The sequence below is a fragment of the Vulgatibacter sp. genome (genome assembly GCF_041687135.1).
GTDB lineage: Bacteria > Myxococcota > Myxococcia > Myxococcales > Vulgatibacteraceae > JAWLCN01.
This window is the reverse complement of sequence record NZ_JAWLCN010000009.1, coordinates 56,874-114,544: the sequence shown is the minus strand read 5'-3', so window position 1 is coordinate 114,544 and position 57,671 is coordinate 56,874. Positions and strand designations below refer to the sequence as shown.

Annotated in this window: 42 protein-coding genes (2 of these 42 cut by a window edge); 17 read left to right on the top strand and 25 right to left on the bottom strand. The window is 71.9% G+C overall.

The annotated features are described in order from the left end of the window. A protein-coding gene (locus tag ACESMR_RS18610) for an MASE1 domain-containing protein (protein WP_373048613.1) crosses the window boundary here: on the top strand, positions 1 to 689 show its 3' end. The gene continues 1,300 nt to the left of window position 1, outside the view; the window shows 689 of its 1,989 coding nt (coding positions 1,301-1,989); its start codon lies beyond the left edge, outside the window; its stop codon occupies positions 687 to 689. A 121-nt stretch (positions 690 to 810) separates the two neighbouring features. Next, positions 811 to 4,668 carry an SNF2-related protein gene (locus ACESMR_RS18605; RefSeq protein ID WP_373048612.1) on the top strand — a complete coding sequence of 1,286 codons (3,858 nt, stop codon included), beginning with the start codon at positions 811 to 813 and terminating at the stop codon, positions 4,666 to 4,668. Positions 4,669 to 4,715: 47 nt separating this feature from the next. On the opposite strand, the gene ACESMR_RS18600 is transcribed toward ACESMR_RS18605, so the two are convergent. Genes ACESMR_RS18600 through ACESMR_RS18590 form a run of 3 tightly spaced genes read right to left on the bottom strand, consistent with a single transcriptional unit; the run spans position 4,716 to position 11,548 of the window. Further along, entirely contained in the window at positions 4,716 to 7,433 is a 2,718-nt protein-coding gene (locus ACESMR_RS18600) for a choice-of-anchor D domain-containing protein (protein ID WP_373048611.1), read from the bottom strand. Then, positions 7,430 to 10,489, bottom strand: a complete 3,060-nt coding sequence (locus ACESMR_RS18595) for a MopE-related protein (RefSeq protein WP_373048610.1) — start codon at positions 10,487 to 10,489, stop codon at positions 7,430 to 7,432. The genes ACESMR_RS18600 and ACESMR_RS18595 overlap by 4 nt, the downstream gene beginning before the upstream one ends. A gap of 60 nt (positions 10,490 to 10,549) precedes the next feature. Continuing rightward, positions 10,550 to 11,548 (bottom strand): hypothetical protein, encoded by a 999-nt coding sequence (locus ACESMR_RS18590; protein ID WP_373048609.1) that lies wholly within the window; start codon positions 11,546 to 11,548, stop codon positions 10,550 to 10,552. 336 nt (positions 11,549 to 11,884) lie between these two features. On the opposite strand from ACESMR_RS18590, the gene ACESMR_RS18585 reads away from it, so the two are divergent. After that, positions 11,885 to 12,889 (top strand): MBL fold metallo-hydrolase, encoded by a 1,005-nt coding sequence (locus ACESMR_RS18585; protein WP_373048608.1) that lies wholly within the window; start codon positions 11,885 to 11,887, stop codon positions 12,887 to 12,889. On the opposite strand, the gene ACESMR_RS18580 is transcribed toward ACESMR_RS18585, so the two are convergent. From ACESMR_RS18580 to ACESMR_RS18570, 3 genes are read right to left on the bottom strand one after another with little or no spacing between them, the layout of a single operon-like run. Then, complete coding sequence (locus tag ACESMR_RS18580; RefSeq protein WP_373048607.1) at positions 12,886 to 13,500, bottom strand: hypothetical protein; 615 nt, start codon at positions 13,498 to 13,500, stop codon at positions 12,886 to 12,888. The genes ACESMR_RS18585 and ACESMR_RS18580 overlap by 4 nt on opposite strands. Then, positions 13,497 to 14,078, bottom strand: a complete 582-nt coding sequence (locus ACESMR_RS18575) for a hypothetical protein (protein ID WP_373048606.1) — start codon at positions 14,076 to 14,078, stop codon at positions 13,497 to 13,499. The genes ACESMR_RS18580 and ACESMR_RS18575 overlap by 4 nt, the downstream gene beginning before the upstream one ends. Positions 14,079 to 14,111: 33 nt before the next feature. Next, entirely contained in the window at positions 14,112 to 16,229 is a 2,118-nt protein-coding gene (locus tag ACESMR_RS18570) for a S8 family serine peptidase (RefSeq protein WP_373048605.1), read from the bottom strand. Between the two features lie 154 nt (positions 16,230 to 16,383). Here ACESMR_RS18570 and ACESMR_RS18565 point away from each other — a divergent pair, with 154 nt between their 5' ends. Continuing rightward, entirely contained in the window at positions 16,384 to 17,451 is a 1,068-nt protein-coding gene (locus ACESMR_RS18565; RefSeq protein ID WP_373048604.1) for a branched-chain amino acid aminotransferase, read from the top strand. 60 nt (positions 17,452 to 17,511) lie between these two features. Here the strand turns inward: ACESMR_RS18565 and ACESMR_RS18560 are convergent, their stop codons facing one another. Continuing rightward, a complete protein-coding gene (locus tag ACESMR_RS18560) occupies positions 17,512 to 19,497 on the bottom strand; it encodes a PAS domain-containing protein (RefSeq protein WP_373048603.1) in 1,986 nt (661 codons plus the stop codon). A 302-nt stretch (positions 19,498 to 19,799) separates the two neighbouring features. Between ACESMR_RS18560 and ACESMR_RS18555 the strand changes: the two genes are divergently transcribed. The 4 genes from ACESMR_RS18555 (at position 19,800) to ACESMR_RS18540 (ending at position 26,020) form a co-directional block, all read left to right on the top strand. After that, complete coding sequence (locus ACESMR_RS18555; RefSeq protein WP_373048602.1) at positions 19,800 to 21,905, top strand: collagen-like protein; 2,106 nt, start codon at positions 19,800 to 19,802, stop codon at positions 21,903 to 21,905. 64 nt (positions 21,906 to 21,969) lie between these two features. Then, positions 21,970 to 22,983, top strand: coding sequence for an alpha/beta hydrolase (locus ACESMR_RS18550; RefSeq protein ID WP_373048601.1), 1,014 nt, complete (start codon positions 21,970 to 21,972; stop codon positions 22,981 to 22,983). Between the two features lie 138 nt (positions 22,984 to 23,121). After that, positions 23,122 to 24,537: a M16 family metallopeptidase gene (locus ACESMR_RS18545; RefSeq protein ID WP_373048600.1), complete on the top strand. Its 1,416-nt coding sequence runs from the start codon at positions 23,122 to 23,124 to the stop codon at positions 24,535 to 24,537. 1 nt (position 24,538) lies between these two features. Beyond that, positions 24,539 to 26,020 carry a M16 family metallopeptidase gene (locus ACESMR_RS18540; RefSeq protein WP_373048599.1) on the top strand — a complete coding sequence of 494 codons (1,482 nt, stop codon included), beginning with the start codon at positions 24,539 to 24,541 and terminating at the stop codon, positions 26,018 to 26,020. Positions 26,021 to 26,099: 79 nt separating this feature from the next. Here the strand turns inward: ACESMR_RS18540 and ACESMR_RS18535 are convergent, their stop codons facing one another. Genes ACESMR_RS18535 through ACESMR_RS18525 form a run of 3 tightly spaced genes read right to left on the bottom strand, consistent with a single transcriptional unit; the run spans position 26,100 to position 30,649 of the window. Further along, positions 26,100 to 28,472, bottom strand: coding sequence for a choice-of-anchor D domain-containing protein (locus ACESMR_RS18535; RefSeq protein ID WP_373048598.1), 2,373 nt, complete (start codon positions 28,470 to 28,472; stop codon positions 26,100 to 26,102). A 60-nt stretch (positions 28,473 to 28,532) separates the two neighbouring features. After that, positions 28,533 to 29,867, bottom strand: coding sequence for a metallophosphoesterase (locus tag ACESMR_RS18530; RefSeq protein WP_373048597.1), 1,335 nt, complete (start codon positions 29,865 to 29,867; stop codon positions 28,533 to 28,535). Beyond that, positions 29,864 to 30,649: a hypothetical protein gene (locus tag ACESMR_RS18525; protein ID WP_373048596.1), complete on the bottom strand. Its 786-nt coding sequence runs from the start codon at positions 30,647 to 30,649 to the stop codon at positions 29,864 to 29,866. The genes ACESMR_RS18530 and ACESMR_RS18525 overlap by 4 nt, the downstream gene beginning before the upstream one ends. A gap of 130 nt (positions 30,650 to 30,779) precedes the next feature. On the opposite strand from ACESMR_RS18525, the gene ACESMR_RS18520 reads away from it, so the two are divergent. Continuing rightward, a complete protein-coding gene (locus ACESMR_RS18520) occupies positions 30,780 to 31,121 on the top strand; it encodes a hypothetical protein (protein WP_373048595.1) in 342 nt (113 codons plus the stop codon). A 128-nt stretch (positions 31,122 to 31,249) separates the two neighbouring features. Here ACESMR_RS18520 and ACESMR_RS18515 read toward each other — a convergent pair whose 3' ends face one another. The 4 genes from ACESMR_RS18515 to ACESMR_RS18500 all read right to left on the bottom strand — a co-directional run bounded on the left by ACESMR_RS18515 (position 31,250) and on the right by ACESMR_RS18500 (position 33,469). Next, entirely contained in the window at positions 31,250 to 31,705 is a 456-nt protein-coding gene (locus ACESMR_RS18515) for a hypothetical protein (protein ID WP_373048594.1), read from the bottom strand. Then, complete coding sequence (locus ACESMR_RS18510) at positions 31,702 to 32,172, bottom strand: hypothetical protein (protein ID WP_373048593.1); 471 nt, start codon at positions 32,170 to 32,172, stop codon at positions 31,702 to 31,704. The genes ACESMR_RS18515 and ACESMR_RS18510 overlap by 4 nt, the downstream gene beginning before the upstream one ends. Positions 32,173 to 32,239: 67 nt before the next feature. Continuing rightward, positions 32,240 to 32,800, bottom strand: coding sequence for a hypothetical protein (locus tag ACESMR_RS18505; protein ID WP_373048592.1), 561 nt, complete (start codon positions 32,798 to 32,800; stop codon positions 32,240 to 32,242). A 222-nt stretch (positions 32,801 to 33,022) separates the two neighbouring features. Continuing rightward, complete coding sequence (locus tag ACESMR_RS18500) at positions 33,023 to 33,469, bottom strand: hypothetical protein (protein WP_373048591.1); 447 nt, start codon at positions 33,467 to 33,469, stop codon at positions 33,023 to 33,025. A 346-nt stretch (positions 33,470 to 33,815) separates the two neighbouring features. Between ACESMR_RS18500 and ACESMR_RS18495 the strand changes: the two genes are divergently transcribed. Further along, positions 33,816 to 35,540, top strand: a complete 1,725-nt coding sequence (locus tag ACESMR_RS18495; protein ID WP_373048590.1) for an FAD-dependent oxidoreductase — start codon at positions 33,816 to 33,818, stop codon at positions 35,538 to 35,540. Between the two features lie 26 nt (positions 35,541 to 35,566). Then, the gene (locus tag ACESMR_RS18490; protein WP_373048589.1) at positions 35,567 to 36,886 is read left to right on the top strand and encodes a thioredoxin family protein; all 1,320 of its coding nucleotides are present in this window, start codon (positions 35,567 to 35,569) and stop codon (positions 36,884 to 36,886) included. Here the strand turns inward: ACESMR_RS18490 and ACESMR_RS18485 are convergent, their stop codons facing one another. Then, positions 36,887 to 38,152, bottom strand: a complete 1,266-nt coding sequence (locus tag ACESMR_RS18485) for a pyridoxal phosphate-dependent aminotransferase (protein WP_373048588.1) — start codon at positions 38,150 to 38,152, stop codon at positions 36,887 to 36,889. Between the two features lie 110 nt (positions 38,153 to 38,262). Between ACESMR_RS18485 and ACESMR_RS18480 the strand changes: the two genes are divergently transcribed. Beyond that, entirely contained in the window at positions 38,263 to 38,496 is a 234-nt protein-coding gene (locus tag ACESMR_RS18480; RefSeq protein ID WP_373048587.1) for a hypothetical protein, read from the top strand. Here ACESMR_RS18480 and ACESMR_RS18475 read toward each other — a convergent pair. Further along, complete coding sequence (locus tag ACESMR_RS18475; protein WP_373048586.1) at positions 38,493 to 38,921, bottom strand: hypothetical protein; 429 nt, start codon at positions 38,919 to 38,921, stop codon at positions 38,493 to 38,495. The genes ACESMR_RS18480 and ACESMR_RS18475 overlap by 4 nt on opposite strands. A 173-nt stretch (positions 38,922 to 39,094) precedes the next feature. Between ACESMR_RS18475 and ACESMR_RS18470 the strand changes: the two genes are divergently transcribed. Beyond that, on the top strand, positions 39,095 to 40,078 hold the full coding sequence (locus tag ACESMR_RS18470; protein ID WP_373048585.1) for an LLM class flavin-dependent oxidoreductase: 984 nt from the start codon (positions 39,095 to 39,097) through the stop codon (positions 40,076 to 40,078). On the opposite strand, the gene ACESMR_RS18465 is transcribed toward ACESMR_RS18470, so the two are convergent. From ACESMR_RS18465 to ACESMR_RS18455, 3 genes are all read right to left on the bottom strand, one after another. After that, positions 40,075 to 42,720 carry an ATP-binding protein gene (locus tag ACESMR_RS18465; protein ID WP_373048584.1) on the bottom strand — a complete coding sequence of 882 codons (2,646 nt, stop codon included), beginning with the start codon at positions 42,718 to 42,720 and terminating at the stop codon, positions 40,075 to 40,077. The genes ACESMR_RS18470 and ACESMR_RS18465 overlap by 4 nt on opposite strands. Before the next feature lie 58 nt (positions 42,721 to 42,778). Further along, positions 42,779 to 45,121, bottom strand: coding sequence for a hypothetical protein (locus ACESMR_RS18460; protein ID WP_373048583.1), 2,343 nt, complete (start codon positions 45,119 to 45,121; stop codon positions 42,779 to 42,781). A 140-nt stretch (positions 45,122 to 45,261) separates the two neighbouring features. Next, a complete protein-coding gene (locus ACESMR_RS18455) occupies positions 45,262 to 46,206 on the bottom strand; it encodes a helix-turn-helix transcriptional regulator (protein ID WP_373048582.1) in 945 nt (314 codons plus the stop codon). Between the two features lie 97 nt (positions 46,207 to 46,303). On the opposite strand from ACESMR_RS18455, the gene ACESMR_RS18450 reads away from it, so the two are divergent. After that, positions 46,304 to 47,281: an SDR family oxidoreductase gene (locus ACESMR_RS18450; protein ID WP_373048581.1), complete on the top strand. Its 978-nt coding sequence runs from the start codon at positions 46,304 to 46,306 to the stop codon at positions 47,279 to 47,281. A gap of 53 nt (positions 47,282 to 47,334) precedes the next feature. Here the strand turns inward: ACESMR_RS18450 and ACESMR_RS18445 are convergent, their stop codons facing one another. The 6 genes from ACESMR_RS18445 to ACESMR_RS18420 all read right to left on the bottom strand — a co-directional run bounded on the left by ACESMR_RS18445 (position 47,335) and on the right by ACESMR_RS18420 (position 54,115). Further along, on the bottom strand, positions 47,335 to 47,865 hold the full coding sequence (locus ACESMR_RS18445) for a hypothetical protein (protein ID WP_373048580.1): 531 nt from the start codon (positions 47,863 to 47,865) through the stop codon (positions 47,335 to 47,337). A 73-nt stretch (positions 47,866 to 47,938) separates the two neighbouring features. Then, positions 47,939 to 51,157, bottom strand: a complete 3,219-nt coding sequence (locus ACESMR_RS18440; protein ID WP_373048579.1) for a patatin-like phospholipase family protein — start codon at positions 51,155 to 51,157, stop codon at positions 47,939 to 47,941. 5 nt (positions 51,158 to 51,162) lie between these two features. Then, entirely contained in the window at positions 51,163 to 52,461 is a 1,299-nt protein-coding gene (locus tag ACESMR_RS18435; protein ID WP_373048578.1) for a hypothetical protein, read from the bottom strand. An 11-nt stretch (positions 52,462 to 52,472) separates the two neighbouring features. After that, entirely contained in the window at positions 52,473 to 52,946 is a 474-nt protein-coding gene (locus ACESMR_RS18430) for a hypothetical protein (RefSeq protein WP_373048577.1), read from the bottom strand. Between the two features lie 87 nt (positions 52,947 to 53,033). Then, positions 53,034 to 53,492 carry a hypothetical protein gene (locus tag ACESMR_RS18425; RefSeq protein WP_373048576.1) on the bottom strand — a complete coding sequence of 153 codons (459 nt, stop codon included), beginning with the start codon at positions 53,490 to 53,492 and terminating at the stop codon, positions 53,034 to 53,036. Positions 53,493 to 53,584: 92 nt separating this feature from the next. Next, positions 53,585 to 54,115, bottom strand: coding sequence for a thermonuclease family protein (locus ACESMR_RS18420; RefSeq protein ID WP_373048575.1), 531 nt, complete (start codon positions 54,113 to 54,115; stop codon positions 53,585 to 53,587). Positions 54,116 to 54,213: 98 nt separating this feature from the next. On the opposite strand from ACESMR_RS18420, the gene ACESMR_RS18415 reads away from it, so the two are divergent. The 3 genes from ACESMR_RS18415 to ACESMR_RS18405 all read left to right on the top strand — a co-directional run. Continuing rightward, positions 54,214 to 56,049, top strand: a complete 1,836-nt coding sequence (locus tag ACESMR_RS18415) for an SLC13 family permease (protein ID WP_373048574.1) — start codon at positions 54,214 to 54,216, stop codon at positions 56,047 to 56,049. 65 nt (positions 56,050 to 56,114) lie between these two features. Continuing rightward, positions 56,115 to 57,023 carry an HNH endonuclease gene (locus ACESMR_RS18410; RefSeq protein ID WP_373048573.1) on the top strand — a complete coding sequence of 303 codons (909 nt, stop codon included), beginning with the start codon at positions 56,115 to 56,117 and terminating at the stop codon, positions 57,021 to 57,023. Positions 57,024 to 57,025: 2 nt separating this feature from the next. After that, positions 57,026 to 57,671 carry the 5' portion of a DUF3427 domain-containing protein gene (locus ACESMR_RS18405; protein ID WP_373048572.1) on the top strand. 2,447 nt of this gene lie beyond the right edge of the window, so only the first 646 of its 3,093 coding nucleotides appear in the window; it begins with the start codon at positions 57,026 to 57,028; the stop codon falls past the right edge of the window.

The following is a 57,671-nucleotide window of genomic DNA, read 5'->3' as shown; positions in this document are numbered from 1 at the left end:
CCCTGCCCGAGACGGGAGGCTCGATCCGGATCTCCACCGGCACCGCCCCGGACGGCAGGGCGCTTCTCGAGGTCGAGGACGACGGCTGCGGGATCCCGAAGGAGCTGCACGCCCGGATCTTCGCCCCCTTCTTCACCACCAAGCCGGTGGGCCAGGGCACGGGGCTCGGCCTCTCCATCTGCCAGAAGATCGTGGCAGACCACCGCGGCGAGCTCTCGGTGCGGAGCGAGCCCGGCAAGGGGACCACCTTCCGCGTGCTCCTCCCCGCCCTGCCCCGGCCGACGCCGCAAGAAGCAGCGCCACCGGCAGATGCACCGACCCAGCGCCGCGGCCGGGTGCTCATCGTCGACGACGAGGTGCGCCTCGCCCAGTCGATGCGCCTGCTCCTCGAACCGGAGCACGAGGTGAAGGTCCTCCACTCCGGCGAGGAGGCGCTCGACGCGCTCCTGGGCGGCGAGGGCTACGACGTCGTCTTCTGCGACCTCCACATGCCCGGCCTCTCGGGGATGGACGTCCACCGGCGGCTGCAGGCGGAGGCGCCGCAGATCGCCTCCTCGCTCATCTTCTTCTCGGGTGGCGCCTATACCGACGAGGCCCGCAGCTTTGTGCAGGCAGTCGGAAATACCGTGCTCGAGAAGCCCGTCCGCCCGGGCAGGCTCCTCGAAATGGTGCAGCGGGCGCTGCGCTGAAGGCCGTGCCCCGGCAGAAATGGCGGCGCGCCCCGGTTCCCCTTCGATTGCGCAACGCGGCGGCTTCGGTTGCCCCGGCGATCGCTCGCCGGTACCTTGCGCGGTTCGCTCCGGAGCCCTGTTGATCCCGTCGTCCACCATCCTCGAAGAGTGCCGGACCCTGCTCGAGCTGGGTCGGGCTGCCCGTTCCCTGGGCCTCGCCAGCGCCCTCGACGAACCCCTCGGCGCCCTCGCGGCCCGTGGCCTCACCCCCAAGGCCGCCTCCCTCCTCGCCCAGATCCTCGGCAATGGCGACGGCCGCACCCTGGGCGACCTGCTCTCCCAGGGCCCCGCCGAACGCTTCCTGCTCCAGCACGCCACCGGGCGGATGCGCAACCAGCTGCTCGAGGCGGCGCGGCGCAGGCTCCTCGACGCGCTGGCCGATCGGCCCCGTGCACAGGGCGGCACTCCCCTACCGCCCCTCCCCGCCGGCGACGAGGCGCTCCGCGACTGGGCCCGGAGGACGGAGAGCGAGGCCCTCCTCTCCGCCCCGGCGACCGTGCTCGGCGACGTGCTTCCGCTGGGCGTGCTCGACACCCTCGCCCGCTGGAACGCCGCCGCGCGCATCGGCGATCTCGCGGTGCAGGGCGCCCTCGAGCACACCGGCGCCGGCACCGAGCTCGGCACCTCGGGCCGCGAGCTGCTCCGCACCGCCGCCTGGCGCTGGCTGGTGGAGGAGGCGGAGGCCCGCCGCCGCGGCCTCCTCGAGGAGGATCGTCCCCTCGCGATTCCCGATGAGCCCCTCGGCGCTGCCCTCTCCGAGAAGCTCCTCGCCCTGCGCCGGTCGATCCGCGCCGAGGTCCAGCCGCGCTCGGGCGCTCGCCCCCTCCTCGACTTCGAGGCGGATCCCCCCGCCTTCGTGGCGGAGGTCGAGCCGAAGATCTTTCCCCCGCAGCGCGGCAAGCTGGCGCAGGTGCGCCTCGAGCTCGCCGGCTGGGAACGCACGCCGCCCAAGGTGGTCTGCAGCTGCGGCAAGGCGAGCTGCGTCCACGGCCTCACCACCGTCGATGCGGTGCTCCACTTCCTCGGCGATCCCACCGCTGCAGGCGCGCGCGCCCACGTGCTCGAGGAGCTGGCCCTTCCCGATTGGCAGCGGGCGCTGCGTGCCCTCGATCGCTGGCAGGAGCAGCGCGGCAAGGTCGCCGAGGAGCGTGAGGAGGTGCGCCTCTCCTGGCGGCTCCACCTCGACGTGACGTGGCAGCTGCGTCCCTGGCTCCAGAAGCGCAACAAGCGCGGCTGGTCCGCCGGCAGCCGGGTGACCTTCCGCGAGCTCGCCGACCGCCTGCCCGATCTCACCGAGGCGGATCGCCGCGCCCTCGCGGCGCTGGTGCCCGGCGATCTGCGCGACGCAGGCGCCGTCCCCGACGCCCTCCTCGCCCCGCGCGTCCCCGCAGCGCTGGCGCAGCTCGTTGGCCACCCACGGATCTACCTCGGCCACGTGGACGAGCCGATCGACGTGCGGATCGCCCGGATCGGCCTGCGCGCCGTCGAGGTGGTGGGCGGCGTCGATCTCCAGCCCACCGTCGGCGACGACACCCTCTCCTTCGAGCGGCTGCAGCGCCTCATCGGCCGCACCGAGAACGGCGGCTTTGCGGTCCACGTCGAGCGCAACGCCAGGCGCTGCATCCTCGTGCCGGTGGACGACGAGGCGATGGAGCTCCTCCGGATCCTCGACCGCCACGGCGCCCACTTCCCGCGGGAGGCGATGCCCGAGCTCCTCGCCCGCACCGCGCCGCTGGAGGAGAAGCTCCAGGTGGCGCTGCCCCCGTCGCTGCGCGGCGAGGAGGTGGAGCCCCACAAAGATCTCGTCCTCCGTCTCGCCCCCCACGACGGTCCCGGCCTGCAGGTCGACGTGCGCGTCCGCGTGCTGCCCGGCGCTTCGGCGTGGCCTCCCGGCGAGGGGCCGAAGGAGGTCGCGGCGGCGATGGGGGGAAAGCGCTTCTTCGCCCACCGCCACCGCGCCGCCGAGGCCACCTGGGTGCGGGAGCTCCTCGCCACCCTGCCGATCCGCCCCGACGCGGAGGAGGAGCCCTTCCGCTTCGTCCTCGACCGCGGGGAGGAGGCGCTCGATCTGCTCGCCTGGCTCCAGGAGAACGCGCCGCCGCGGGTCTCGGTGGAGTGGCAGGCGAAGAAGCGCGCGGTGCGCCGCGTGGGCGGCAGGGATCTGCGGGTGCGGGTCGAGCGCGCCCGCGACTGGTTCGGCGTCGAGGGCACCCTCTCCGTCGACGGCGAGCAGGTAAAGCTCGCGGTGCTCCTCGACGCCGCCCGCTCCGGCGCGCGCTGGGTCGAGGTCCGCGACGGCCTCTGGGTGCAGCTCGAGAGCGAGCTCGTCGACAGGCTCCGCAACGCCGCCGACCACCTCGCCGAGAAGGGCGGCAGGCTCCACGCCGGCATCGCCGCGGCGCCGGTGCTCGAATCCCTCGGCGAGGCCGCCGGCGAATTCGAGGCGGACGGCTCGCACCACGAGCTGCTCGGCAGAATCCGCAGCGCGGGTGCGCTCGATCCGCAGGTGCCGGCGGGGCTGCAGGCGGAGCTGCGTCCCTACCAGGCCGAGGGCTTCCGCTGGCTCGCGCGCCTCGCCCATTGGGGCGCAGGCGGCGTGCTGGCCGACGACATGGGCCTCGGCAAGACGGTGCAGGCGCTGGCGCTGCTGCTCCACCGCGCGCCGGAGGGGCCGGCGCTCGTGGTGGCGCCCACCTCGGTCTGCGGCAACTGGATGGCCGAAGCGTCGCGCTTCGCGCCTTCGCTGCGCCTCACCCTCTACCGCGACCTCACCGACGCGCGCCGCGAGGAGACCCTGGCGAGCTTGGGCGCCGGCGACGTGCTGGTGGCGAGCTACGGGCAGATCGCCCGGGATCCGACGCGCTTCGCCGCCCACCATTTCGCCACCCTCGTCCTCGACGAGGCGCAGGCGGTGAAGAACCCCGCCACCCAGCGGGCGAAGGCGATCCGCGGCATCGACGCCGCCTTCCGCATGGCCCTCACCGGCACGCCGCTGGAGAACCACCTCGGCGAGCTCTGGAGCCTCTACCACGTCGTCTTCCCCAGCCTCCTCGGCGCCTGGCAGCGCTTCCGCGAGCGCTTCGGCCTGCCCATCGAGCGCAGCGGCGATCGCGAGCGGCGGCAGGCCCTCTCGCGGCTGCTCGCCCCCTTCCTCCTCCGCCGCACCAAGGGCGAGGTGGCGAAGGAGCTACCGCCGCGGATCGAGGTGCAGGTGCCGGTGGAACTCTCCGCCGAGGAGAAGCAGCTCTACGAGGACGCACGCCTCGCCGCCATCGGCAGGCTCGCCGGCGTCGACGGCGCAGGTCCCGACGGCGTCTCGCCGCTCGAGGGGCGGCGCTTCGAGGTGCTCGCGGCGATCACGCGCCTGCGCCTCTGCGCCTGCAACCCGCGCCTCTACGACGAGAGCTCGACCATCCCCTCGTCCAAGCTGGACCGCCTCCTCGACCTGGTCGAGGAGCTCCGCGAGGAGGGGCACCGGGCGCTCGTCTTCAGCCAGTTCACCCGCCACCTGGCGCTGGTGCGCGAGGCCCTGCGCGAGCGGAAGATCCGCCACCTCTACCTCGACGGCCAGACGCCGGCGGAGGAGCGCGACGCGCTGGTCGCCCGCTTCCAGGCAGAGGAGGCGGACGTCTTCCTCGTCTCGCTCAAGGCAGGCGGCACCGGCCTCAACCTCACCGCGGCGAGCTACGTCATCCACCTCGATCCCTGGTGGAACCCGGCGGTGGAGGATCAGGCCACCGACCGCGCCCACCGCATCGGGCAGGAGAAGCCAGTGACGGTGCTCCGGCTCATCGCGAAGGGCACGATCGAGGAGGCGATCCTCGGCCTCCACGGCGACAAGCGCGCGCTCATCGCCGGCGTCCTCGACGGCGGCGCCGACGGCCGCGTGGTCGGCGCGGAGGAGCTGCTCGAGCTGCTCCGGGCGCAGCCCGCCTGAAAGCGGGGGCACGGGAGCGACTGCAGGCAGCCGCTCCCGTGCGCGCCTCACGGCAGGAGGAGGAACTGCGTTCCATCGGGGACGAACGTGCAGCTCGTCCCGGAGGTGAACTGCACCTGCCCGATCACCACCGCCTGCTGGGGATTGGTCAGCGTCTCCTGCTGCTCGGCCACCAGCGTGCCGCCGCAGAAGATCCGCGTGGTCACCTGCTGGCTCGGGTTCCCGTTGGCGCTGTCGAACCAGTGAACCCCCAGCGAGTACGCATGGCTCGTGCTCGGCGCTTCGATCCCGACCTGCTCGGGCCCGACGCCGACACGATCGTCGCGGCCGATGAAGGGGTCGTCGCTGCGCGTGGGCTCGTCCCACGCAGGGGCGACGTTGCCGAAGAAACAATCCCAGGGGTCGGAGAACCAGCTCGTCTCGTCGTCCGCAGGGCCTGCCGACGGGTGGAGCAGGTGGATGTCCAGATCGTCGACGCCGCTCCAGGTGGTCTCGACGAAGAAGGCGGGGAGAGGCTGCGCGATCACCTGGGTGTCGCAAGCGCTGGTGCGCCCCGCATCGTCCGCCGACATCCGCAGGGTGTAGGTCCCCACGCGGTCGGGCTGGAAGCGCGCGGTGCAGGCGCCGAGGCTCGCAGGCTGCGCCGCAGAATCCGGCGGGCGCAGGATCGTGCTCCAGGTGCAGCCGAGCTCGCTGCCGTCCGCTGCGAGGGCCGTCCCGTGCAGCATCGCGGTCGTGTGCACGTAGACCGTCTGCGACGCCGGGCAGGCCACCTGCGGATCGAGGCAGCCGCCCTCGCAAGGCTGGTCGACGCCGCTCCCGGCGATGGGGACGAGCAAGGGCTCCGGCACATCCCGGAACCAGAGCTCGAGTTCGCCAGCATCGGCCTCCGGCACCGTGGGCGAGAACGCGAGCGCGAAGGAGGCGGAGCCGCCGCTCGCGATCGACTGCGGCAACGCCTGCCCGTCTGCGCGACCGAAGGGCGCACCGGGGACGACGAGCGAGCGGAGCTCGAGCCGCCGCACGCCGCTGTTCTGCAGCACGAACGAGCGCAGCGCCGTGGTGCCCACGGGCACCGCGCCGAACTCCACCGGATCCGGGGATACGGCAAGCCCCAGGTCGAGCGCCAGCCCCGAGAGCGGCACCTCGCGCGTCGGCGAGCCGGGTGGCGAGGTCTCGAAGCGAAGCATCGCCTCCTCGGGCGAGAGGCGGCTCTCCGACGGCGCGAACCGCACGGCGATCTGGCCGACCTCACCTGGCGCTACCGTGAAGAGCTCACCGGTGTCGTCCGGCAGAACGAACGAGCCGTGCGGATCGTCCTCGATGCGCGCCGCCCACAGGTCGCAGGCGCTCGTCCCCACGTTGTGCAGGCGCACGAGGCGCTCCACCGGCTCGCCCGCCCCCACCACACCGAAGCGCACGGATCGCGGAACGACCTCGAGATAGCACGGGTCATTCTCGACGATGGCTGCGGCAATGGGGATCCGCAGGCCCACGCCGGTCTTGTTGGTCTCCACCACCAGCTCGGTGGAACGATAGCCGTGGGCGGCGATGGAGAAGCGCACCTCCACCGGTACGGCGGCGTCCCCGGGGCGCACGGGAAGCGCAGGTACGTCGGGGAGCGAAAAGCCCGTCGCGCCCTCGAGCGCGAGCCCGGTGATCTCCAGGTCGCTTCCCGCAGAGGCGGAGAAGACGACCATTCCGCTGAGGGTGGCGCCAGGCGCGCCAACGCCGAGGTCCAGCGCGTCGGGGGTGGCGAGGAGCAGGTCGTCCTCCGCCCGTCCGGTGAGCGGAATGTCCCGGGCGATGCCCCCGATCTGCAGCCGCAGGCGCGCCTCGTGATCGCCGGCAGCGGTCGGAACGTAGGTGAGCGGGATGTCCACGTGCGCCGAGGGAACGAGCGGCGTTCCCACCGCAGGCAACTCGGCGGTGAAGGGCACCGCGCCACCGGCCACCAGCTCTGCCGAGACGAACTCCACCGGATAGGCGCTGTCGTTGCGCACGCGGAGCGAGCGCGGGATCGTCGAGCCGACCGGCCAGGTGCCGAAATCGACCTCGCCGGGGAAGAAGCGGAGGAACTCCGTCGCGCCCTCGCCGCGCAGCCGGACTTCCTGCTCCGCGCAGTCGGCGCACGGCCGGACGAAGAGTCTCGCCTGGTCCAGGCTGGCGAGGAGCGGCGCGTAGGCCACGTCCACCGACCGCGACTCCTCGGCGCCCAGGTAGAGCGTCGGAGCGACGGAGAAGAACTGGCCACCGCTCCCCTCGATCCGCAGGGAAAGCGCCAGAGGCGCCGCCGCTTCGTTCTTGAACTCCAGCGCTCTCCTCGCCACGGTGCCGACACCGACGAGCCCGAAGTCGAGGCTCGCCTCGACCTCGACCCGGGGCGTCGTTCCGATCCCCCGAACCGGCAGCGGCAGCACGACCTCACCTGCACGCAGCCGCAGCTCCGTCTCGTGAGCGCCATCCTCCGTCGGCGCGAAGACGACTGGCAGGGCGACCGTTGCGCCCGCCTCGACGTGGAGCGTCCGCACGGTCGCGTCGTAGGCCGCCGCTGGCTCCACGACCACGTCCACTGCAAAGGCCGAGGCGTTGTGCACCGCGGCTTCCCGCTGCGCCCGCTCGCCCACGAAGACGGCGCCGAAGTCCAGCACCTGCGGCTGCACCTCGAGCTCGGCAGGCAACACCTCGATCTGGTCGTCACCGCAGCCGGTGGCGGCGAGGGCGAGCACCACGAGCCAAAGGCATCCTGCGACGGTCGCTCTCATGGCCGGCTCCATCCGAGTTCGATGTTGCGGACGTAGGGCCTCGCCATCGTCGCGCCCGAGCGCAGCACCAGCTCGACCCGCGCGAAGCGCCTGCCCTGCCCCTCGCAACCGTTCAAATCGATGGGCGGGCTGCTGAACGGCCCGCAGGTGATGGGCGCCCCGTCGAACTCCGCCTCGTTGTCCGCAAAGGCGACGTAGGCCTCCACCGCCGTTCCGGTCGGCACGTACTCCTGCCAATCGAGGCGCTGCCAGAACGTGCCGGGGTAGATGCTGTCGACGATCTGCGACCAGCGGCCCGTGGATGCCAGGCGGCGGCGGTAGGCCGTGCCGAAGACGTCGGAGGAGATGGTGGGCCGGTAATCGGGAACGCAGATCTGCAGCCAACCCCCGGTCTGTGGGTCGTAACGCCCGAGTGCCGGAACATAGGTCAAGTGACCGCAAGCACCACTAATCCAAAGCCTGCCGAGCGGGTCCTCCTCGAGAAAAGGGTAAGGGTTCTGAGCTTCGAGCTCAGGGGGAATGTCGATCTCGCCCACTACTCCAGTTCGCGCGTCGATCGTATGGATGGCAAGGTCGCTGTTTGGGGCCCAGCCGCGGAGCATGAGGTACTTTCCGCCAGCCAGCAGCACGGGGCACTCGCGCTTGATTGCTGCGGGCACCTGCACGACCACCTCGTGCAGCAGGCCCTCATCCCGCGTCGCATAGGGCGGCTCGGGAGGCGTGGCGACGAGCTCGGGCGAGACCCTGGAGAACGAGTACAGCCAGTCGTCCGCGGCCAGCGTCTGCGCGCGATCGACCCTCGACTCGATGTACTCGAATGCGAGCGTTCGGGTATCCAGGCGGAGGAGGTGTGGATTGGCGCCCCCAGTCTCGGCGGGGCCGCTTCCCCACAGCGTCCCGCGGCTGTCGATCCGGATCACCATCGGTGCGACCGGCAACTCGAGCCCGGTCTCCAGCGGGTCCCCCGGTGCCAGGTCGATCTCCCAGCACTGCGGTACGCCGTTCGGCCACGGCGTTCCGTCGGGTTGGAAGAGGTGCACGCGCGAGGGATGGAATTTGTGGAGGTGGCGCCTGGCGACGTAGCCGAACGCCGGCGGCTCTGGTGTGCGAATCCCCTCGAACCCGGCGGCCACCCAGATGAAACCCGCTGGGTCTGCTGCAATCCCCTGGACACCGCCGACGATGTCCACCTCGCACAGGACGTTCCCGTTGCGGTCGACGTGATAGAGGAGGGAGAGCTCCTCGTGGTAGGTGTACGTCGCCGGCGCCCACCTGGTGTCTGTTCCGGCCCAGACCGAGTTGTCCGGCATCACCTGCAAGCGTGCGCCCGGAGGCTGGATGTTCGCCCGGCCCGTCAAGGGCACCGACCAGACGAGCTCACCCGTCTCGATGTCGTATTTGTCTACGCCGAGGCCGTACGTGTACATCGCGAACTCGGGTAGCCCCACACGCTTGTCGGTGTCGATCGTGACGATGCTCGGGTCTCCATCGAGCGGCGCGAGCTGCTGGCAGCTGCGCCCTTCCGCAGCGTCGCAAGCCGCGGGACTGTCGAAGCGGCCAACGGAGCACGGCGGGTCATCGCCGCACCGGCCACACGCGTTCACCACGCCGTCATCCACCAGCCCGTTCCCGTCGTCGTCGACGCCGTTACACGTCTCGGGTACCGGCGGCGCCGTCACGCAGCCCGGGTCCTCCAGCTGACCCTCGCCGCCCAGGCCGTTGCAGTCGCTGTCGACGCCGTCGCCGCAGATTTCGGCGCCGGGTAGGACGTCGCCGATGCACGGTCCCCAGACCAGTCCGGCGGCGTGCTGCACGCCATCACGGCAGGCACCGACGGTTCGCGTCGATGCGGGGCCGCGGTAGCAAGCCTGCTCCGTGCCGTTGGCTACGCAGAGCTCGTCGACGCCGCCGTCGCAATCATCATCGAGTCCGTTGCCGCATCGCTCTTCCGCCCCCGGAGCGCAGAGCGCACCGACGACGCACCGCTTGCCAGTGGCACCGTCCGCTTCGTCGATCTGCCCGTCGCAGTCGTCGTCCAGGCCGTTGCCGCAGATCTCGAGTCCGGGAAGCACCTCCCCCTCGCAGGCCCCCCAACCGGCGCTCTCGCAGGACGTCCGGCCGCCGCGGCAGATCCCCACCCCCAGCGTATGCGGCGGACCGCTGTAGCAGGGCTGATCGCTGCGCCCCTCGCAACCCAGGAAGGCGCACGGGGTTTCGAAACCACAACCTGCGTGCGGCACGACGGCGCCCCCTTCGTCCACACCACAAACGCAGTCCGCGCCGCTGCACCGCTTCACGCAGGTGATCGCCGGATCGACGGCGTGGCAACGCCGCTCGTCCGTGGCGCAGCCGGCCAGGCCTTCCGACTCCACGCAACCGAACGAGTGCGGCACGGGACCGATCGAGCGCTCCCCCGTGGCGGGATCCTGGGTGCAGCAGGCGAGCCACGAAGGCTCGGGGGCGGCAGCGTCGACGCCCGCGCAGGTGAGGTGGCAGACGGCGGGATTGTCGGTGACGCCGTCGCAGTCGTCGTCGAGGCCGTTACCGCAGACCTCGGGCTGCGGCGCCCCGCAGACCCCGCAGGCGCCGAGTCGCTCACCGTCTGCGGCGCCATCGCAGTCCTCGTCCAGGCCGTTGCAGACGTCCTCTTCCGGGCGAGCGGTCACCGCGTCCGCGCACGCTCCCCATGCTCCATCGCTGCCGCAGATCTGGTGGCCGTCCGTGCACGCACCCACGTGGCGCTCCGATTCTGCCCCCGGGAAGCAAGAGCGCACGTCGCCTGGCACGCAGGTACAGTCCTCGTCGACCTGGCCGTCGCAATCGTCATCAACGGCATTGCCGCAGATCTCCGGCGCCTGTGGCGAGATGGCGGCGTCGTCATCGTTGCAGTCGTCCCCGCCGCACCGACCCGCGATGGCGCCATCGCCATCGCGATCGCACTCGAGCGCAGGGGTCGGGCTGCCACCGGCACCGCCCGTGCCGACGCCGGGGCGTTCGTCTGTCCCGCAGGCAGTCGCGAGGAGGATGAAGGCGAGACAGTGCACCCGCATCAGCATGGCGCCCTCCGAGGTAAAGCGGGGCAGGCGGAACGATCCACCTGCCCCGGATCTACTGCGCTAGATCGCGCTCAAGTCCAGATCGACCATCCACATGTCGACGCCATCCGTCGAGTAGACGATCCGGTCGTCCAGGATGTCGTACGGAGGGTTGTTGGCTACGTCCGGCGGAGTAACGGGAGCCCACGTCGCCACGGAGTAGTACGCCGGGCCCCAGCGCCCGCCGACCTTCGCGACGAAGATGCCGTCCATGACGATGCCGGTGTTGTTGGGGTCGCAATCGTCACCCCAGAACACGACGAGTTCTCCATTGGCCCCACCAAGACGCGGGTGCTGCACCGAGGAGCACCACGACGGAGCAATCGCGATCGGGTAGGCGGGGAAGAGGAAGTTCCGGACCTCGATCAGCCGCGTCGCGGGCGTGACTGCGTCGTACGCGATGAGGTCACCGACCCTGTGCGGCCGGTAGTACTTGGTGGTGCCGGCGGGCACCACGGTGGTGAAGGTGTTGGTGGTCACGTCCACCATCTTGATCGCCCCGTTCTCCTCGTAGGCGATCTTCCCCTCCCACACCGTCGGCCGCGTCTGGTCGTTCGAGACCGGCAGGTAGGCGTGCTGCTGCGTGTCGATGTTGTAGAAGGCGATGTCGGTGTCGCCCGTCGACCCGTCGTAGCTCTGCCAGGCGATCCACGAGCCGGCGATCGCGGGGAAGTCGTCGAAGACGTTGGTCCTGGACGGGAGTACGGTCAGCTCGAGGTCGGTGCTGCGATCGTTCGGGGGGCTGTCGGGGTACTTGGCCCAGACGATGTCCGAGTACCCGAGACGGTAGTCGGCGTAGACCACGTTGCGACCCGAGCCATCCGGATTGACCGGCTCGTGGAGCTCGGGGGAGAGCCAGCTCTTGTCGAGGGTGGGAACCGCCTCGATGCCGAGCATGCCCCAGCCGATGCCGTCCTCGCGCGTGAAGACGCCGGCGTAGCTCCCGTTGCTGGGATGCTCGGCGACGGTAGGGGTGCCGTCCCAGCTATCGGACGAGAGCAGAAGGGGCGGGCTGTCCACCGGCACGCTCGTCACCTGTGCCTGGGCGGTTCCCGCCGTGGTCACGGCGAAGAGAGAGAGAGAGAGAGAGAGAGAGAGAGCCTGCTCAACATTCAGTTCATCCTATCGTCGAGCCCGAGGGGCGGTCCTCGGGCAGGCGGCGAGTTGCGCAGCCCAACGAGGGAGACGCACCAGCGTAAAGTTTCCCTTCACAGAGGAGAACCTCCGTACACTTCGAGCGCCTGAATTTGTCCTCCCGTCAACAGTTCTAGCGGTCGCCCGGTCCGCCGCCCCGCATCGAGCGAGCGCCCGGAGCGGGTCCCGAACGATGGCCCCGCTGCACAGCTTCGAAGGGCGATGAAGAAACGGATCCTCTTCGGGAGCGCCGTCGCTGCTGGGGCGGCGCTCTACCTTGCAGGCAGGCAGCAGGGACTCGAACGCGGGCGCTTCCGGCCGCTCCAACGGGAGGAGACGGGCGGCTTCCTCGACGCGCTGCGCTGGCTCGCCACCCGCAAACCGGGCCCCTGGGAGAAGGACGAGGCGCTGCAGCCCGGCCCACCGCCACCGCGGCACGTGGAGGGCTCGGCGCTGCGGGCCACCTTCGTGGGCCACGCCACCGTGCTCCTCCAGACCGAGGGCATGAACCTCCTCACCGATCCGATCTGGTCGGAGCGGGCGAGCCCCCTTCCCTTCGTCGGACCTGCGCGGGTGCGGCAGCCGGGGATCCGCTTCGCCGATCTGCCGAAGATCGACGCGGTGCTGATCAGCCACGACCACTACGACCACTTCGACCGGGAGACGATCCGCAAGCTGGCGGTGGTCCACCGGGCGCGCTTCTTCGTGGGCCTCGGCAACGGCGCGCGCCTGGCGCGGCAGGGGATCGAAGCCCGCGAGATGCATTGGTGGGAGGAGGCGCCGCTGGGCGATCGCCTGCGGATCGCCTGCGTCCCGGCGCAGCACTTCAGCGGCAGGGGGATCCTCGATCGCGACTCGACGCTCTGGTGCGGCTTCGTGATCCGCGCGCTCGCGGGGCCGATCTACTTCGCCGGCGACACAGGCTTCGGCGATCACTTCGCCCAGATCCACGAGCGCTACGGGCCCACGCGCCTCGCGCTCCTGCCGATCGGCGCCTACGAGCCGCGGTGGTTCATGAAGCCGGTGCACATCTCGCCGGAGGAGGCGGTGCGCGCCCACGAGCTCCTCGGCGCCCACGCCAGCCTCGCCATCCACCACAGCACCTTCCCCATGGCCGACGAGGGGCGCGACGAGGCCGCTGCGGCGCTGCAGCAGGAGGCGCAGGCGCACCGCGCCCGCTTCCACACCTGCCTGCCCGGCGGCGTGCTCGAGCTGCGGGGCGGTTAGGGATCGAGGATGATGCCGACCCGCAGACCGAGGGCGCGATCGCTGCGCGCCTCGTCGTAGTTGGAGCCCTCGTCGCTGGAGATCCAGCGGCGATCGAATTCGAGGAGGAGCTCGAAGAACGCGCTCTGCCGCACGGGGAAGGCGAGGCCGAGATCGCCGCCGACGGCCCAGGTGCGAAACGACGACAGCGATCCCAGCTGCTGCCGCGGGCCGAGCGCCTGCTGCTCCAACTCGCCCGCCTCGAACCCGCCTTGCACCGCCGCGACCAGCGCCACCGCGGGACCCACCGGCAGGTAGAACGCAGGCCCCACGAAGGCGCCGGCACGCCAGGCGTCGCTGCGCAGGCCGGTGCGATCGTCCTCCTCCCACGTGGTAGCGAAGAGCGGCTCGAGCCGGAGCCCGACGCCGTCGCCGAGGAAGAGCGTTGCGGAGGGCACCACACGTGCGTCGCGGCGGGTGAGCGCCTCGCCTTCGGGCGTCTCCCAATTCGACCAGGTGAAGCTCCCCCCTCCGCCGAGCAGCAGCGTTCCCGCCTTGCCGAGGGGCGAGCCTTCTGCGGCGTTGGCGAAGCCGGGAAGCAGCAGGGCGAGGAGCAGAACGAGCCGCCTCACAGGATCACCGCGAAGCCGAGGCCGATGCCGGCGTTGGAGGCCGTCGCTTCCGCAGCGGGGAGGCCCTTGAAGCCGTACTCGAGCTCCACCTGCTCCCAGGTGGCGAGGAGTTCGACGAGGCCCGCCTCACCCACGGCGATGGCGAGGCCGCCGTCGGCGTGGAGGGAGAGGCCGAGGATGTCCTGGCTGGGGAAGAGCGGCGCCCGCGCCAGCACGGTGCGCGAGGTGATCGAGACGCCGCCTGCCAGGCCTGCGGTGAAGAAGACGGGAGCGGCGAGCGGCAGGTAGAGCCGCGGACCGATCCGCGCGCCCCAGGTCTCGGTGGAGACCCGCTCGGTTGCCGACTCGGAGTCGGCGAGGCCGAAGCTCGGGCCGAATTCGATGGCGAGGTAGCGGACGGGAAAGGTGGCGAAGCGGGCCGCGAGCGAGAAGCTCGACGAGCTGGCGCCGCCGTCGGAGATCGACGTCCCCGACCAGCTCAGCGCCCCACCGAGGATCGCCGTGTCCGGCGCTGCCAGCTCCGCGGCACCTGCCAGCGAAGGCAGGTAGAGCGCGAACAGGGCTGCGAGCAGGCGCATCGGGACTCCGGGCACGTGGTGTGCCGCGGACTATCACCGATGGGTGGCGCTGCCCGCAACCCTCCTGCGCCTTCGCAGCGCGACGAGCACCGCGGCGATGCCGGCCACCGGGACCGCCCCGCCGCCTGCTGCGCCGCAGCCGGCGGCGTCGCCGATCTCCCGCGCCACCTGCTCCACACGATCCGGCGGCGCCTCCGGCGGGATCTCGGCGCGCCCGCCCTCGCTCGCCCCGCGGATCGAGCCGATCGCCGCGACCGCGAACGGCCTCGTTCCCTCGGGCACGTTGGCGCCGCGCACGCGCAGTTCCCAGGTGCCGGCCAGCGCCGCCGGGAGGCGCACCACCTCCTCCACGTTCTCGCGATCCCACGCGCCGCCCGGCACCGAGGCGCCGTCCTCGAGGGCGTTGCCGCGGTAGCTCGTTCCATCCGGCGCCACCAACTCGAGATCGAGATCGTCCACCAGCGCCCGGGTCGCCCCCGACACGCCCGGTGCATCGGTCCAGGCGAGCGCCACCTGCAGCGCCGCGCCCTCCTCCACCTCGAGGGTGAAGCGCGCCATCTCCCCCAGCGCCACCGGCTCGCCCTCTTCGGCGATCCAGAGCCGCTCGCCGTCCGCCTCCCCCGCGAAGAAGAGCGCGCGGCCGAGATCGATCCTGCCGAAGCCCTGGCCGTTGGAGGGCACGCCGCCCTCCCCCGCCTCCGCGCCGAGCGCACCCGCGCCAGCCACCAGCACCGCGCGCAGCAACGCGGCGCTGGGCGCGAAGCCGTCGCCGGCAGAGGCAGCGCCGGTGGGGTAGTAGCCCTCGGTGAAGTATTGCCGCGCCAGCGCAGCGGCCCCTGCGGCGATCGGCGTCGCCATCGAAGTGCCGCTCTTCGAGGTGACCGAGCACGCCTCGCCGGCAGCGGCCGACCAGATCTCCTGCCCCGGCGCCACCAGCGTCGGCTTGATCCTGCCGTCGGCAGCGGGGCCGCGGCTGGAGAAGTCGGTGATCGCCGCGGCGCGATCGCCGGTGCCCGACGCGCCCACCGCGATCAGGTTCTTCGCCACGGCGGGGCTGCCCACCGATCCCGCGGTGGGGCCGTCGTTGCCATTGGCGGCGAGGACGAGGAAGTCGGGGTGGGCAGCGACGAAGGCGTCGAGGGATCGCGCCGTCGGCCCGTAGATCGAATTGCCCGAGCCCCAGGAATTGGAGTGGATCCGCACGCCGGCGTCGTAGGCGGGCTGGAAGAGCCTGCCCAGGTCCCGTGGGATGCCGTCGAGGGCGGTGCCCGCCTCCGAGCCCACGTCCTGCACGTAGAGCGCCGCGGCAGGCGCCATGCCGTCGTAGCTCTCGGCGACGCCGTTGGCGAAGCGGTCGCCTGCGATCGAGGCGGCGACGTGGGTCCCGTGGCCGCTCTCGTCGCGCGCCGCCCCCTGGTAGGCGACGAGCTTGCCGCCCTCGAAGAAGCAGGAGCTCTCGTCGACGCCGCTGTCGGCGACGCCGACGATCTGCCCCTCGCCGCGCAGCTCCACCGGCCGGCTTTTCGCGTCGGCGCTCCCGAGGACGAAACGCGCCTCGTCGTTCTGCGCCTCGAAGCGCGGCGTCTGCTCCACGAAGCGCACGGCGGGCTCTTCTGCCAGCGCGTCGATCCGATCGGACGGCACCGAAGCGCGGAGCAGCCAGTCGGCAGGCTCCTCGGTGAGCAGGCCGCCTGCCGCGGCGATCGCCGCGACCGCCGCCTCGCGATCGCCGGGCCCGCCGATCTCCACCAGCACGTCGAGGCGCTCGCTGCCTTCCATGCCGAGCAGCCGGGGATCAATCCGCCAGGAAGGCTTCTGCCCCACCACCGCCCGGATCGCCGGCAGCTCGCCGAGACGGAGCGCCTGCTCGCTCGTCGCCTCGACGAGAAGCGCGTTCTCCGGGAAGTAGCCGCGGACCTCGATCCCCGCCGTCTCCACCGCCGTGCGCCACTCGGGCCGCACCCTGCCGTCGAATTGCACCAGCAGCGGGCGCTTGCCCGGTCCCACGGACTCCAGGCGAGCCGCCATGGGATCGACAGGTCCCTCGGTGGTGAAGAGATGGCGGCTGCGCCATTCCTCGTCGTCCATGGGGTTCGCGCAGCCGGCCAGGAGCAGGCCGGCCAAAGCCGCCGCGGAGGCGGTTCGGATCATCGGGACCTCAACAATTTGCGAAATGCCGGGGAAAACCCGCCCCTGCGATGTTCACATTCCGAGCAGAGGACGCGGGCGCTTGACCTGCGGCCCCCTGCGGCCCTACATGGGCGGCAGCCCGACAGTCCGGCATCAACACGGCGAGGAGACGACCATGGCCGAAACCCTTCGCATCGAGCGCACCACGACGCCCCGCGCCCGTCCGAACGAGACCGATCTGGGCTTCGGCCGGCAGTTCACCGATCACATGCTCGTGGTCGAATACGACGAGGGCCGCGGCTGGCACAGCCCGCGGATCGTCCCCTACGGCCCCATCGCGCTCGACCCCGCCGCCGCGGTGCTCCACTACGGCCAGGAGCTCTTCGAGGGCATGAAGGCCTTCCGGGGCAAGGACGGCAACGTCCGCCTCTTCCGGCCCGACAAGAACTGCCGCCGCATGAACGAGGGCGCGGCGCGCCTCTGCATGCCGGAATTCGATCCCGCCTGGATGGAGGAGCTCATCACCGAGCTCATCCGCGTCGAGGAGGATTGGGTTCCGCGCTCGCCCGGTACCGCCCTCTACATCCGGCCGACGATGATCGCCACCGAGCCCTTCCTCGGCGTGCGTCCCTCGAAGAAGTACACCTTCTTCGTGATCCTCTCGCCGGTGGGCTCCTACTTCTCCGGCGGCATGGCCCCGGTGAAGATCTGGGTGGAGCCGAAGTACGTGCGCGCCGCCCGCGGCGGCCTCGGCGCGGTGAAGACCGGCGCCAACTACGCCGCCTCGCTCCTCGCCGCCGAGCAGGCGAAGAAGGCGGGCTACGCGCAGGTGCTCTGGCTCGACGCCGCGGAGCACCGCTGGTTCGAGGAGGTCGGCACCATGAACCTCTTCGTGAAGATCGGCGACGAGATCGTCACCCCACCCCTCGGCGGCAGCATCCTCGACGGCGTCACCCGCGACTCGGTGATCACCCTCCTGCGCGACTGGGGCATGAAGGTGGTCGAGCGGCCCATCGCCATCGAGGAGATCGCCACCTCCTTCAGCAGGGGCGAGCTCCACGAGATCTTCGGCACCGGCACCGCGGCGGTGATCTCGCCGGTGAAGGAGCTCGCGTTCCGCGGCGAGAGCTTCGTCGTCGGCAACGGCGAGATCGGCCCCGTGGCCCGGCGCCTCTACGACACCATCACCGGGATCCAGGCGGGCACCCTCGCCGATCCGCACGAGTGGGTGCGCTCGATCTGATCGGATCGACAGGCAGCACGATGCGGGCGTCGCCTTCCGGTGGCGCCCGTTTTCGTTCCTTCAGGTCATCCGCTCGATCAGCGCGAGGAGCGCCGCTGGCTCGAAGGGCTTCTCGAGGCGCGGGTTCTCCACCCGGCGCAGGAAGGCCTGCGCCGCAGCGGTGAAGGCGCCGCCGGTGAGGAAGATCATGCGGTCCGCGAGGTGCGGAACCTTCGCGGCGATCTGCTCGTGGAGCTGCATGCCCGAGAGCCCGGGCATCATCAGGTCGGAGATCACCACGTCGAAGGGGGTCCCCGCTTCGATCATCTCGAGGGCCTGCAGGGGATCGGTGGTGAGCTCCACGTCGTGGGCCCGCCGGAGGATGCGCGCCACCGCGCGGCCCACCATCGGATCGTCGTCGACCACCAGCACCCGGCGCCGCGCTGGCGCCGCGGCGGGAGGCGGCGGCTCCGGCGCCGGCGTAGGCATCTCGGGCAGCACCTGCGCCGCTGCCGGCGGGAGCGCGACGGTGAAGGTGGTGCCCCGCCCGGGCTCCGAGGCCACCGCGATCTCGCCGCCGAGCGAGGTGGCGATGGTGCGGCAAATGGAGAGACCGAGGCCGGTGCCGGTGCCCGCCGGCTTGGTGGTGAAGAAGGGCTCGAAGATCCGCTCGAGGCGATCCGCCGGGATCCCCACGCCCGTGTCGGCGATCTCGATCACCGCGCGGCCGGCGCCGTCGGTCGAGGTGGCGATCCGGATCCGGTGATCGCCGTCGCCCTCCGGGATGGCGTGGGCCGCGTTGATGAGCAGGTTGAGGAAGAGCTGCCAGAGCTGGGAGGAGTTGGCCTCGACCAGCGGCACCGGCCCGAACTCCCGCTCCACGCGCGCCCTGCTGCGGATCTCGTGGAGCGCCATCGCGAGCGCCGACTCGAGGGCCAGGTGCAGGCAGGTGGGGGCGCGCTCTTCCGCTGCCGGATGGGAGAAGGTCTTGAGGTCGCGGACGATGGTCCGCACCCGCGCCACGCCGTGGGCCGCTTCGCAGACCGCTTCCCACGCAGCGCCGCCCCCTTCCCGCAGCGTCTCCCGCGCGCGCTCGAGCGCCTCGATCACGTAGGCGAGCGGGTTGTTGATCTCGTGGGCGATGCCGGCGGCCATGGTGCCGAGGGAGGCCATGCGATCGGCGAGGAGGAGCCGGGCCTGCATGCTCCGGTGCTCGGTGACGTCGGCGATGGCGCCGATCATCCGCACCGGCTTGCCGGCTTCGTCGCGGAGGATCACGCCGCGCTCCCTGGCGTGGAGCCACCTGCCGTCCGCGTGGCGGAAGCGGTACTCCTCCGACCATTGCGCCGCGCCGCCGTCGAGGGCGGCCTGCAGCGCAGCGATCACCTGCTGCCGCTCCTCCGGGTGGAGCTGCTCGGCCCACCACTCCATCGTGAAGGTCTGTCCCCGGGCCTCGTGGCCGAAGGTCGCCGTGAAGTTCTCGTAGAACTGGATGCGGCCCGAGGCGATGTCCCAGTCGTAGACCGAGTCGTTGGTGGCCTGGGTCACGCGGCGGAAACGCTCGTTGCTCCTGCGGAGGTCGTCGGCGAGACGGCGCTCGTTCTCGATCGCCTTGCGCCGCTCGGTGACGTCGCGGGTCACGGCGAGGTGGGAGACGACGCCGGTCTCCGGATCGCGCAGCGGCGTGGCGCGGGTCTCGAGCCAGCGCCGCGTCCCCTGCGCTCCCTCGATTTCGAACTCGAGGGTGGCGCTCTGGCCGGCACAGACCCGCTGGTGCATCTCGAGGAAGGCCTCGCGATGGGCGGGCAGGACGAAGCTGACCAGCTCGCGGCGCAGCGCCTCCGCCCGCTCGACCTCGAGGAGCGCGAGCCCCGCGTCGTTCATGTCGACGAGCTGGCCGTCCGGCGCCACGACCTTCACGCAGTCGGGGTGGGTCGCTAGGACGATCGCGAGCTGCCGCCGCGTGACGGCTGCGGCGGTGGCGTGGCGCTCCAGCGCGGCGAGGCTGCGGCGCAGCGCTTCGTTCTCCGCTTCGAGCCGTGCGATCCGCGCCGCGTCCTGCTCCATGTCCCGCTCCCCACGCCCGATCGAGTGCGCCGCAGGCTACCACTGAAGCGGCCGCGGCCCGCGGCGTCGGCGTAGGTGCAGCGCCCATCCCATGCCGTTTTTCGCACCCGTCCCATGCCGCCCTCGGTCACGCCCCGGCACCCGTGCCGTGATGCAGATCAGCCAGCCTCGCGGCCTGCACCCCAATTGGGCTCGCAACCGGGGCGCTGGCACGGTACCTGCTGGGCGCGGCAGCCAACATGAGCGCCCAGCGGGGCGCTCCAACACCAAAGAATCACGCCGCCCATGGGTGGGGAGTCGAGATGAAGCACCAGTGTCTGATCACCATCGCCGCAGCGACGCTGCTCGCCGCCTGCAGCGGCGACGAAGGTAAAACCGGCCCGCAGGGCCCCCTCGGCCACCAGGGTCCTCCCGGCTACAGCGGTGAGCCGGGTACCGACGGCCCGCAGGGTCCCGCGGGCCACGACGGCCTCGTGCGCACCACGCCGGTGGAAGCGGGCGAAGGTTGCGAGCACGGCGGCGTGCGGATCCAGTCGGGTCTCGACACCGACGCGGACGGCGTCCTCGGCGACGCAGAGATCACCTCGACCGAGCTGATCTGCAACGGCGCGCCCGGTGCCGAAGGGCTGCAGGGGCCGGTGGGCCTGACCGGCGCCTCGGCGCTCCTCGCCACGGCGGAGGAGCCCGCCGGCGAGAACTGCGCCACCGGCGGCTTCCGCATCGACGCCGGTGTCGACGTGAACGGCGACGGCGTGCTCGGCGCCGAGGAGATCGACGCCGCCCTCACCCGCTACGCCTGCAACGGCGCGCAGGGCGAGCAGGGCGTGCAGGGCATCCAGGGGCCGCAGGGCCTGCAGGGCATCCAGGGCGAGCAGGGCATCGAGGGTCCGCAGGGGCCCCGGGGCGAGCAGGGCCTCCAGGGCGAGACCGGCCCGCAGGGTCCGGCCGGCGTCGACGGCATCGATGGTTTCGCCGCGCTCGTCGCCACCACCGCCGAGGCTGCAGGGCCCAATTGTGCCACCGGCGGCGTCCGCCTCGAGGGCGGCTGGGATCTGAACGGCAACGGTATGCTCGACGCGATCGAGATCGACGCGACGCAGACCCGCTACATCTGCAACGGCGCCCAGGGCGCGCAGGGCCTGCAGGGCATCCAGGGCGAGGTCGGCCCCCAGGGTCCCCAGGGTGAGCAGGGGATCCAGGGCATCCAGGGCATCCAGGGCGACCTGGGCCCGCAGGGCCCCCAGGGCGAGCAGGGGATCCAGGGCATCCAGGGCGACGTAGGCCCGCAGGGCCCCCAGGGCGAGGTCGGCCCCCAGGGTCCCCAGGGTGAGCAGGGTCTGCAGGGCATCCAGGGCGACGTGGGCCCGCAGGGCCCCCAGGGCGAGGTCGGCCCCCAGGGTCCCCAGGGTGAGCAGGGTCTGCAGGGCATCCAGGGCGACGTGGGCCCGCAGGGCATCGAAGGCGCGGAGGGGCCTGCAGGCCCCGCAGGTCCCCAGGGCCCGGCCGGCGCGATGGCTGCGTTCGGCGACGGCTCCGGCGGCCTCTTCTCCATCTCCGTGGGCAACACCGTCGACCTGACCACCATCGCCGGCGTGAACTCGCTGGCGGGCCGCCACCACCTCCAGTTCACCGACGTCACCATCGCCGGCACCCTGATCGTGCCCAGCGGCACGGTGATCCGCGCCACCGGCGACGTCACGATCTCGGGCACCATCACCGTGGCCACCGGCGCTCTTGCCAACTCGACCAGCTCCCACCCCGGCGTCTCGCTGGGCGGCGCGGGCTCCTTCGTCGGCGGCACCGCGGTCCCCGCCCTCCACGCGGCCCGCCTCGTTGGCACCCCCTGGGGCGGCGGCTCCGGCGCCCAGGGCCACGTGCTCCACAGCCACGGCGGCGCCGGTGGCGGCAGCCTCACCATCGCGGCGCAGGGCACGATCACCCTCCTCTCCGGCGGCGTGATCCAGGCCAACGGCGCCAGCGCCACCAACGCCATGATCGCGGGCCAGGGGATCAGCGGGGGCGGCGGCGGCGCCGGCGGCCTCGTCGTCCTCGCCGGGCGCCTCGGCATCACGGTGAGCGGCACCATCCGCGCCAACGGCGGCAACGGCGCCAACGGCTTCGACGGCAACGGCGGCTCGGTCGAGGGAGCCGGCGGCGGTGGGGGCGGCGGCATCGTCCACCTCATCTCCGGCGCCAACCCGAACGTCCCGGGCACGGTGCAGGCGAGCGGCGGCCTCGCCGGTACCCCTGCCGGCCCCGGGAGCGTCTTGAACGGCGGCGGCGGCGGCGCCTGCGGCGGTCGGGGCGGCAACGGCACCACCTACAACGTCAGCAGCAGCGCCGAGGGCGGCGGCACGGGCCTCGTGCTCCAGACCGTGGTCCCCGCGCCGGAGAACCTCCTGCTCTGATCGGGGCCCGCCTCCGCGCAACGCGGGGCTGACGCGGCGCATCGCGCGGGTTACATCCCACGTGATGCGCCGCTCCGATTTCAGGCCCTGGTCCCGCTTCTATCCCGCCACCAGGGCCCCCGAGCATTTCCACGCCCGCACCGCCGACGGCCTCCGCCTCGCGATCCACCGGGTCGCCCCGCCGCAGGGCAGCGGACCTGCGGTGGTCCTCTGCCACGGCCTCTCCTCCAACCACCTCGGGCTCCACTTCCCCGGGCGCTCCCTCGCTGGCTGGCTCGCCGCCCACGGCTACGACGTCTACCTCCCCGACCTCCGGGGCAGCGGGGCGAGCGAACGGCCCGCGGACCATTGGGACCTCGACGACCACGTCTTCCGCGACGTCCCCGCCGTGATCGACGCGGTGCTGCGCCACAGCCGCAGGGACCGGGTCCACTGGGTGGGCCACAGCATGGGCGGCGTGGTGCTCTTCTGCCACGGCATCAGCCACCCGGGCGCCCCCGTCGCCAGCGGCGTCACCATCGCCTCCTCCCTCGACTACACCGAGGGGGAGAGCGGCTACCGCGAGCTCCTGCCGATCCGCCACCTCCTCGAGAAGCTCCCGGGGATCCCCTACGGCGCAGCCATGCACCTGCTCGCCCCGGTGCTCTGCCGCAGGCCCGGCAGGATCGAGAGCTTCCAGGTGTGGCATCCCAACATCGAGCCCGAGATCGTGCGGCAGCTCCTCGCCATCGGCTTCCACAGCGTGCCGATCAAGCTGCTCGCCAGCCTGGCCACCGCCTTCGAGCCCGGCGGGCTCTGCGACAGGCGGCGCGCCTTGCGCTACCTCGAGGAAGCGAAGCGCTTCCGGGTACCGACCCGGCTCCTGGCAGGCTCGCGGGATCGGCAGGTGGCGGTCCCCGCCGTGGAGAAGACCGCAGGCCAGCTCGGCGGCCTTGCCGAGGTCCACGTCTTCGGCACCGAGCAGGGCCACGCCGACGAATACGGCCATTGGGATCTCGTGCTCGGCAGGCGCGCCCGCGCCGAGGTCTGGCCCCGGATCCTCGAGTGGCTCCGCCTCCACGAGCGGCCCGCGGTCTGACCCCCCTGTTCAGTCACGAGCATGGCGTGCAGGCGCACCGTTGTGCGCCCGCGCTCCATTCGGCGAAATGCCCGCGAGGCCCTGGCCGTTGGTGCGGCAATCAGGACTCTTCTTGTCAACCCCGGAGGCTACGAGCCGATGAAATCCGTGCTTTCCGCCGCCCTCCTCGGGATCACCCTGCCGAGCGTCGCCTTCGCCGCTCCCGCAGCAGCACCTGCGCCAGCAGCTGCATCGGTCGATCGCGCGGAGCAGCAGCTCCAGATCCCCTACGAGAAGTACAAGCTCGACAACGGTCTCGAGGTCATCCTGTCGAAGGACGACCGCCTGCCCGTGGTCGCGGTCAACATCTGGTACCACGTGGGCGCGTTCCACGAGGACCCGAGCCGCACGGGCTTTGCCCACCTCTTCGAGCACATGATGTTCCAGGGCTCGAAGAACGTGCCCGACGACGTCCACATCGGGCTGCTCGAAAAGATCGGCGCCACCGCCCTCAACGGCACCACCAACTTCGATCGCACCAATTATTTCGAGACGGTGCCCTCGCACCACCTCGAGACCGCGCTCTGGCTCGAGAGCGATCGCATGGGCTTCCTCCTCGACGCGGTGACGCCCGAGAGCCTGAAGACCCAGCAGGAAGTGGTGAAGAACGAGCGCCGGCAGAGCACCGAGACGGCGCCCTACGGCCTCGCCGACGAGAAGGCCTGGCAGGCGCTCTTCCCCGCGCCCCATCCCTACTATGGCGCGGTGATCGGCTCGATGGAGCACCTCGACGCCGCCACCATGGATGACGTGCAGAACTTCTTCCGCACCTGGTACGCCCCCGCCAACGCCACCCTCGCCATCGTCGGCGACTTCGACGAGAAGCAGGTGCGCCAGCTGGTGGAGAAGTACTTCGGCTCCCTGCCCAGCGCCCAGAAGCCGTCGGCGCCTGCGGTGGAGAAGGTGCAGCTCGATCGCGAGGTGGTGATCCGCCACGACGAGACCGTCGCCAGCCTGCCCAAGCTCTCGGTGGCCTGGCACGCGCCCGCCTTCTTCGCGAAGGGTGACGCCACCGCCGACATCCTCGCCATGGCCCTCTCCTCCGGGAAGGCGAGCCGCCTGTACAAGACGCTGGTCTTCGACAAGCGCCTCGCCCAGAGCGTCTCCGCCTACCAGCAGAGCCTCGGCGCGCAGTCGGTCTTCACCATCGAGGCGATCGCCCGCCCCGGCGTGAGCACCGACAAGCTGCTCGCCGAGATCGACAGGATCCTCGCCGACGTCCGCAAGAAGGGCGTCACCGAGGAGGAGATCCAGCGGGCGCGGAACAAATTCGAGACCGGCAAGGTCGCGGGCCTGCAGTCCGTTGGCGGCTTCGGCGGCAAGGCCGACCTCCTCCAGAGCTACAACCACTTCCTCGGTACGCCCGACAAGCTGGCGTTCGACCTCGCCCGGTACGACACGGTCACCTCCGACATGGTGAAGCAGTTCGCCACCGAGGTGCTCGACGAGCGCCGCGTGGTGCTGCACGCCGTGCCGACGCAGGGTGGAACCGTCGCCGCCAAGGGGGCCCGCTGACATGCGTCGCATTCTTCTCGCATCGACCCTCCTCGCAGCCTCCCTCGGCTGCGCCACCACCCAGACGACGCCGGCGGAGAACGCCGCGGTCCAGCAGCCCGCCGACCCGCACGCGTTCCGCGCCCAGGCGCCGGAGCCCGGACAGCCGCCGGAGCTGGTGACGCCGACCTTCCAGAAGAAGGTCCTCGACAACGGCCTCACCCTCCTCGTGGCGGAGCGGCACGACCTGCCGCTGGTCTCGGTGAACGTCGCCTTCTCCGCAGGCTCCTCCGTCGATCCGAAGGACAAGGCGGGCCTCGCCGAGATCACCTACGAGACGCTGCTCGAGGGCGCGGGCAAGCTCGACGCCATGGGTCTCGACAAGGCCTTCGCCGACCTGGGCAGCTCGCCCTTCGTCAGCGTCGGCCACGACGGCGCGATGGTCGGCACCCAGGTGCTCACCCGGAACCTCGACGAGGCCACCCGCCTCGTCGCCGACATCGTCCTCCGGCCGCAGTTCCGGCAGGCCTCCTTCGATCGGCGCAAGCAGCAGCAGCTCGCCGACCTCGCCCTGCAGGTGGGCAACCCCCGCTACCTCGCCGGCGAGACCTTCGCCGAGGTGGTCTTCGGCGCCGAGCACCCCTACGGCAAGCTCGGCTCCGGCACCCCCGCCACGGTGGCGAAGCTGCGGCTCACCGACGCGAAGCGCTTCTGGGCCGAGCACGCGGGCCCGAGGGCTGCCGCGTTCGTGGTCGCCGGCAACATCACCATGGAGGAGGCCGAGGCCCTCGCCCGCAAGCACTTCGGCAAGTGGAGCGGCAAGGCGAAGCCCACGCCCAAGCCCGCGGCGCCGCAGAGCGACGCCCGCGAGCACGTGACCTTCGTGGCCAAGCCCGGACTCAACCAGACGGTGATCGTGATGGGCCGCCCGGCGATCGAGGCGGGTCATCCCGACGAGTACGCGCTGGAGCTCGCCTCCAAGGTCTTCGGCGGCTTCTTCGGCAGCAGGCTCAACATGAACCTGCGCGAGGCCAAGGGCTACACCTACGGCGCCCGTGCCTACGTCGACGGCCGCCGCGGCGTCGGCCCGGTGGTGGCGTCCTCGTCGGTGCGCGCCGACGTCACCGGTCCCGCGCTCCAGGAGTTCCTCGCCGAGCTCAAAGGGATCAAGGCCCGGCCGATCACCACCGAGGAGCTCGAGGCTGCCCGCGAAGGCGTAATCCGTTCGCTCCCCGGCTCCTTCGAGACGGTGGGCGGCCTCGCCGGCGCTGCAGCGAGCCTCTTCTGGAAGGACGAGCCGCTCGATCACTACGCGAAGATGATCGAGGGCTACCAGAACGCCGACGCTGCAGCGGTGCAGGCCGCAGCGGAGAAGTACTTCGATCCGGCGCAGATGCACATCGTGCTCGTCGGCGATCCGAAGGTGATCCAGGAGCAGGTGAAGCCCCTGGGCCTCGGGGAGCTCCGGGAGCGCAACCCGGTGGTGCCCGCAGCGGCGCGCTGACGCCCCCCGCACCGGATGAAAACGCCCGCATCGGCTTCCTGCCGGTGCGGGCGTTTTTCGTCAGACCGTGCGGTCGCGATCAATGGCAGGCCGGCGTGCAGCGCACCTCCACCGTCCTGCCGGCGGCGGGGATGTGGGGCCAGTAGAATTCGATCGCCCCGTCGACGTAGCGCCAGGCCCGCTGGCCCTGTGCGTCGTCCGAGGGAACCACCGAGCCGCCCACCAGGACCTCCACCTCGCCATCCCCGTCGGTGATGCTGCCGTCGCCGTCGCGATCGGCGCAGTCGTTGGTGAGCGGGAAGCGGACCTGCAGGCCGAAGGCCGCAGCGCCAATCCGCTGCAGCGGCGCCGACCAGTCGTCGACGCAGACCGACTCGAATAGGCCACCGGCGCGCGCTGCGAGGGCGGCGAAGCGATCGCCGGGGCGGGCCGTGCCGCGGCTCCCGTTGCAGCCGGTCCCGGGATCGCCGGCGAGGGCGTGGATCGACAGACGATCGGGCCGGTCGACGCCCTTGAGCGACGCGAGCCGGTCGAAGTAGTGCTGCACCGGCAGGCCCGACTGCTCTTCCTCGTCGGTGAGGAAGACCACGGCGAGATGCGCGTCGCCGCGGAGGAAGCCGAGGTTGCCGTCGTTCGGCTCGGGGTGGCGGGGATCGTCGGCGCTGTCGATCACCGGCGGCGTGAGCGCCCGGATCGCCGCGTCGAAGCCCCGCTCCGCGCTGCTGCAGGTCCCCACCGCGACGTTCCCCGCCCAGCTGCCGACCAGATCCGGCGTCTCGGGGGTGAGGATCCGCGGGCGGCTCCCGTCCACGGGAAAGAGCCTGCCGTCCTCGCCGCCGTCGACGCCGCCGGGGCAGTCGATGCTCGTCCCCGCCGCCTCGAGGCCGGTGGTGGTCACGCCGACCTGGAAGTCGAGGTCGTTGTCGAGGGCGTAGTGGAGGAAGGCCTGCATGCCCTGCGCGAGCACCGTCTGGTAGGGCTGCATCGAGGCGGAGTTGTCGATGACCCAGAGCAGATCGACGCGGTGGACGTTCCGCTGCCGCATGGTGTCGACGAGGGCGGGATCGCTGTCGCCCTCACCGGCGAGCGTAGCCTCGGCAACCGAATGGCCGTCGTGGGTGGTGGCGACGAGGGTCGCGGAAGCAGCGCCCTCGCCTTCCGGCTGCACCCGCACCTCGAGGGGAAGCGAGCCGTAGCCCGGGAGCGTGACGGGCAGCGCTTCCGGCGTCCCCGCCACCGCGAAGGGCACGTCGGGGAGGTGCAGCTCCTGCAGCTCGATCGGATCGGCGCAGGTGTTGACGAGGCGGATCTCCCTGCCGCCGCTCGCGCAGCCCGGGGCCACCTGGCCGAAGTCGATCACCTCCGGCACGAAGGCGAGGCAGGGCGGCAGCGAGCGTCCCCGGAGCGCCACGCTGCGGGACGACGCCGCCGGATCGGAGATCTGCATCGTCACCTCGCCGGCGAGCGCCGGCGACGGCTCGTCCGGGAAGAAGGCGACGTTGACGTCGACGCTTTCACCCGCGGGGATCTCCAGCCGCGGCTTGTTCGCCATCGCGAAGGCGCCGCCGCCGTCCGCGGCGAGGTTCACGTCCCAGAGGATGCAGCGATCGCTGCCTGCGTTGGTGAGCGTGAGCGGCAGGACCTTGCGGCGGCCCTGCAGCACCAGGCCGAAGTCGATCGCCTCCGGCAGCTCGAGCGCGCAGGGCGCGAGGCGGCTCGCCTCGCCGCGCACCGGGATCGAGACCGTGGGCTCGAGCACGTCGTTGGAGAGGATGGCGATGGTGGAGTCGATCGTGCCGGCCTCCTGCGGGACGAAGCGGACCAGCACCTCGAATCCCTCGCCCGACGCGTAGCCCTCCGGCTTCGTCCCGCTGCTCCCGTCGTCGTTGCGGATCGAGAGCTGCACCGCGTTCGAATCGGCGTCCATCGCGTGCAGCTCGAGCAGGCCGGTGGTGCCGCTGCTGCCGCGGTTGCTGCAGGTGAAGCGCGCGCGGCGCTCGATCCCCACGGGTACCTCGCCGAAGTCGATCGAGGTCGTGTCGCAGACGATGTCCGGGCCGCCGGCGAGGCCCCGCAGGCAGGCCTCCTGCGTCGGCGCGTTGGGATCGCTGCTCCGGATCCGGACGCTGCCCCGCGCCGCGCCGAGGCTGCGTGGCGCGAAGCGGATCCGCATCGACGCGGAGGCGCCCGGCTCGATCGTCTGGCCTGGGGGCTCGAGGATGGTGAACGGCCCCTCGACCACGCTCGACTCGAAGAGCTCGAGCAGGCCGGAAGCGGGGTTGTGCAGCACCAGCTCCCGTACGGCGCTGCCGCCAGGCGGCACCACACCGAAGTCGACGCAGGCAGCCGGCAGCTCGAGGGCGCCCTCGGCTTCCACGTCGCGGAGCGTATCGGTGCAGCCCGTGAGCCCCACGACGACGGCAACGCCCCACTGCAACAGCGTGCGATGCATCTGCACCTCCGGTGGAATGTCTCGATGGTATCGCACCCGGCCCGTCGCCGACAAAGCGCGTCAGACGAAGGAGGCCAGCCGGGCCTGCTCCACCGCACCGTCCCTGCCGAGGCGCACGTCGGCATACGTCGCCGGCACCTCGGGCCTGCGGTCCTCGTGCAGTTCGAGCAGGAAGGCCTGCAGCGCTCCATCGTCCTCCATCGCCGCCTTCGGCACCCGCACCACGTCCGCCCAGGTGCCGGTGTTGACGTAGCCGGCGCGGTCTGCGGGGCCGACGTGGCGGGCAAGGTGCGTATGTCCCATCACCACCGTCTCGATCACGCCGCCGCTCGCGGCGAGGATCCGCGCCGCCTCCTCGCCCTGGTGGCCCACCGGCCCGTCGGGCGCAGCGGAGCGATCGTCGAGGAGGAGCCGGTGGAGCGCGAGGCGGATCGCCTGCAGCTGGTGGTGCGGGACGGGCTCGCCGCGCTCGAGGCGGGCGGCGATGCCGCTGTGGTCGCGTTCGACGACGAGATCGAGCCAGTCGTGGAGCGGCACGTGGCCGTGGGGCGCGCGCAGCGTGGCGTAGCTCTGACCGAAGGCCGCGGCGAGCTCGTCGTCGTGGTGCTCGATCTGGCTGCGGGCGTGGCGGGTGGAGCGCCGGTCGGCGCCGTGCAGGCGGGCGCCCCGCAGGATCGACGCGATGTGCTCCACGTGCCGCGCGAGCGAGGGCTCGAAGGCGAAGAGGAGGAGCGCGGTGAGTTCGCCCTGCGGCTTGAGCAGATCGACGAAGGGGTAGCGCCTCTTGATCGGGTTGAGCACCTCGGCGACGAGGCGGCTGCCCGGCGAGGGGTCGAAGTGGTGCGAAGGGGTCTCGAAGCGGGAGAGCGCCGAAGCGATCGCCCGGAGGTCCTCGAGGTCGTTGGCGTTGGCGCCGTCGTAGCGGTTGCCGTGCTCCACCAGCAGGCCGCCGAGCCGGAACGCCCTGCCGTCCGGATGGAGCACCACCTGCCGCGGCCCTGCGCCGAGGATCCGCAGCAGGGCTTCGCCGACCTGCGGCAGCGCCTCCTCGAGGTCGTGGTTTCCGAGGAGCACGTCGATGGGCGTGCCTGCGGCAGCCAGCTTCGCCAGCTCGGCGAAGATCGGGGCGAAGCGGCGGTCGCGCGCGGTGGACTCGAGCTTCGCCACCGCCTCGACCGGATCGGCGGTGAACGGGCGCCAGGGCTCCGTCGCCAGGAAGTCGACCATGTCGCCGGCGACCACGAGGTGGAGCGACTCGTCGGCGGCGAGGCGATCGGGGAGCGTGGCGAGGAAGCGCACCAGGCGCTCGGGGCGCGACATCATCGGCCGCTCGCCCCCGCCGAGGTGCAGATCGGAGATCACCACCACCCGCGTCGGTCGCTGCGGAGAGCTCACCGCTCCCACCCGCCGCGGGAGGGGCCGCCGCCGGCGCTGCTCCAGCCCCTTGCTGCCTCTGCGAGCCCCGGCACCACGTAGGCGGCGAGGCCGCCCGCGCCCTGCGTGATCAGGAGGCCGTCGCGGAGCACGGCGAGGTGCCCCACGCCGCTGGCGGCGGCGCAGGCCCGGCGCACGCTGCCGTCCCCCTCGAGCTCCACCAGGCGCGAAGTCCGGACCTCCTCGCCGTCGGGCCAGCTCCGATCGGTTGCCCAGAGGAGCAGGCCGCCTTCGCCGCAGCGCTCGGAGCGGATCGCGTAGAGCACCTCGTCCGACGCGGCCACCTCCTCCAGCGAGGTCTCGCAACCGGCCGACTGCGCCAGCTCGTGGCGCCAGGCGAGGGAGCCGTCCGCGGTGGCGTGGGCGAGGATCACCTCGCTGCCCTGGGTCAGCAGCAGCTCTCCACGGCGCAGCATCGCCACCTCGCCGGAGAGGCAGGGCGAGGCGGCGCGGTAGTGGACGAGGCCGTCGAGATCGGCAGCCACCGTGGCGCAGCACTCGTCACCCCGCTCGCGCCAGTAGAGCGTGCCGGCCTCGTCGGCGATCGCCGGGAAGGAGATCCGCGTGCCGGCAGGTGGCTCGTAGCGCCAGCGCGGCTGCGTCGCGTCGTTGGCGAAGGTGCAGCCGGGCAGGCAGGCGGCCTCGCAGGGCCGCGCCTCCTGGCCGTCGCCGCGCTCCTGCAGCGTCGCTCCGTCCGCGCAGCCTGCCGCCAACGCGATCAGGAGCGGGTTCCACCAACGCATGCCGCCTCCCTTCCCACCAAAGGGTGCAAGGTGAAGACGGCCTGGCCGGCAGGCAATCGAGCCACCGCGCACCGGCCAGGCCGAAGCACGTGTGGCGGAAAATCCCCTCCAGGGGCATAAGATGGGGCCGATGTCCGACGAATCGCAGACGCCGAGCTGGCTCCTCATCTCCGTCCTCTTCAGCACCGTGCCGCTCTCCGCGGCCCTCTCGATGACGCTGCACGAGGCGGCGTGGAACCTGCTCCGCACCGACGCGGGCGTCGGCGACGTGGCCGGCGACCTGATCTCGGGCAAGGTCCGCAACCTGAAGAAGGACTTCGTCCTCGGGACGCTGGCGGGTCCGGGCTTCGAGGCGGAGGTCGACACCGAGCGCGGCTCCGGCCTCGTGCGCTTCCTCCTCACCCGGCAGGGCATCGAGGCGATGGAGGAACGCGAGCAGCAGAAGGCCTGGCGGCCCCGCTACCTCAACTGAACTCGCGCTCCTGCGCGGTGCCGGTGCATGGCGAAGCGCCTGCGCTCCTTGCCCTTGCGGTGGGCCCGCAGCAGCCGGCCCGGCCGAGGGCGAAGGTGCGCACCTGCGGCCGGTCCTGCAGGGCCCGTTCAGCGCGAGGCGCCGACCACGCCCCGCCCGGACCCCGTGACCAGGAGCACCGCCCGCGGCGCGCCGGTGGCGTCGAGGACGCCGAGGGAGGAGGTCCCCGCGGGGTCGACGTCGAGCTCGAGGCGGCGGGTCCCCGCCCCGTCGACGAGGTGGAGGCGCGGCGCGTCGTCGGCGCCGACGTGCAGATCGAGCCGTCGCGTCGCCGCGCCGTCGAAGAGCGAGAGGGTCGGCCCTTCGCGGCCCAGCCCCAGCGCGGCGCGGAGCACGCCCTGCCCGTCGAGGAGGTTGAGCGAGACCGTGCCGCCGGGGCCGGTGGAGAGCATGGCCCGGGTCCGCCCCTGCTCGTCCACCACCTCCGCCGCCACCGCCTCCCGGGCCTTCGCCCTGGCGGCGAGGAGCGCCTCGAGCTCCGCCTCCAGCGCGGCGAGCCGCACCTCGAGCGCAGCCTCGCTCACGACGCGTTCCCGTCGAAGGTGCCCACCGCGCCGATGCCCTCCGCGTTGGCGCCGATGGCGGCGCGGAGCTTCCCGGCGGCGTCGTAGGCCATCAGCCCCACCCTGCCCGCTGCCTGGAGGAGCGCCTGCAGCCGCACCGTTTCGGTGGCGTCGGAGAGGGAGAGCCCGGGCTCGTCGGCGGGCGAGAGGCCGAGCTCCACCCGCGCCTTCTTCTCCCGATCGAAGAAGACGAGGCCGGGCTTTCCCTCGGGACCCACGGCGAGGCCGATGCGGACCGCGCCGGCTGCGTCGGTCTGGACGAAGCGGACCACGCCGTCGGCGCCGACGCCGATCGCGGCGCGGACCTTTGCGTCCTCGTCGACGATCTGCAGCGATCGGGTGCGCACCAGCGCATCGTCCCGCAGCTGCGCGACCTTCGCCTCCAGCGCGGCGATGCGCGCCTCCATCTCTTCGATTCGATCGGCCATCGGCGTCACCTCGTCCGCGAGCGGTCGGGTCCGCATATGCCACGATCGCACCGCAGGGGCGAGCCGTTCAGGGCCGTGCGGCGCAAGCGCGCGCCGTAAGCTCCGCCTCGTCCACCCAATGGATCGCGAGCCCCGCAGCCTCGAGCAGCGCCTCCGCCCCGTCGTCTCCGACGCCCCGGGGCAGGTAGCAGCGGCCGCCGGCGAGGTGCGCGCGCAGGCGGAGCGACGGCGTCGTCCCCGCCTCGTCGACGGTCCCGCCCACCACCGCGGTGCGGGGCGCGGTCCGCGCCCAGAGCCGCAGCACCGCGCAGAGCACGAGCCGCTCCGCCTGGAGCCGCACGAGAAAGCGCTCGGGCCGGAAGGGATCCGGGCCGACCAGATGCGCCGCGCCTGCAGGCGGCTTCGCGATGCCGCTGGCGAGAATCGCTGCGGTGGCAGGGGCGTCCGGCAAGATGGCCGCGAGGCTGCGCAGCACCGATTGCAGGGCGATCCGCTGCGAGCCCCCGTCGGTGCCGGTGTCGAAGAGAAAGAGCGCCACCTCGCCACCGGCGCCGGTATCGATCGGTACGGGCAGGGCCCTGCGCCACGGGGTACGGGGCTGCAGCTGCTCGGTCCGTGCTCTCGGCATCGCGTCCTCCCAACGTCGAGCGCTTCGAAAGAGAGGACGCGCGAGCGGCGGCGTTGCCTTCGCGCCGGCGCGGGATTGTCGGGGCGCTCCGCCGCGTCCCGGGAAACGACGTGCCGAGGAACGGCGACGGGCGCAGGCGCCGGCGGTGTGGCCGGCTGCGCTGCGCCCGTCCCCAGGTGGATCGCAGGGCCCCCCAGCCCAACGATCCGCCTCCGGCTCACGTCACCGCCAGGGCGGCGACCACTGCCGGGAGAAAGCTGCCTCCCCGCGACCGAGGAGCTCCATCCGCGCCGCCCCCGGGAGCTGCTCCCAGGGCGTGGTGAAGCGAGACGAGAGGGTGCGGCCGCCGACCAGCTGCGCCTCGAGGCGGACCTCCACGTGGCGACCGGCGCCGACGCGGCCCAGGGTCAACCGCACGTCGCCGAGGGTCCCCTCGACCTGCTCGCGCAGTTCGGGGCGCGATCCGTAGAACGCCTCCTCCACCGCCTCGGGCGGCTGCCCCACCGCAAAGGCCAGCTGCCGCGCCAGCACGCGATCCAGCCAGCGATCGATGGCCGACCGCTCCGCCGCAAGGCTCGCACCGGCGTCCGCCGCCGGGCGACGAGCGAGGAAGAGAATGGCAGCACCTGCCCCAACCAGAACCACAGCCAACACGAAGTAGACGACCATTTCCCCTCCCGAGCCCGTCGCCTGTTCCGCACCCAAGCGAGCGAGGCATTTGGAGAACGCACCAACCGGGAATTTCCCTTCAGCGCCCGCGAAACATCCGTGTCTACGACCCCTTGGAGCCCTGCAGACCGTGACGCGCCGCGGCGGTTCGAAGGAGCGAACCCCCACTGCCCCGGTGGGCCTAGCCGCCCGACCTGGAGCGGAGATTCACCCGGCGCGCCCTCCCCCGAGAAGGGGTGTTTCCCCGCACAGCGGGATGTGCGGTTTTTCGCCCTACCCGGACAATCCGTGCGGCTTGCGGGCAACGCATGCACCCCCAAGTTTTCAACCTGCAGGGGGAGCAGCGATGATCGACCGACCGGCCATCCTCGTCGTCGACGACGATTCGAAGGAGCTTTCCGCCCTCGTGGAGGCGCTCGCGCGGCGGTTCGGCGGCGACTACCGGATCGTGGCCCACTTCACGCCGGAGAGCGCCCTCGAGCACCTGCGGGAGCTGCACGAGCAGGCGCAGGACGTGGCGCTGATCATCGCCGAGAACCGCATGCGCGCGATGCCGGGCGTCGAGTTCCTCTCGCGTTCCCACGAGCTTCATCCCGGCGCCAAGCGGATCCTCCTCGCGGCCTGGGGCGACAAGAAGGCCGCCGGCGAGATCCTCCAGGGCTGCTCCTGGGGCAAGCTCGAGAATTATCTCTACAAACCGTGGGCACCGGCGGAGGTGCACCTCTACCCGACGGTCAGCGAATTCCTCGCCGAGTGGGTGAAGGAGCACGGGCCGCGGATGGAGGTGGTCCGCGTCGTCGGCGACGAGCCCTCGGCGAGGAGCCACCAGGTGCGCGAGCTCCTCGATCGCAAGGGCGTCCCCTACGGCTTCTACCCGGCCCAATCGCAGGTGGGGCAGAAGATCCTCGACGACGTCGGCATGGCGCAGGCCGAGCGCCCGGTGGTGATCCTCCTCGACGGCACCGTGCTCGCCGCGCCGACGCCGACGGCGCTCTCCGACGCCCTCGGCGAGACGGACATCGAGGATCGCCACTGCGACCTCGCCATCGTCGGCGCGGGGCCCGCGGGCCTGGCTGCAGCGGTCTACGGTGCGTCCGAGGGGCTGAAGACCGTGGTGATCGAACGGGAGGCGGTGGGCGGCCAGGCGGGAACGAGCTCCCTGATCCGCAACTATCTCGGCTTTCCCCGCGGGATCAGTGGCACCGAGCTGGCGCGCCGCGCCTACGAGCAGGCCTGGCTCTTCGGCGCCAAATTCGTCCTCGCGCGTGCGGTCCGATCCCTCGAGGCCCACGGGGAGGGCCGCGTGCTCGAGCTGGACGACGGCACCGCGATCGAGGCGCGGTCGGTGCTCATCGCCACCGGCGCAAGATACCGGCGCCCGGGTGTTCCGAGCCTCGAGCGCTTCGACGGCGCCGGCGTCTACTACAGCGCCATGGGCGACACCCGGGTGATGGCGGGCCACGACGCGGTGGTGCTGGGCGGCGGCAACTCCGCGGGGCAGGCGGTGGTCTGGCTCGCGGCGAACGCGCGCAAGGTCACGCTCCTCGTCCGCTCCGGCTCCCTGCGCAAGGGCATGTCCGATTACCTGGTCCACGAGATCGAGCGGCTGTCCAACGTGGAGGTCCGGCTCGACACCGAGGTGATCGAGGGCGAGGGCGGTCACGCGCTGCAGCGGATCACGCTGCGGAACCGCCGGACCGGCGCCGTCGAGACGATCCCCTGCGAGACCCTCTTCGCGCTCATCGGCGCCGAGCCCCACACCGGCTGGCTGGAGGGGGCGGTGCAGCGCGACCGGCACGGCTTCCTCCTCACCGGGCGCGACGTCGATCCAGACGGCGCGCCGGCGTGGCCCCTCGGCAGGGAGGCGATGCAATTCGAGACATCGATGCCCGGTGTCTTCGCGGTGGGCGACGTGCGCTACGGCTCGGTGAAGCGCGTGGCCTCCGCCGCAGGCGAGGGATCGGTGGCGATGCGCTTCGTCCACGAATACCTGGCCCCGCCGCTGGAGCGGCCGGTGGCGGTGGGCGGACTCCCCCCGGAGGCGGGGCTCGCAGCGGCGACGGTGCACTGACGGGGGAGGGCCGGTAGAGTGGCGCGATGCGCACCCTTCTCTTCGTGCTCTTCGCGCTCGGCCTCGCCGCTTGCGCCACCGCACCGCGAACGCCCGTCGCGGCGCAGCACCCAGCGCCGCTTCCCTTCGCGCAGGACGACTACCCCGCCGCCCTCGCCGAGGCCCGGGCCCGCGGCGTTCCCCTCTTCGTCGACGCGTGGGCGCCGTGGTGCCACACCTGCGTCTCGATGCACGCCTACGTCTTCGGCGACGAGCGGCTCCGCCCGCTGGCCGATCGCTTCGTCTGGCTCTCGATCGACACCGAGAAAGAGGAGAACGCGGCATTTCTCGCGCGCTGGCCGCAGCAGGTCTGGCCCACGCTCCTCGTGATCGAGCCGCGGGAGGAGCGCGCGGTGCTGCGCTGGCTGGGCAGCGCCACGGTGGACCAGCTCGAGGCGCTCCTCGCGGACGGCGAGCGCGCGGCGAAGGGCGGCGTCGAGGGCGTCGACGCGCTCCTCGCCAGGGCCGACCGGCTCTACGGCGAAGGGGACGCAGCCGGCGCGGCAGCCGTCCTCGAGGAGGCGCTGGCGCAGGCGCCCGACGGATGGCCACGCAGGGCCCGTGCGGTGGAGAGCCTGCTCTTCGCCTGGCGCTTCGGCGCGGCGAAGAACCCGGCGCCCTGCGCGCGGGTCGCAGCCGAGGAGCTGGAGCGGCTGGAGCGCTCGCCCTCGTGGGCGAACATCGCCTCCCTCGGTCTCTCCTGCGCGATGCTCTCCGGCGACGGCGCGCGCACCGCAGCGCTCGAGGCCCGTGCCCGCGAGGCGCTCGCGATCGAGACCGCCGCGGACGACAGGTCGGGGCTCTACGACGGCCTCGTGCAGGCACGCAAGGCGGCGGGCGACGAGGAGGGGATGCGCCGGACGGCGGCGGCGTGGCTCACCTTCCTCGAGGAGCAGGCGGCGCTGGCGCCGACGCCTGCGGCCCGCGCCGTCTTCGACTCCCACCGCATGATCGCCGCCTTCCTCCTCGGCCAGCCCGAGCGCGTGGCGCCTGCGCTCGAGAAGTCCGAGCGGGATCTGCCGCGGGACTACAACGCGCCTGCGCGGCTCGCCGTCGTCTACTCGAAGATGGGGCGGCTCGACGACGCGCTCGCAGCCAGCGACCGCGCGCTGCGGCTCGTCTACGGGCCGCGGAAGATGCGGGTCCTCAACGAGCGCGGCGATCTGCTGTTGGAGCGCGGCGATCGCGAGGCGGCCCGCGCCGCCTTCGCCGAGGTGCTGCGGATCGGCGGCGCCCTGCCCGAGCCGCAGCGCTTCCGCCACGAGGTGGAGCGGGCGGAGCGGCAGCTGGCATCCCTCGCGAAGTGATCAGCGCGTCGCCTCGATCACCAGCTGCTCGAGGCGATCCATGGCGAGCTCGAGCTTCTCGATCGAGGGACCGAACGAGAAGCGCGCGTAGGTGCGGAAGCGCGACGCGCGGCGCTGCCTGCGCTTGCCCGGGTTCACGTCGAAGAACTCGCCCGGCACCACGATCACCCGCTTGTCGAGGGCGGCGCGGAAGAAGCCCATCCCGTCGTCGAGCGGCGGCGGCAGGTTGGCGAGGTTCCCCCAGACGTAGAAGGTGCCGTCGGGGGCGCGGTCGATCCGGACCCCGATCCGCTCCAGCCTGGCGAGGAGGAGCTGGCGCTTCTGGCGGAAGTGGTGGTGCGTCGCCCAGGTCTCGCGCACCACCCGGTCGTGGTCGAGGAGCGGGATCGCCGCGCGCTGCAGCGGGCGCGATCCGCCGCCGTCGAGGAAGGATCCGGCGCTCGCCACCGACTCGATCACCTTGCGTGGCCCCACCGTCCAGGTGATCCGCCAGCCCGGGTAGCGCCAGTTCTTGGTGAGGCCGTCGAGGAGGAGCACGGGGTCCCGGTTCACGTCCTCGACGTAGCGGGCGGCGCTCTCGGTGGGCAGCTGTCCGGGCCTGCCGGTCCAGACGTAGTGCGAATAGAACTCGTCGAGGACGAGCAGGCATTCGAGCTCGCGGCAGGTGCGGACCCAGGCGGCCAGCTCCTCGCCGCCGACCAGCTTGCCGGTGGGATTTCCCGGGTTGGAGAGGAGGAGCGCGCCGAGGCCGCGCCCGAGGATCTCGCGGCGCAGCTCGTCGTGGGTGAAGGCGTAGCCCCGCTCGCCCTCGAGGAGGATGGGGATGGCGGTGAAGGCCTTGAAGACGTCGAGGAGTTCCTCGTACGCGGTGTAGTCGGGGAGGAGGTGGCCGAGGTTCACCTGCCCGAGGCTCGCCGCCACCCGGGTGAGCGCGGTGCGGCCGCCGCCGGAGATCGAGACGTTCTCCGCGCTGTACTGCGACGGCAGTCCCCTGCGGTAGAGCCGGTTGTAGTGGGAGGCGATCGCCTCGCGCAGGTCCCAGATGCCGGGGACGGGGCCGTACTCCTGATCGTCCATCTGGATGGCGATCTCGCCGATCCGGTCCGGGGCGCCGGGGAGCGCGCCCGTCTCGGGCATGCCCTGCCCGAGGTTGCACCAGGCGGGGTCCGCCTGCCGGAAGCCGCGGCTCGCCGCCTCGTTGGTGACGTAGATCACGCCGGTCCTGGGAACCGGGCGAACGGCCGGTGGGAGATGCTCCTCGCTCATCCGAAGAGGATAGCGACCCCGGCAGGGCTGCGTATCCCTCAGGCAGGCGGGCCGCTCGTGGCAATGGCGACTTGCCTCCTACACGGCAGCCCCTGCTATTCCGCTACGTCATGTTCTGGAGAAGGCGCCAGACCCTCGAGCAGCGTGTAAACGAGCTCGAGGAGGAGAACGATCGCCTCGCCGCGGAGCTCGCCCGCACGCGCGAGACCGTGGCGATCCTCCGGGCGCAGGCCGCCTCGCGCAGCAACCTGCTCCAGTTCTGGAACGACACCCGCACCGACAACGAGCGCTGGCTCGAAGCGGAGATCACGCGGATGGCGCGCGATCCCTTCCGGCTCGGTTAACGCCAGCTCGGCCGCCAGGCACAGGTGACCGCGTGGCGGCCGCTGCGGAGCAGCAGGCTGCGCAGACCTTCCGGCAGCTCGCTCCAGCCCGACGAGTAGCGGGCGGTGAGCTTGCGCCCGCTCAGCAGCTCCGCGTCCAGGCAGACCTCGACGTGGCGGCCCACCGCCACCCGCGCGAAGGTGACCCGTGCCGCGAGCAGCATCTCGTCGATGGCGGGGCGGAGCTCGGGGCGGTCGCCGGCGAGGACGGCCTCCACCACCTCCGCCCGCTCGCCGATCGCGGGGGCGAGATGCCGCGCCAGGGTGGGATCGATCCAGCGATCGATGGCAGGATCGACGGTGGGCTCGCTGCGACGGAAGGCCCACGCCAGCGCAGCGAGCGCCAGGGCCAGGGCTCCCAGGCTGCTCCACGTCCAGATGCCCATCCCACCTCCGACCGATCGAGCGTTGTGACAGGTGAAGGAATTGTTGTGAGATCTGCTGCTACGCGGAGCGTGCCCCCTCCATTTGGATAGGCCCCCGGCGCGAACGGGTGGCGGCGGCGGCGCGCATCGTTAGAAGAAGCGCTGTACCCCGGTGGCCGGAAGGAGCCTCTGCCGTGATCCCCTTCTCCGTCCTCGATCTCGCCCCCGTCGCCGCGGGCAGCGACCCGGCCACCGCGCTGGCCCACAGCCTCGATCTCGCCCGGCACGTGGAGCGGCTCGGCTACCTGCGCTTCTGGCTCGCCGAGCACCACAACATGACCGGCATCGCCAGCGCCGCCACCGCGGTGGTGATCGGCCACGTCGCCGGCGGGACCAGCACCATCCGCGTGGGCGCCGGCGGGGTGATGCTGCCCAACCACGCGCCGCTGGTGATCGCCGAGCAATTCGGCACCCTCGCCTCGCTCTATCCCGGCCGCATCGACCTCGGGCTCGGCAGGGCGCCCGGCACCGATCCCCTCACCGCCCGGGCGCTGCGCCGCCATTTCAACGCGGCCGACACCTTCCCCGAAGACGTGCTCGAGCTGCAGGGCTACTTCCGGGAGGCCGCGCCCGGGCAGGCGGTGCGGGCGGTCCCCGGCGCCGGCCTCGACGTGCCGATCTGGCTGCTGGGCTCTAGCCTCTTCAGCGCGCGGCTCGCAGCGCGGCTGGGGCTCCCCTTCGCCTTCGCCTCCCACTTCGCGCCGGACCAGCTCCTCGCTGCCCTGGAGCTCTACCGCTCCGAGTTCCAGCCCTCCGAGAAGCTGGAGAAGCCCCACGCGATGGCGGCGCTCAACCTCTTCGCCGCCGAGAGCGACGTGGAGGGGCAGCGGCTCTTCACCTCGATCCAGCAGGCCTTCGTCGACCTGCGCCGCGGGATGCCCGGCCCGCTGCCGCCGCCGGTCGATCGGGTGGAGGCTTCGCCGATGGAGCTCGCCACCGCTGCGCACATGCTGGCCTATTCGGTGATCGGCTCCGAGGAGACGGTGCGGCGGGGGATCCGGATCTTCCTCGAGCGCACGCAGGTCGACGAGCTGATCCTCACCGGGCAGATCTTCGATCACGAGGCGCGGCTGCGCTCGTTCGAGATCGGCGCGCGGGTCCGCGACACGCTCGGTTAGCGCGCCGCCACGCGGCGCACCGGGTGGCGGGGATCGATGAGGTAGCCGTCGTCCTGGCGAAGGAGCAGCTCGCCGAGCCCCAGGGAGCGGAGGCTGCCGATCGCCACGTAGACCCGCGCCGCAGCTGCGGACGGCAGGGCGCGGGTCCCCTGCCAGCCGGCGGCGAAGATCTGCTCCACCGAGAGCCCCACGCCCGGCGCTGCGAGGCGCTGCTCGACCAGCGCACGCACGATGAGCCGCTGCGCCTTGCGGCGGCGCAAGTCGACCTTCTCGCCCCCCGGGATCCGGAACCACGCCGCCTCGGGGCCCACCTCGATCGCCGGCTGGCCTTCCGGGGCCGCTGCCGAGGACGAGGGCGCCCCACGGCGGAGGGCGAGAGCCCGCGTCGCGAGCCGCATCGCCATCCGGAGCTCGGTCGAGCGGATCGCCGCCACCGGCTCGTCGAGCAGCGCCTGCGCCGCGCGCAGATCGACGTGGTCGTCCGCGAGGGAGAGGAAGACCTCGCAGACCTCGACCGTGCGCAGGAAGCCCCTGTCCCCGAGCCCTTCGAAGTAGCGGCGGGCCTCGTCGAAATCGCCGCGGGCCTCCGCCAGGTTGCCGAGGGTCGCCTCCACCGCGCCGCGGAAGGGCAGGAGGCTGCAGCGGAAGTGGCGCTCGTTGCTGCTCCGGCAGCGCTCGATCGCCTCGTGCAGGAGCTCCCGCGCGGTGCGCAGCTCGCCGCGCTCGTGGGCGGCGATGCCGAGGTTGCCCAGGGCCAGCGCCTCCGCCCTGCCGTTCTCGCAGGCGCGCTCGAGGTGCAGCGCCCGGCGGAGCAGCGGCTCCGCGTCGTCGAGACGGCCCGCGCTCAGGTGGACGCAGCCGAGGTTGAGCACCGCATCGGCCTCGCCGGCGCGATCGGCCACCTCCCGCATGGCGGCGATCGATTGCTCGAAGAGCCCCGCTGCGTGGGCGAGGTAGCCGAGGGCCGCGCGGGTGACGCCGAGGTTCATCAGCGCCAGCCCCTCGTAGCGCCTGCTCTCCGCGATGCGGAAACGATCGATGGCCGCCTCGAAGGCCGTGGCGCTCGCGGGCAAATCGCCCTTCGCCTCCGCCACCATGCCGAGGAAATTCCAGGCGTAGCCCTCGAGGAAGCGCCAGCCGCAGGCCCTCGCATCCTCGCGTGCGGCGACGAGGACCGCTGTCGCCTCCTCGAAGGCCCCGGCGGCGAAATGGAGTCGCCCCAGCTCGATCGCGGCGTGGGTCTCGAGCAGCCGATTGCCGGCGGCCCGCGCCCCCTCGCTGCAGGCGGTGAGGGCCTCCCGCGCCTCCTCGAGGCGTCCGCTGCGGACGAGGAGCACCGCCCAGGGACGAAGCGCCCGTGCCAGGAGCAGGGGCGATCCGGCCCGGCGGGCTGCGTCGATGCCGGCTTCGAGGACCTCCGCCTCGAGGGCCGGCGGGCCCTGCATCGCGAGGAGCGGCGCAAGGAGGAGCGCGGCCCGGGCGGCGAGGGCGGGCGCCGCGGCAAGGGAGGCGCGGTGGGCGGCGAGCAGGTTCTCGCGCTCCGCCACCACCATCGCGAGCGGCACCGATCCGTGGACGCCGTCGCTCTCGCTCTCGCACGCGGCGACGTAATGGGCCGCGTGGCGGCTGCGCACTTCGTCGGCCAGGCCCCGCCTCTCCAGCTCGGCGCCTGCGAAGGCGCGCACCGTCTGGAGGAGGTGGAAGCGGGGTGGCTCGCACGGAGCGAGCTGCAAGAGCGATCGATCGCGCAGCGCTTCGAGGAGATCGACGATCGGTGGCGCGCAGGGCCGGCGCTCCAGGATCGCTTCGGCGGCCTCGAGGGTGAAGCTCCCGACGAAGACGGTACACCGGGCGAGAGCGTCCTGCTCCGCGGGGGAGAGAAGCTCCCAGGATGCACGGAGGGCGTCGACAAGGGTGGCGTGCCTGCCGCTCCTGCCCCTGGCCCGAAGCACCTCGATGCCCTCGTCGATGCGGGCGAGGAGCTGGCGGGGGCGGAGCACCCGGGACCGTGCGGCGGCGAGCTCGATCGCCAGCGGCAGCAGGTCGAGACGATCGACCAGCTGCTCGATCACGGCGCGGTCGCCGTGCCGGCCCGGCGCAGCGCCGATTCTGCCGGCCACCTCTTCGTAGAGTTCGACCGCCTCCTCGCGGGCGAGGGGTGGCAGGTCGTGGCAGACCTCGCCTGCGGCGCCGAGGCGCACGCTGCTGGTCACCAGGCAGCGGAGGCCCGGGGCTGCTGCGAGCCAGCGCTCGATCACCGGCGCCGCCCCGGGCGCGAGTCGATCGGCACCGTCGAGGAGGAGCGTGGTCGGCCCAAGGCGCGCGAGGGCTTCCTCGACCGCGCCGGCGCCACCGAGCGCCTCGGCGACCGCCGCTTCCAGGGTGGCAGCGGCGCCGAGGTCGACGAAGTGGACGCCGGCGAAGGCGAGCTCGTGGGCGAGCCGGAGGGCGATCCGGCTCTTCCCCACCCCCGGCGGCCCGAGGAGCGTGACCAGGCGCTCGCCGGCGAGGAGGCGCCGGAGGGCGACGAGGTCGGCACCGCGGCCGACCAGGCGCCCGGCCTCCTGCGGCAGGTCCGCGCGAGCCTCCGGCGGTGCGGACGGCTGGACCGCGCGGAGCAGCGGGGGACGGGTCCGTTTCACCTCGGGCCTCTCCATCTGAAGGCAGCCTACCGGCAAGGGGCGGTCCGTGTCCCGTGCGCTACTGCCGCTCGAGCTGTGCGACGCCCACGCTCGAGGCGCGTTCGCCCGCAGGGCCCGCCTCGGCGATCCAGCCGCCGAAGAAGATCCCCGCCTCGGTGATCGCGACGGCGTCCACCGAGATCGCTGCGATGCCACCGCCGATCGCCTCGAAGCGCGTGCCGTCCCAGACGAAGGCGTTGCGGCCGCCCTCTTCCGGCCAGACGTAGCCGGTGGCGACGAGCATGCCGTCCCGCTCGACGAGGTTGGTGAAGGTGTGGACCGACTCGCCGATCGGCGCGGCGATGCCGTTCGCCGGGGTGGCGAGCTCGGTCCAGCCCTCCCCGTCCCAGCGGGCGAGGATCTGCCTGGCGGGATCGCCCTCGAAGTTGGTGGAGGCGTAGATACCGGTGGAGCCGTAGGCGAGGGCGGTGGGGCCTGCGGCGAGACCGTCGCCGAGGGCGGACCAGGTGGCGCCGTCCCAGTGCGCGATCCGGTTGAAGGGCATGCCGTCGATCGAAGTGAAGTAGCCTGCGGCGACGAGCTGCTGCGTGCCCTCGTCGTCCGGGGGCGAGAGCTCGATGCCCGATACCGCGGCGTCGAAGCCGTCCTCGACGATCTCGAAGCCCTCGTCGCCGAGTCGGGCGACGTAGTTGACCGGGCCGCTGCCCGCGATCCAGGGGCGCCCCTCCGCGTCGAGGGTCATGTCGAGCAGGGTCCAGAGGTCGTGGGGCTCGCCGAGCGGCTTCCACTCGTCCGCCTCGATGGCGAAGACGCGGGCCCGCGGATCGGTATCGTCGTCGCCCCAGGCGGTGCAGCCGACGTAGATCGCGCCATCCTCGCTCACCTCGAGCTCGTTGCAGTCGAGACCGGCGGGTCTGCCGGCACCGATCGGTTCCCAGCCGGTCGAGCCGCGGCGCACGAGGCCCGCAGGGACGGCTGTGCCGCCTGCGTGGGTGAAGCCGCCGAGGGCGTAGACGCTGCAGCCGTCGCCGCCCACCGCCATGTCCGCCACGGTGCCGGAGAAGCCGTCGCCGCCCTCGCCCACCGGGAGGAAGCGCTCGCCGTCGTACGCGATCACGCTCTGGGACGCGACGCCGCCGATGCCGGGGAAGGAGCCTGCGACGTAGAGCCGGTCCTCGGTGGCGAGGAGCTTCTGGACGCCCATCTCCCACACCGCGAAGAAGCCTTCGTCGCCGCACGCCGCCGGTGCGAACCAGGCGCTCAGGACACCTGCGCTGTCGTCGTCCACCGCTTCCCAGCCAGCCTCGGTCCAACGGGCGATGTGCCTGCCCTGGATCGCCGTCTCGCTCGAGGCCGCGCCGCCGACGTGGGTGAAGCAGCCGGTGACGTAGAGGTCGCCGTCGAAGCGGACCATGTCGTTGATCACGCCGGGGATGAAGCCCGAGGCGACGCCGTCGCCGAGGAGCTCCCACTGCGTGCCGTCCCAGCGGGCGATGCCGCCGCGCCCTTCCTCCGGATCGCGGAAGAGCATGCCGCCGGCGAAGATCTCGCCCCCGGTGCCGATCGAGAGCGCGTAGACCGTGCCGGGCCCGAGATCGAAGTCGTGGGCGGTCCAGCTGCTGCCGTCGAAGGAGGCGATCTGCGAGGCGGCGGTGCCGCCGATGTTCTCGAAGCCGCCGCCGACGTAGAGCGACTCGCCCTCCACGAGCAGTTCGTAGACCGGGCCGTCCGCTGCGCCGCCGGGCGGGCTCGACCAGGCCGCGCCGTCCCAGAGCGCGAGGCCGGCGAATCCGCCTTCGTCGAGGGTGAAGTGGCCGGCGACCCAGAGGTGGTCCCCGTGGAAGAGGAGCTCGCGCACCCTGCCCTCGGCGTGGCCGATCACCTCGAACCCCGAGCCGTCGTCGATCCAGATCTCGACCTCGTGGGGGGTGAGGGTGCTGTGGGTCGCCAGCGCGGTGAGGCCGTCGCCGTAGGCCACGGCGGCAAAGCCTGCCGCCGGCAGGTCGAGGTTCCACTCCTCGCGACCGGGAGTCCAACGCCCCTCGCTCATCCGCGCCAGCGGCGGCACCGGCTGCCCGTCGCTCCAGCTGAAGTAGCCGGCGGCGACGAGCGCGCCGTCGGGATCGAGGGCGAGATCGAGGACCTTGGGGCTGAGCCCGTCCTGGCCCGCGAGACCGGCGACGGTGTAGGCGTCGCTCCAGCTGCCGTCGGCAAGGGCGCCGGGTAGCTCGATGTCGTTGCAGGTGGTGGCGCCGCCGCCGCTGCCACCCGTTCCACCGGTGGCGCCGCTTCCGCCGGATCCGCCGGTGGCCCCGGTTCCGCCCTGGCTCCCGCTCGTCGAATCGCCGCAGGCGGCGCCCGCGACCAGCAGCGCAAAGAGCGTGGTGATGGTCCGCTTCATCGGTACCTCCGTGCCATCAAAGGCTGTCGGCAGTGACATCACGAGCTTTCCACCCGGCTCCTCGTCCCCGCCGCTAAATGCTTCTAAATCGTCCCGGTGTCGTCCGCAGGCAGCCGCCGCTGCGGTTCCACGAGCGGCCATCAGCGGTAACAAGTGGTGAGCGTAGCGGCGATCGCCCGGAGCCGCTCGCGCAACGCTGGCGGCTCGAGGACCTCGACACCACCCGCCTCCGAGGCGAGGCAGATCTGCGAGAGGGCGATGCTCTCCCGCTCGAAATCGACGGCGCAGATTCCCGCGGTGATCTTCCGGTGCTCGGCTTGCGGGCGGATCGAGCGCAGCGCTGCAGCGCCTGCCTCGTTCAACCGGAGCCGAGCCTCGTAGCTCGCGCGCTTCTCCGCGAAGCGGCTGCCCCACTCCTTCCAGAACGAGGGGAGGTCGAAGTCCCGCGGGCGCCGCGCGGTCTCGTCGAGGATGGTCGCCCGCTCGATCCGCACGCCGCGGAAGACCGAGGGGCCGCGGATGGTGCCGGCGACGAGGTACCAGCGATCCGCCTTCACCACGAGGCCCAGGGGATCGACGATGCGCCGGGAGCGCTCGCCCTCGAAGTCGACGTAGACGAGGCGGATGCGGCGGTTCTGCCAGACCGCCTCGCGCAGGGTCTCGAGGCAGGGGACTGCCTCCGGTGCTGCGAAGAAGGGAGCAGGGTCGACGTGGAGTCGCTGCCGCGCGTAGTCGATGACCTGTTGCTGCGCCGGCGGCAGGGCGAAGCCCAGCTTCGCGAGGGCGCTGCGCAGCGGCAGCTGGAGCTGCAGATCGGCGAGCGCCCGCGACTCGCCCACCGTGGCGATGGCGTGGACCTCCGCGCGGGTGAGCCCGGTGAGCTCGGTCCGGAAGCCGTCGAGCAGGGCCACGCCGCCACCGGGGCCGCGGGTGGCGGTCACCGGGATCCCCGCTGCGGAGAGGGCGTCCAGGTCCCGGTAGATCGTGCGCTCGGAGACCTCGAGACGCTCCGCGAGGGTCGCGGCGGTCCATCCGCCGCGGGATTGAAGGAGCATGAGGAGCTGGACGAGACGATCGGCGCGCATGGAAGGAGTCTACTGCCCATTCCTGACAGAGGATGGCAGGAATCGGCGGGCAGACTCCCAGGTGCTGCGGCGATGAACGTGCCGCACGGGAGACGAGATGGGAAAGCCGCTGGAAGGTCGGATCGCGTTGGTTGCAGGAGCCACCCGGGGTGCGGGCCGGGGCATCGCCGCGATGCTCGGTGAGGCAGGCGCCACGGTCTGGTGCACGGGCAGGAGCGTGCGTGGTCGGCCCGCGAGCGGGAAGGAGCGGCCCGAGACGATCGAGGAGACCGCGGAGCTGGTCACCTCCCGCGGCGGGCGGGGCATCGCCGTGCGGACCGACCACACCGTCGAGGCGGAGGTGGCGGCGCTCTGCGAGCGGATCCGCCAGGAGTCCGGCCGCCTCGACATCCTGGTGAACGACGTCTGGGGTGGCGACGCGCTGATCGAGTGGGGCAAGCCCTTCTGGGAGACCACGGCGGAGAACGCGCGGGTGCTGCTCGAGCGCTCGGTCTTCTCCCACCTGCTCACCGGCCGCCATGCCCTGCCCCTCCTCCTCGAATCGGATCGCGGCCTCCTGGTGGAGATCACCGACGGCGATTCTTTCGGCTACCGCGGAAACGTGCTCTACGACCTGATCAAGATGTCGGTGATCCGCCTCGCTTTCGATCTCTCCCGGGAGCTGCGAAAGACGAAGGTGACCGCCCTCGCGGTGACCCCCGGCTTCCTCCGCTCCGAGTCGATGCTCGATCTCTTCGGCGTCACCGAGGCGAATTGGCGCCAGGCGGCGGAGACCCACTCGCCGGACTTCATCTCCTCGGAGACGCCCTACTTCGTCGGCCGCGCGGTGGCGGCGCTCGCTGCCGATCCGACCGTTCGGGCGAAAGCCGGCAGGGTCTACAGCTCCTGGGTCCTCTCCCGCGAGTACGGCTTCGACGACATCGACGGTGCCCGGCCGGACTGGGGCGTCTACTTCGAGCGCAAATACGGCCGCTCGCCGGTGGCAGACGACGCCGCCTATGCCTCGTGGCTCGACAGCCCGATGGATCTCGCCTTCCCCGACGGCGTCCCCGACCTGACCCAGCCGACCTCGTAACGTGAGTCGGAGGGGCGCCGCTGCACGGCGGCGGCGGCCCCGCTGGCGACCCGTCAGTGGAGCAGACGTAGATGCGGCGCTCGCTCGCGCCGCGGGCGCTCCGCTGCGGGCTGCGGCTGCGCTCCTGCTTGCTGTGGCGGCGCCGGTGCGGGTGCGGTCTGCCCCGCGAGGATCACCACGAGCCTGGTGCCGAGGAGGCCCACCCTCTCCACCTGTCGCTGGTCATGCGGGAAGAGATCCCGCTTCCGACAGACGAGGTGGGTCATCAGGCGCCGCGCCATCTCCGGCGGACCGCCGAGCCGCTCGAACTGATCCATGCACGCATAGCGGTCCGCCATCGCCTCCGCGTAGTCCAGGCGCGCCACGGAGTTCCAGGCGAGGGCGACGATCTGCCACGCCCGCAGCAGCGTCTCCTCGCCGAGCATGCAGCCGAGCGCGTTGAAGAGCGGGCGGCCCACCTCGTAGAGCGCCCGCTCGATCGGCATCGGCGGCTGCTCCACCGGCAGCAGCCGCCGTCTGGGTTCCTTCACCCCCGCGTAGACCAGCCTCCGCCAATCGTTCTTCCCGATCCGCCGTGTCCGCATCGTGCGCCCTCCCGCCAGGGTTCACGGCGGAGGATGGCACGGGGGTCTGACATCGGCCGGCGTCGGCCCGTGATCACAGGGGCTTGCGGTCGCTCAGCGGGCAGATGCGGTGGATCTCGGCGAGCCCGTTGCGCGTCTCCCAATCGAGCTCCAGAGCTGCGGTCGCCTTGCGGCCGAAGGGACAGAGCACGCCGGGTCGGTGGATGCACTCGCCCAGCTCGTGGCCGCGCCGGTTGCCGTCAATCCGAACGCCGGCGAGATCGATCTTCCACCCCGCCACCCACCGCTCGCCCATCGAGGCGAGCTTGCGGAAGGTGCCCGAGCAGCCGTGGGCGATGCTCGCCGCCTGTGCCTCCTCGCGGAAGCCGAGCATGGGGTGGAAGCCGAAGGTCTCGACCAGCCAGCTCGGCACCACGTTGACCACCTCGACGTCGAGGGGCATCCAGCCGTTCGGCATCCCGTTCGCCTCGTAGAGCGAACGCAGGTCCGACTGCACCCGCGCGTACTGCTCGACCTTCCGGTTGTTGCGTAGCTGCTTCACGCGGCCGTAGCGCTTGCTCCACGACCCTGCCAGAGGGGCGGGATCGGCGTCCCGATCGACCTCGGGCTCGAGGGAGGCGGTGAGGAGGAGGTGGGGCACCGGCTTGCCGGCGACTTCGGGTCGCCGCGCGATCTGGCCGTCCCAATAGGCCCGGTCGAGGTGACGTGCAACCGCATCGAGCGGCAGGTTGTCGAGGATGCCGCCGTCGACGAAGACCCGCTCCTCGACGCCGGCGCTGCTCACCTCCCACGACCGCCGCGGCCGGAAGACGAGCGGGAAGGCGCTGCTCGCCAGGAACCCCTCGAGGAGCGAGACGCGCTCCGGCGGATAGTCTCGTCCGCCGAGAACCACCAGCCGCCCACCGAGCAGGTCGGTGGTCGTCGCGAGGAAACGCAGGTCCTCGCCGAAACGCGCGAAGCTCTGCGAGGTAGCGCCGGCGGACGTGCCGCTCTTCCGGGCGAGGATCCGTTCGCGGACGATCGCAGCGAGCGGCTCGCTCCCGAGGATCTCGGAGCCGAGGCCCGAACGTTCGAGGAGGCGATCGAGGTGTTTCATCAGCTCGACCGTGAAGGGAGCGAAGGCCCTGGCCTGCAGGCGCTCGATCAGCCGCTCCAGTTCCGCGGGGCCGATGAAGGCGAGCCGCTGGATCTCACCGAGCAGGCGGCGCCGCCGCACCTCGAAGTCGCGCCCGCCGCCGGGCACCGGGCCGAGGAGTTCCCGCGCCTCCCGCAGGGTGAAGCGGGTCTCGTCGGCGGTGGCGTGGAGGCGCTGCACCGCGTCGGCGAGGCGATCGGTGAGCACCAGCCGATCGATGGCGAGGTAGGTCGCCGCGAGCTCCGCCACCAGACGCCTGCGGCTCTCGCCGCTGGTGGTGAAGAGCTCGCCGGCCATCGCCGCGGTGAGCGTGCCGACGGAGGAGCCGGCGACGACGTCCGGCTTGTCGAGCACGTCTGCCAGGGCAGCGAGCACGCCGAGCTGGTAGACGCCCCGGAAGACGCCGCCGCTGAAGAGCAGGCTGCGCATCGGCTGGGGCTTCGCGGGCGCCTCCTCGGGCCTGCCCGTGTAGAGCGGCGGCGCCGGTGCCGGCAAAGGGAGCTCCCGCCCCTCGAGCGCTTCGTGCAGCGGCCAGACCGGCCAGCTCGCCCGGTCGGGAAGGACGCGGAGCGCGCGTGGAACTTCGTCGCCCGCCTCGTCACGGAGCGAGCAGCCTGCGCAGACCTCGGGGAGCTGGGAGACCGACGGGTGACCGTCGCCACGCCTGCGCGCCAGCACCTCCGCGCAGGTGACGACGCGACGGTCTCCGGCCAATGCGGCGACGTAGGGCTGCAGCGTCGACTCGAGCGTTGCTCTGCAGCCTGCCGCCACCGCGGCGAGCAGATGCTTGCGCCGCTCTCCACCTGTCTCCGCCTCGAGGAAACGCTCGCCGAGGCGCACCGGCACGTCGGGCTCGATCGGATGGATCGAGGTGCGGAGGAATCGCTTCGTCCTGCCCCCGACCGGCACCTCGTGGAGCGCGCGCCCCGCAGGCAGCATCCGCGAATAGAGGTCGGTGAGGCGGCGCTCGACGCGGGCCCTTCGCACCTTCTCCAGCTCGAGGGCCCTGCGGCCCATCGCCGTCGCGGAGTCGAGGATCTCGGGTCCTGCCTCGAGGCCGGGACCTTCCGAGGGGACCGAGGCCACGGGGTAGATGTGGACGATGCGCGCCTCCGGGTGGAGGGGGCCGTCGCGGAGGTAGCGGATCAGCGCGGCGACCGGCTCGTCGGCGACGTTGGCGCCGTCGACGTAGTGCGCCCCGCCGATCTCCACGCTGGGAAAGAGCGGCACCACCGAGTTGGCGGCGAGCAGGGCGTCGACGAGGGTCGCCGTCGCGGGAAGTGCGTCGAGATGGCCCGTCTGCAGGTTTGCCGCGACCACCACGAGGTCGACGGGATCGGTGCCGGTCCGGTAGCAGCCGAGCGGCCGGCGTTCCGTCCGCGCGAAGGGCGATTGGTCGCGGTTCTTCGCGAGCGCGAGCTCGATCGCCGCGTTCATGTCGGGGGCGCCGTCGTAATACGGATCGAAGAGGCGAATGAAGAGCGAGCGCAGGCCGTGGGCGCCAGCCAGCGAGCCGAGCATCTGCCGATCGGCGAGGAACTGCTGGCCCGCCGTGCGCGCCCTGCCCTCGCCGCGCAGGGTCCGCAGCCAGCTCCGCGCCCCCGCCAGCAGCACCTGTGCCGCGCCTGCCGGGCTTCGCCGCGCCAGGGCGATCCCACGGCCCACCGTGCCCCGCCCCTCGTAGGCCGCCGTCGCAGCTGCTGCCAGCGCGCGGACACTGATCCGAAGGCCCCATGCCCAGTCGAGGAGTTTCACGAGTGCGCGGCGTCGCTTCAGCGCGATCTGCCGCTCGTCCCGGTCCTTCTCCGGATAGAGCGGCAGCCTGAGCACGCCGGCCCCCCTGCCAGCGCCGAACTCGAGCGGATCGGGCAACACCGAGCGCACCAGCTCGTCCGGCGCCGTCTCGTAGGCCTGGATGAAGTGGCGGAGCTTCTGGGCCGCGGTGCCGCTCGCGCGGGCCTGCAGTACCTCTGCGATCGCCGCGCCGTTCACCGCGCCGATCGAGATCCCCGCCACGACGTCGGGCGCCCTGCCACCGCTGGCGAGGAGCGCGTGCGCCGCACCGAGCTGCAGCGCGGTGTCGAGCCCGCCGCCACGCAGGGCGAGCGCGAAGACGGGCTCGCCCGGGCGACCGACCTTCGGGCTCTGCTGCTCCATCGCCGTCACTCCGCCGCCTGCTCGGCGTCCTCGAGCTTCGTGCGTGCCTCGAGCACCGCGGCCTTCGCCTGCAGCAGCGCTGCCTCCGTCTGCAGCCGCTCGAGCTCCGCTGCCTGCGGCGATCGGACGAGCGCGTCGGCGGCAGTGGAGAGCCGCTCGACGTCCTCGGCGGAGATCGGTGTCGACGCGGTGGAGATCTTCGCCAGGCTGCCGAGGCCGGGGTGGAGGGAGACCTCGAGCTTCTGGTCGGGCCGTACGTCCCCCTCGTCGACCGTCACCACGGCGAGCTGGCCGAGCTGCGGTATCGCGAGGTGGCGGGTGATCGTCCTGCCGCGGTCGGCGCTGGCGGTGATGCGGAAGCGGGCCGGGATCCGGTAGACGATCCCTTCGACGCAGGGCGCAGGCTGGTCGCCGCAGTCGTCCATCCAGGGCAGGCGCAGCCATTCGACGCCCGTGTCGACGGAGACGGGGCCGGCCAGGTGGGCGACGTCGACGGTGACCGTCGGAAACGTACTCGCGCCGAACCCGCTCAAACCCGCCGCTTGCAGCGCCGCAACCACCTTGCCGTACTCCGCGCAGGTCGCTGGGGTGAGCGCCACCGCCCCCGGACCTGCAGGATCGATGAAGCAGGAGATCTCCGCCTCGACCTTCGGGTAGAGCTCCGCCTCGACAGCAGCCAGCTCGGCGAGCAACGCGGTGCGCACCTTTCCGAGCTCGGTGAAGCGTTTCTCGTCGCCTCCGCCAGCGGCTGTGTCCTGCTTGGTCTCGAGTGCAACGAGCAGGGCCCGGAGCGCGTCCCGGCGTTTCGCCAGGCCCTGGATCCGCTTCTTCCCGTCGTCCACGCCGGCGATGGCGACCGCCTTCACGATCCGGCCCACGGCGGTTATGCCCGCCGCCGCGATCTCCACGGTCTGGTTCTCCGCCGTCGAGGTCGTGCTTGTCAGCTCGCCGAGGTCGCTGAACTCACCCGTGAAGTCCGCACGGGTCAGCGCCGCCTTCTTCGACGCGACCACGAAGCCCGCCTCCCGATCCGGCATCGAGAGCGCCTCGACCTCGAGGCCCTCCACGGTGACATCCCGCTTGTCGAGCGTGCTGCCGCAGCCGGCCACCGCGGTGGCGCAGGTTGCACCGGGGCGCAGCGTGAGCCCGAGCCTCCACTTCACGTGCAGGTGGGTCTCGGGAAGGAAGTAGACCGCACCGGGATCCGGGCGCGCCGCGCCCGGATCGAAGCGCGAGGTGCGCAGCGGCGCCGTATGGCAGGCAGCCAGCAAGAAGCAGAGCAGGGCAAGGAGGAGACGGACCACGTTTGGAACCTTCAGATGAAGAGGTAGCGCACGCTCGCGGGACGGAGCCATCCGTCGCCGAGCTTGTCCGCGAGCGCGTTCGTGAGGGTGGGTTGGCGCCAGCGGACGCCGGTCACGACGTCGAGGAGCCAGGGCTTGCGCTGCTCGTCGATGCCGATGTTCAGCGCGTGGACCCTGGTGACCAGCACCCCGAAAGCCGGCGGCGCGACCGGTGCGGGAGCGGCGACCAGGCTCTGGTAGGCGATGCAGGAGCGGGCGGCGAAGGCATAGTCCTCGCAGTCGTAGAGCCCGCTTTGGTAGAGCGCCGGCTGCACCCGCGGATCGGCGCGGAGCTGCTCGTCGACCCAGTCGGGATCGACGAGCCGGTAGGTCTCCCCCTCGTCACCGATGTCGAGGCGGATGGCAGGCGGCGACGCGCCGAACGAGTCCGCAAACCACTGCTCGATCCGCTGCCGCACCTCGGCAGCGTCCATCCATGTCGCCATCCGTACCCCCGGGCGGGCGGCATGTTAGGGACCTGGCGATCGACGGGGCAAGTTTCTCCCACCGTACCGCGGGTCATTCACTCCAGCCTAAGCCGCAGGTTTGCACCAGAGCCTGCCGTCCTCGGTGAAGGAGAGTGACTCGACGATCCGCCGGTCCTTCGGGTAGACGCGCCGCTTGCGCTCGGCCATGGCGAGGATGAGCGGGCCAGCGTCGATCTCCTGGTCGGTTCCGATCACCGTGATCCGCACCGCAGTCGCCCGCAACCAGCCGGGCGATCCCGCCGGGTCCCCCTCCACCGCGAGGTTCCACCCCCGCGCGGCGCAGAGGAAGAGGAGGAGCCAGGCGCGGTAGGGCCCCTGCCCCACCACCTCGAGGATCGGGTAGGCGATCTCGAAGATCCGATCGCTGAGCGGCTCCCCCAGCCGCGACTTCGGCGTTCGGCCCTCCACCAGCGCGCAGCACGCGCACTCCTTCTCCGTGCCGTCGTCCTCCAGCGTGAAGATCTGCTCGAGCCGAAGGACCACCGACCGATCCGCCTTCTCCATCACGTCCCCCCTTCGCCGATTGCGAGGTGAGGAGAGCGTAGCGAGGGGGTCTGACATTGGCGGGAGGGCGGCTCCCCGCGCGTCGCAGCGCGCTACTTCTTCTTGCGGCGGCTCTTGCGGTAGTCCCAGGGCGCGGTGGGATTCGGCTCGGACCAGAGGCCCACCCGTGCCTGCCGCGCCTGCGTCTCCGCCGCCTCGTAGCGCTTGCGCTCCTCGGGTGGCTGCTCCTTCGCGTAGTAGCGGTACCACCAGGCGAGGCCGCTGCGGACGAGGGCGAGGCCGGTGTCGAGCGATCGGACGCAGTCCTTCTCACAGGCCGCCTCGGCGACCAGCACCCGCCCCACGATCCGGCCGTAGCGGTCGCGCTTGTCCCAATGCACCGCGACCTCCTTGCCGTAGACGAGATCGGAGAGCATCTGCTTGGAGCGCTGGGAGAAGGGCTGCCGCCGCTCCGGCGCATCGATCCCCGAGAGGCGGATCCGGTGCCGCTCGTTGTCGGCGTCGAGGACCGTCACCGTGTCGCCGTCGGCGACGCCGACCACCCGTCCCTCGAGGATCGCCGCAGCGGCGGGATTCGCCCACACGAGCAGAACGAGCGCCGCTGCCAACCAGAACGACTTCATCGCTTCCCTTCCCTGCGCCGGCCCTCTGCGGCACGGCTGCCGATAGCTTGCATCCTGTACGCGCGGCAAGCCAGCCGAGAGGATAAGCTCACCGGGCCTTGAGCCTCGAAGCCGCCATCACCCTCGTCATCCTCGCAGCGACCATCGCGCTCTTCGTCAGCGACCGCATCCGCCTCGACGTGGTGGCGCTCCTCGCGATGCTCGCGCTGGTCCTCACCGGCGTGCTCTCCACCGACGCGGCGCTCGCGGGCTTCTCCAGCCCACTGGTGCTGATGATCGTCGGGCTCTTCGTCGTCGGCGCGGGGCTCGTCGAGACCGGCGTCACCGACTGGCTCGGCCAGCGCCTCGGCCACCTGGCCAAAGGAGGCGAGGCGCGGCTCATCGTCTGGGTGATCCTCACCACCGCCGTGCTCTCCGCCTTCATGAGCTCCACCGGCACCGTGGCGATCCTGATGCCGGTGGTCGGCAGCCTCGCCCACCGCAAGGGCATCGCCCCGGGGCGCATCTTCCTGCCCCTCGCCTTCGGCGCCCACCTGGGCAGCATGCTCACCCTGATCAGCACCCCGCCCAACCTGGTGGCGAGCAACGCGCTCGTCGAGGCGGGGGAGGAGCCGTTCCGCTTCTTCAGCTTCTTCCCGCCGGGCTTCGTGATCTTGTGCGTCGGCGTGACCTTCCTCGCCGCCTGGGGCAGGCGCCTGCTCCCGGGCACCACTTCTCTCGCACCTGCGCCGCAGAGCTGGAGCGCCGAGGAACTCGCGGCAGAGTACGGACTCGCTGCCTCGCTGCGCACGCTGCGCGTGCCGCCGCGCTCGCCCCTGTGCGGCAAGCAGCTCGGGCAGGCCAACCTCCGGGCGGTCCACCACGTCAACGTGATCGGCATCGAGGCCCACGGGCCCGGTGGCCCCGAGATCCACCCGGTGCTCCCGCAGACCGTCTTCGCAGCAGGCGAGGTGCTCCGGGTGCAGGGCGATCCCGCCGATGTCGAGGAGATGGCCCGCGCCTGGGAGCTGCAGCCGTTGCCCGGCGGCGGTGCCCTCGAGCTTCCCCCCGAGGACACCCTCGCCGAAGTGGTGGTGCCGCGGCGCTCGAGCCTCGTGGGCCGGACCCTGCGCGAGGTGAAGTTCCGGGACCGCTACCGGGCGACGGCACTCGCGGTGCGCCGCGCCACCGGCGACGTGGCGGCAGTGGGTCCAGCGACGCCGGCGCTCCTCGACTTTCCGCTGCGCGTCGGCGACACGCTGCTGCTCAAGGGCCGGCGCAAGCACCTGCGGAATCTGCGCGACGAGCGGCGGGACCTCATCCTCGTCGCCGAGCCCGACGTGCGCACCGACGTCTTCGTCTCGCCCCGGCGTGCCTGGACGGCGATCGCAATCACCCTGGCGATGCTGCTCGCGCTGGCGTTCGGGTGGCTGCCCAACGTCATCGCCGTGCTGCTGGCAGCGGTGGCGATGGTGCTCACCCGCTGCGTGCGGCCGGTCGACAGCTACCGCTCGGTCAACTGGGAGAGCGTGGTGCTGATCGCCGCGATGCTGCCGATGGCGACGGCGCTGGAGCAGACCGGCCTCACCCGGCTCCTCGTCGTGCAGGTGGAGGGCGCCTTCGCCGGCGCGGCGCCGCTGGCCGTGCTCGCGGCGGTGCTGGTGGTCACCTCGGGGCTCGGCATGGTGATGTCGAACACGGCCACCGCGGTGCTGGTCGCGCCGGTGGCGGTGCGGATCGCCGAGGTGCTGGAGCTGTCGCCCAGGCCGCTGCTGATGGGCGTGGCGATCGCGGCGTCGGCGGCCTTCGCGACGCCGATCGCCTCGCCGGTGAACACGATCGTGATGGGGCCGGGCGGGTATCGGTTCGCGGATTTCGTGCGGGTGGGGCTGCCGCTGCAGGTGATCGTGTTGCTCACGGCGCTGGTGGTGGTGCCGCTCGTGTTTCCATTTTGAGTGGCGCCCCATCGCAACCTGGTAGTGTCGGCCGCATGTACACCCAGGGCGGAGACATCGGCTGGTTGATCAGGAAGACGGCGTTCGAGGAGCTGGGCCACCTTGTCGCCCAGCACGGCGGCGCGCTCCCCTGGGAAGTGATCGCCCGGGGTTTCGTCTTCCGAGGAAAGACCTTCCTCTTCGCCAACCAAGCCCGCGGAATCTTCAAGCCGGCGGAGATGCCTGGCGGCGCGGCTCTCTCGATCAAGACCACCGTGCCGCGGGAGGGACGCACCGCCCGCTACGATGACCTCGATTCGGACGAGGGATTCGTCTATCGGTTCCAGGGCGACGACCCGAAATCGTGGGACAACCAGCTGCTCTACCAGGCGCACGTGAGCGCAACGCCGATCATCTACTTCTACGGGCTCGCGCCGAGCGTCTACCAACCGATCTGGCCCGCCTACATCGTCGACTTCGATGCAGCCGGGCGGTGCTGCCGCGTGGTCGCGGACGACGCCAACCTCGTCCCGCAGCCCGCGACCATCGTCGCCGACACGCTCTACCAGGCGGCACAGCGCCGCTACGTGACCGTGCTCGCCAAGCGGCGCGTGCACCAGCAGGCGTTCCGGCTCCAGGTCCTCGAAGCCTACGAGGAGCGCTGCGCGATCTGCCGGCTCCCCCGCCGCGAGCTCCTCGACGCGGCCCACATCGTCCCCGACAGGGACGAGCGCGGCGTGGCCGAGGTCAAGAACGGCCTCGCCCTCTGCAAGCTCCACCACGGCGTCTTCGACGCCGACCTCCTCGGAATCCGCCCCAGCGGCCTCATCGAAATCGCACCCGCGCTCCTCGACGCAAAGGACGGCCCCACGCTCGAGCAGGGGATCAAGAGCTTCCACGGCAAGGTGCTCCATTTCCCCAGGAGCAAGAGCGCCCGCCCCGCCGAGTCACTCCTCGAGCGCCGCTTCGAGCAGTATCTCGCCGCACGAAGGTGAGCATGAAACGCATCGGTCGTGGACTCTACGAGACGCTGATCACGGAAGCGCTCGATCTGGACCTGCAGGCACTCGACGAATCCCTCGAGCCACGGCGCACAGGCGTGCGGGCGCCCGAAGCCGCCGATCGTTTCGCCTTGCACCTCTCGCACGTGGTCCACCGCGCGCTGGGCTCCGTGCCCGATGCCCAGCGGGTGGCGGTCGGCGTGAGCCTCGTTCGGAAGCTGATCGAGGAGATTGCGGGGTCGCTCGGATCGGACGATCTCCAGCGCGAGTCGCCCCTCGAACGCGGGGAGGTGCTCCGCTCCATCCTGCGGCGGCAGCCGGACGGCAAGTCCGAGACGATCGATGAACCACTGATCCCGCTGCTCGACACCACCGTGCTCACCAACGCGCCGGGTGAACCGCGTGTGGGCAGCCAGATCCTCGCCGAGATCCGCTCCGCCGACCGGATCGACGTGGTGATGGCCTTCATCCGCCGCAGCGGCATCGCGCCCATGCTCGATGCCCTCCGGCGCCATTGCGCCGCGGGCCGCCCGCTCCGCGTCCTCACCACGACCTACACGGGATCGACCGAGGCCCGGGCGCTGGACGAGCTCGCTGTCCTCGGCGCCGAGGTCAAGGTCTCCTACGACACCGGCAGCACGC

Excerpts from the sequence above, each read along its gene's own strand:
- ACESMR_RS18525 (WP_373048596.1), bottom strand. The coding sequence starts at position 30,649 with ATGCGTTGGTGGAACCCGCTCCTGATCGCGTTGGCGGCAGGCTGCGCG.
- ACESMR_RS18585 (WP_373048608.1), top strand. The coding sequence starts at position 11,885 with ATGAAGAAACGGATCCTCTTCGGGAGCGCCGTCGCTGCTGGGGCGGCG.
- ACESMR_RS18505 (WP_373048592.1), bottom strand. The coding sequence starts at position 32,800 with ATGCCGAGAGCACGGACCGAGCAGCTGCAGCCCCGTACCCCGTGGCGC.
- ACESMR_RS18540 (WP_373048599.1), top strand. The coding sequence starts at position 24,539 with ATGCGTCGCATTCTTCTCGCATCGACCCTCCTCGCAGCCTCCCTCGGC.
- ACESMR_RS18570 (WP_373048605.1), bottom strand. The coding sequence starts at position 16,229 with ATGATCCGAACCGCCTCCGCGGCGGCTTTGGCCGGCCTGCTCCTGGCC.
- ACESMR_RS18420 (WP_373048575.1), bottom strand. The coding sequence starts at position 54,115 with ATGAAGTCGTTCTGGTTGGCAGCGGCGCTCGTTCTGCTCGTGTGGGCG.
- ACESMR_RS18535 (WP_373048598.1), bottom strand. The coding sequence starts at position 28,472 with ATGCATCGCACGCTGTTGCAGTGGGGCGTTGCCGTCGTCGTGGGGCTC.
- ACESMR_RS18560 (WP_373048603.1), bottom strand. The coding sequence starts at position 19,497 with ATGGAGCAGGACGCGGCGCGGATCGCACGGCTCGAAGCGGAGAACGAA.
- ACESMR_RS18425 (WP_373048576.1), bottom strand. The coding sequence starts at position 53,492 with ATGGAGAAGGCGGATCGGTCGGTGGTCCTTCGGCTCGAGCAGATCTTC.
- ACESMR_RS18490 (WP_373048589.1), top strand. The coding sequence starts at position 35,567 with ATGCGCACCCTTCTCTTCGTGCTCTTCGCGCTCGGCCTCGCCGCTTGC.
- ACESMR_RS18545 (WP_373048600.1), top strand. The coding sequence starts at position 23,122 with ATGAAATCCGTGCTTTCCGCCGCCCTCCTCGGGATCACCCTGCCGAGC.
- ACESMR_RS18460 (WP_373048583.1), bottom strand. The coding sequence starts at position 45,121 with ATGAAGCGGACCATCACCACGCTCTTTGCGCTGCTGGTCGCGGGCGCC.
- ACESMR_RS18595 (WP_373048610.1), bottom strand. The coding sequence starts at position 10,489 with ATGCTGATGCGGGTGCACTGTCTCGCCTTCATCCTCCTCGCGACTGCC.
- ACESMR_RS18440 (WP_373048579.1), bottom strand. The coding sequence starts at position 51,157 with ATGGAGCAGCAGAGCCCGAAGGTCGGTCGCCCGGGCGAGCCCGTCTTC.
- ACESMR_RS18495 (WP_373048590.1), top strand. The coding sequence starts at position 33,816 with ATGATCGACCGACCGGCCATCCTCGTCGTCGACGACGATTCGAAGGAG.
- ACESMR_RS18455 (WP_373048582.1), bottom strand. The coding sequence starts at position 46,206 with ATGCGCGCCGATCGTCTCGTCCAGCTCCTCATGCTCCTTCAATCCCGC.
- ACESMR_RS18565 (WP_373048604.1), top strand. The coding sequence starts at position 16,384 with ATGGCCGAAACCCTTCGCATCGAGCGCACCACGACGCCCCGCGCCCGT.
- ACESMR_RS18500 (WP_373048591.1), bottom strand. The coding sequence starts at position 33,469 with ATGGTCGTCTACTTCGTGTTGGCTGTGGTTCTGGTTGGGGCAGGTGCT.
- ACESMR_RS18485 (WP_373048588.1), bottom strand. The coding sequence starts at position 38,152 with ATGAGCGAGGAGCATCTCCCACCGGCCGTTCGCCCGGTTCCCAGGACC.
- ACESMR_RS18510 (WP_373048593.1), bottom strand. The coding sequence starts at position 32,172 with ATGGCCGATCGAATCGAAGAGATGGAGGCGCGCATCGCCGCGCTGGAG.
- ACESMR_RS18520 (WP_373048595.1), top strand. The coding sequence starts at position 30,780 with ATGTCCGACGAATCGCAGACGCCGAGCTGGCTCCTCATCTCCGTCCTC.
- ACESMR_RS18475 (WP_373048586.1), bottom strand. The coding sequence starts at position 38,921 with ATGGGCATCTGGACGTGGAGCAGCCTGGGAGCCCTGGCCCTGGCGCTC.
- ACESMR_RS18555 (WP_373048602.1), top strand. The coding sequence starts at position 19,800 with ATGAAGCACCAGTGTCTGATCACCATCGCCGCAGCGACGCTGCTCGCC.
- ACESMR_RS18550 (WP_373048601.1), top strand. The coding sequence starts at position 21,970 with ATGCGCCGCTCCGATTTCAGGCCCTGGTCCCGCTTCTATCCCGCCACC.
- ACESMR_RS18575 (WP_373048606.1), bottom strand. The coding sequence starts at position 14,078 with ATGCGCCTGCTCGCAGCCCTGTTCGCGCTCTACCTGCCTTCGCTGGCA.
- ACESMR_RS18445 (WP_373048580.1), bottom strand. The coding sequence starts at position 47,865 with ATGCGGACACGGCGGATCGGGAAGAACGATTGGCGGAGGCTGGTCTAC.
- ACESMR_RS18450 (WP_373048581.1), top strand. The coding sequence starts at position 46,304 with ATGGGAAAGCCGCTGGAAGGTCGGATCGCGTTGGTTGCAGGAGCCACC.
- ACESMR_RS18600 (WP_373048611.1), bottom strand. The coding sequence starts at position 7,433 with ATGAGAGCGACCGTCGCAGGATGCCTTTGGCTCGTGGTGCTCGCCCTC.
- ACESMR_RS18480 (WP_373048587.1), top strand. The coding sequence starts at position 38,263 with ATGTTCTGGAGAAGGCGCCAGACCCTCGAGCAGCGTGTAAACGAGCTC.
- ACESMR_RS18430 (WP_373048577.1), bottom strand. The coding sequence starts at position 52,946 with ATGGCGACATGGATGGACGCTGCCGAGGTGCGGCAGCGGATCGAGCAG.